Source organism: Litoribaculum gwangyangense, from assembly GCF_039543505.1.
Lineage (GTDB): Bacteria > Bacteroidota > Bacteroidia > Flavobacteriales > Flavobacteriaceae > Litoribaculum > Litoribaculum gwangyangense.
The window spans coordinates 173,015-230,685 of record NZ_BAABJW010000004.1; the positions used below are offsets into that span (position 1 = coordinate 173,015).

Genomic DNA, 57,671 nt, shown 5'->3' on the forward strand with positions numbered 1-57,671 from the left:
GGACCAGATGTAGCGAGAGCTATGGCAAGCGGAGCTAAATTTACTTTTATGGGGAGGTCGTTTATGTATGGTGTTTCAGCACTTGGTAAAAATGGTGGAAACCATACCATCTCATTATTAAAAACAGAATTACAGCAAGTTATGGAACAGCTTTGCTGTGAAAAAACCACAGATTTCCCTAACCATCTTATTAAATAGTTTAACCAAGATAGTACAGGATAGACTTGTTAGAATGAGACTATATTTTAGATTCTAACACTTAAATTAGATAGTATCTTTAGAATTAATTTAAGTTTACTATAAATCGTAATAACTAACTATATGAGTCAAATAAGTATTGAAGAGGAAATTATTGAAGAAATTGCAGGAGGAGAATTTGAAAGAACTCCTGTGCCAAAATCTAAACTTAAAGGCTGGAAAAGCTTTATAGGAATGTATGCTGGCGAACACGCTGCAGGAACCGAGTTTATGATAGGGCCTTTATTTTTAACTGCAGGTGTTAGTGCTTTTGATTTAATAGTTGGTTTGCTTTTAGGTAATTTACTCGCAGTCTTGAGTTGGCGATTTTTAACAGCTGAAATTGCCATAAAAAACCGACTAACTTTATATTTTCAGCTAGAAAAGATTTGTGGAAAAAAATTGGTTACAGGTTATAATTTAGCCAATGGCATATTATTTTGTTTTTTGGCAGGTTCGATGATAACTGTATCGGCAACAGCCGTTGGTATTCCTTTTGATATGCCTATGCCTAAGTTAACAGATACCATGCCTAATGGTTTAACTTGGGTCATCATTGTTATTTTGATAGGTGCAGTTATATCAATTATTGCTGCTAAAGGTTATGATACAGTTACCAAAGCAGCTAATTGGATGTCGCCTGTAATTGTTGTTGCTTTTTTAGCATGCGGTATAGTTGCTCTTAATCAATTAGGAGTAAGCAGTTTTTCAGAATTTTGGGATATTTGGGGTGAAGGTTCAGAGCCTTTCCCTGGACAAATAAAATTCACTTTTTGGCATGTAGTTATATGGTCTTGGTTTGCCAATGGTGCCATGCATATAGGGATGTCCGATTTATCAGTTTTCCGTTTTGCTAAAGAAGCTAAAGCGGGTTGGACAACTGCGGCAGGTATGTATGTTGGACATTACATGGCTTGGATAGCAGCAGCTTTATTATACGCTGTATACTTAAAATCTCCGGAAGCTCAAGCTTTTTTAAGTAATGGTGATGCACCTCCGGTTGCTCCAGGACCACTAGCAAATAATGCCATTGGTGTTTTAGGAATCATAGCTGTAGTGTTAGCAGGTTGGACTACTGCTAACCCAACAATTTATAGAGCCGGTTTAGCTTTTCAAGCTATATTACCTAAACTATCAACTGCCAAGGTTACAATTTTAGCAGGAACAGTGGCTACATTAGCAGGTTTATTCCCTGCTTTCGCCATGAAATTACTTGGTTTTGTAGCGCTTTATGGATTTATATTGGCACCCTTTGGAGCTGTTATTGTATTTGAACATTTCTTTCACAAAAAGGTGGGGATTGTAAAAAATTATGCTGAATCTGCTAATCTGTCTTTTAATAAATCTGTATTTTGGGCCTGGGCTATTAGTTTTGGTATATTCTATTTTATATCAGTACAATTCAATGTATTTCTTTCTTTTGTTACACTCCCAGCCTGGTTATTGTGTGGGGTTTTATTCTTGGTTTTTAGCAAGAAGTTTCAAAAATGATAAATATATTTTATTGGTAGAATAAGGTTATAAGGAAAATCATAAACAACAGTTTATGATTTTTTTTCTATTTCAATTGTATTTTTAATAAAGATTAAAATCAATACAAGTAAATTTTAAGATTAAACTAAAATGAATTATTACTTAGGTTTAGATATAGGTAGCTCGTCTATAAAGGCGGCACTTGTTGATGTTAAAACAGGAAAAAGTATTGGTGTTGTGCAAGAGCCAGAAGATGAAATGGGTATGCATTCAGAAATAAATGGTTGGGCAGAACAAAATCCTAATGATTGGTGGTTACATGTTTGTAATGCCATAAAAAAACTTAAAAACAAATATCAAGTATCTAGCAAATATATAAAGGGTATTGGTATATCCTATCAAATGCATGGATTAGTATTAGTGGATAAAGAGGGTAATCTTTTAAGGCCAAGTATTATTTGGTGTGACAGTCGCGCAGTAGATATTGGTACTAAAGCCTTTGAAGAAATTGGTAAAGAAAAATGTGCAACAAACCTATTAAACTCACCTGCTAATTTTACGGCATCAAAACTAAAATGGGTAATAGATAATGAGCCAGAAACATATGAAAGGGTTCATAAATTTATGCTTCCAGGAGATTATATAGCTTATAAATTTTCTAATAGTATCAATACAACAATCTCAGGTTTGTCTGAAGGCATTTTTTGGGATTTTAAAAATAACTCCATTGCTGATTTTTTAATGGAACACTATGGAATTGATAAAGACCTAGTTCCAGATATAGTGGAAACATTCGGAATTCAGTCTGTTGTTGATGAAAAAGGAGAAATTGATAGTGGTATTGCAGCAGGAACACCAATTTATTATCGTGCAGGAGACCAACCCAATAATGCCTTGTCATTAAATGTGTTAAACCCTGGAGAAGTAGCAGCAACAGGTGGCACATCTGGAGTTGTGTATGCCATAACTGATAGTTTGTCTGTAAAAGAGAGTGCCCGTGTTAATAATTTTGCTCATGTGAATTATAAAATAGGAACTCATCCTAGAATAGGAAAATTGTTATGTATTAATGGCGCTGGTATTCAATATCGCTGGTTACTTAATAATTTAGACGTAGAATCTTATGAGGAAATGAATAATCTTGCCGCTAAGATTCCAATTGGATCTGATGGTGTTTGTTTAATTCCATTTGGAAATGGTTCAGAACGTATGTTAAATAATAAGGAAATTGGAACACGAATTGTAAACCTCAATTTGAATAACCATAATAAAGGGCATTTATGTAGAGCTGCTTTAGAAGGTATTGCTTTTTCATTTGTTTATGGTATGGAAATTTTAAAATCGGATGGAATTAATCCGGAAGTAATGAGAGCCGGTAACGATAATTTATTTCGCTCAGAAATTTTCGCAAATACGGTTGCCACATTAATAGGTCAAGAAATAGAATTATACAATACTACGGGCGCCATTGGGGCTGCGCGAGCTGCAAATTTACATGAAGGTGATTTTGAAGCTTTTAGTAAATCAATAATGGATAATGATTATGTCATGACTTTTAAGCCTTTTAAAGAAAAACAACTCTATTTAGAGGCCTATAACACATGGAAAAATGAATTAGAACTATTCATAAATAGATAATTTTATCTATTTATCAAGCCTTTAAAATTAAATGAGATCATATTTTATTGACAGTATAGTGCAGGATACCTTGAGTTTCATATTTCATTAAATTTGGAGATATATTCTACTGATATAGTTTAATTTCATTTAAAAAATGAAATTATTTAAAATTATAACATCATAAATTAATAAAGAGGAAAAATGGCATTTTTAGGAGATAGAGAATACTATAAGGGTATTGGAGATATTAAATTTGAAGGTAAAGAATCAGATAATCCATTAGCATTTAAATATTATAACCCTGAGCAAGTGGTAGCTGGTAAAACCATGCGAGACCATTTTAAATTTGCTATTGCTTATTGGCATACATTCTGTGGCCAAGGCAGTGATCCATTTGGTCCTGGAACTCAAAATTTCGAATGGGATAAATCATCTGACCCAATTCAAGCAGCAAAAGGTAAAGCTGATGCCGCTTTTGAATTTATTTCTAAAATGGGATTTGATTACTTCTGTTTTCACGATTTTGATTTAATTCAAGAAGGATCAACCTTTGCTGAATCTGAAAAGCGCCTAAATATTATAACCGATTATTTAAAAGAAAAGAAAGCAGCCTCGGGTATCAAATTACTTTGGGGAACATCTAACTGTTTTTCAAATCCAAGATATATGAATGGCGCATCAACAAATCCTGATTTTAATGTGGTAGCCAGGGCTGGTGGGCAAATAAAATTAGCTTTAGATGCAACTATGGCGCTTGATGGAGAAAACTATGTGTTTTGGGGAGGTCGAGAAGGATATATGTCACTTTTAAATACTGATATGGGTCGTGAGTTAGACCATATGGGCCAGTTTTTAGCGATGTGCAGAGATTATGCTAGAACCCAAGGATTTAAGGGCAACTTCTTTATTGAGCCTAAACCAATGGAGCCTATGAAACATCAATATGATTTCGATACAGCTACTGCAATTGGTTTCTTAAAAGAATATGGATTAGATAAAGATTTTAAAATCAATATCGAAGTGAATCATGCTACATTGGCACAACACACGTTTCAGCATGAAATGGAAGTTGCAGCCAAAGCAAATATGTTAGGAAGTTTAGATGCCAACAGAGGTGATTATCAAAATGGTTGGGATACAGATCAGTTTCCAAATAACATACAAGAAATTACAGAAGCTATGTTGGTTTTTCTTAAAGCAGGAGGTTTACAAGGTGGGGGTATTAATTTTGATGCCAAAATTAGAAGAAACTCTACAGACTTAGAGGATGTTTTCTTAGCTCATATTGGTGGTGCTGATACGTTTGCAAGAGCAATATTAACCGCGGATAAAATTATTAGTTCTTCATCATTCGAAAAATTAAGAAAAGAACGTTACAGTTCTTTTGATTCAGGAAAGGGTAAAGATTTTGAAAACGGTAAACTAAGTTTACAAGATTTATACGCTATAGCTCAAGAGAACGGCGAATTGAAATTACAAAGTGGTAAGCAAGAACTTTTCGAGAATATCATCAACCAATATATTTGATAATGAAATATAATAAATCGTTTATTTATGTAATAACATTAGTTGCTACCTTAGGAGGACTATTATTTGGTTATGATACCGCAGTAATTTCTGGAGCTGAAAAATCAATTCAATCTTTTTTAATTGAACCCTTAGGATTAACTTCTTTTTTGCATGGTATAACAGTTTCATCTGCTTTGATAGGATGTATTATTGGAGGCGCTTTATCAGGTTTAGTATCTTCTAGGTTTGGACGAAAAAAGGCCCTTATTATCGCGGGTATTTTATTTTTATTATCCGCGTTGGGTTCAGGCAACCCAGAATTTTTATTTTTTGAAAAAGGAGTTCCTTCCCTAGAATTACTATGGATGTTTAACTTCTATAGAATTATTGGAGGTGTTGGAGTTGGGTTAGCATCAGCAGTTTGTCCTATGTATATTGGAGAAGTTGCTCCAGCTGAAATAAGAGGTAAATTAGTTTCCTTAAATCAATTCGCAATCATTTTCGGGATGTTAGTGGTTTATTTTGTAAACTGGGGTATTGCAGATGGACAAACTATTGAATGGATAAACGAAGTAGGTTGGAGAAGAATGTTTATTTCTGAAGCTATTCCAGCATCAATATTTGCCATTTTAATGTTCTTTATGCCAGAAACCCCTCGGTATTTAGCATTACAGCATAAAGATGATAAGGCATTAGCTATTTTATCTAAAATAAATGGATTGGAAAAAGCTAAGGAAATTCTTAACGATATAAAAAGTACAGTAGAAAGTTCTAAAGCCAATATATTCTCTTATGGTAAAATTGTAATTATAGTAGGCGTGTTATTATCTGTATTTCAGCAGTTTGTTGGAATAAATGTTGCATTATATTACGCACCTAGAATTTTTGAAAGCATGGGAGCAGCTAAGGATGCATCCATGTTACAAACTATTATCATGGGACTTGTGAATGTTATATTTACCGTTGTTGCCATAATGACTGTAGATAAATGGGGAAGGAAACCATTATTGATAACCGGATCAATAGGAATGGCCATTGGTATGATAGCTATTTCTACATTAGCATTCTTTGATGTAATAGGTATTGCTACATTAGTATTCATAATTATTTATACAGCTTCATTTATGATGAGTTGGGGGCCTATTTGTTGGGTTTTAATTTCTGAGATTTACCCCAATAAAATTAGAAGTCAAGCTATAGCAATAGCTGTGGCCGCCCAATGGGCAGCTAATTTCTTTATCTCATCAACGTATCCTCCTATGATGGAATTTAGTAGTGGAGGTACGTATTTATTCTATGGTATAATGAGTATAATTTCAGCGATTTTTGTTTGGAAAATGGTTCCAGAAACAAAGGGTAAAACTTTAGAGGAAATGGAAAATATTTGGAAAAAATAAATCTCAAATAATTAAAAATAAAAAAACTAAAGGATTATTTTAATTTTTTTGGATTAACGCTTAAATTTTATGTAGGCTATTACATTTTGCTTTTGTCTTTTTTTTTTAGGAATGGATTCATTATTGAGAACCCTTAATGACCTAATGAGGTAACCCATTAACGGATGCCATCCGAACTATTAATGGGGTTTAACTTCCAACATATTGCACCAAAAATACCATAGGTTATTTTTGTTTTGTGAGATTTTTATGAGTTTACTTTTGTCCAAGTTCCATTATTCTTGTCGCTAAGAACTGCAGCATAAATAAATTTCATTCCTCTAACACCATCTTTAACAGTTGGGTAATCTGGTTTCGGAATTGTTTTACCCTTTTTAGCAGATATAAGGTGGTTAGCGAAATTCTTATAAATGGTACCAAAAGCTTCTAAATAGCCTTCGGGATGCCCAGCAGGAATTCTGGAAACATTTAACGCCTCTGGGTATAAATTGTTACCTCTTGGTGTAAAAACTTTTAAAGGGTCATTTAACCAATGTGTTATTAATTGGTTTGGATTTTCTTGATGCCATTCCAAGCTACCTTTTTCACCATATACCTTGATTGCTAAATTGTTTTCCTCGCCCAATGCTATTTGTGAAATAGACATCGTTCCCTTAGCGCCATTTTCCATTCGAAGCAACAAATTACCATCATCATCTAAAACTCTTCCTTTTCCAAACCTTCCTAAATCGGCTGCAAGTTCATCAATTTTTAAACCAGTAATATATTCTACTAAATTTTCAGCATGGGTCCCTATATCTCCCAACGCTCCGCCAATTCCAGAACGTTTTGGATCAACTCGCCAAGATGCTTGTTTTTGACCTGTTTTTTCAATAGATGTTGAAAGCCAACCTTGTAAATATTGTACCTGAACCTTTCTTATTTTACCTAGGTCGCCGTTCATTACCATAGCTCTGGCTTGTTTTACCATAGGGTGACCTGTGTAATTATGTGTTAAAGCAAATAGTTTACCACTTTTAGCAACTATATTTTGTAGTTCAATGGCTTCTTCTAATGTTAGGGTCATTGGTTTGTCACAAACCACATGGAAGCCGTTCTCTAAAGCCATTTTAGCGGGGAGGAAGTGTAAATGGTTGGGGGTAACGATGGATACAAAATCCATTCTTATATCTTCAGGAAGCTCTTTCTCTTTCAAAATCATTTCCTCAAAACTTGCATAGCACCTATCTTGAGCAAGGAATAATGCTTTTCCTGAAGCAATGGAGGTTTCAGGATTACTGCTAAAGGCACCACAAACCATTTCTATCATACCGTCAATAGAAGCGGCTTTTCTGTGTACATCTCCAATAAATGATCCCATGCCACCGCCAATCATTCCCATTCTTAATTTTTTTGCCATATTTTGATAATGATTTAGATAAAAATAGTTCCTTTTTTTATTTAGTTTTTTAATTAAATAGTGTTTAATTATTTGTTTTCAAATGTAACTGATTCAATGTATTATGATATTTTCCTATACTACGTAAATAAGGCTTTATATGAATTTACTTATCAGCTTTTAAATACCATACTTCAAACAAGATAGTAAAAAATTATTTTTTCTTTTTTATCTAAGGGTATAAATAAATTCGAAGTGTAATATTATTTGAATAGATAGAAAATTTACTCTTTAGACAATTTTTCATTTCATTTTTCATTTAAAACTTTGAGAATCATTTGTTTTATAAAATATTACGATAAGGCTATTTAGGGTTACGTATTATTTTTTGTTGAATGGGTAGATGAGATATAGAATAAACAGAAATAATCTTGACAAAAGTTGTTGTTTTGTCAATTCATGTAGTGGTTTTTTATTTTATATTTGCAAATATATTTTATCATACAGTTTAAAAAGGTTTTTCCTAAAAATTCATCCTAATCTAAATAAATATTCCAAAAACTGATGAACTCTTTTAAAGGGAGCATCGTATTAATCATAATTAAAAATGAATAAATTAATTGATCAACAAGCAGCAGATAATATAAGAGCACTTGCTGTAGCCATGGTAGAAAAGGCAAATTCTGGCCACCCTGGTGGACCGATGGGAGGTGCAGATTTCATGCATATTCTTTACTCTGAATTTTTTAATTATGATCCTTCAGATATGGAATGGCCATTTAGAGATCGTTTTTTTATGGATGCGGGTCATTTATCAACCTTAATGTATGCACAATATTACCTGTTGGGAAATTATTCTAAGGATGATATTTCGAATTTCCGTCAATGGGGTTCCATTACTCCAGGGCATCCTGAGGTAGATGTAAAAAGGGGCATAGAGAATACTTCAGGCCCACTAGGTCAAGGACATACGATGGGAGTAGGTGCAGCTATAGCTGCTAAATTTTTACAAGCACGTTTTGGAAATTGGATGAACCATAAAATTTACGGTTTTATATCTGATGGAGGTATTCAAGAAGAAATATCACAAGGAGCAGGCAGAATTGCAGGGCACCTAGGCTTAAGTAATTTTATTATGTTTTTTGATTCCAATGATATTCAATTATCAACTTCCACAGACGAAGTAACTACTGAGGATACTGCTATGAAGTATAAGGCATGGGGATGGAAGGTTATAACTATCGATGGGCACGACCACCATGAAATAAGAAAGGCTTTGCAAGACGCTAATAACGAAACGGAAAGACCAACGCTTATAATAGGTAAAACCATTATGGGGAAAGGTTGTGTTGCCGCAGATGGAAGTATGTATGAAGGACATTGTGAGTTACATGGTCAACCCATTGGTCATACAGGGGCAGATTATACAAAAACCCTATTGAATTTAGGTGCCAACCCAGAAAGTCCTTTTGATATTTTTGATGATGTAAGAGCATTTTATAAAAATATAATTACTGAAAAAACTCTAAAGGCAGCTGAAAAGAAAGCCGAAATAGCAGCTTGGAGAAAAGATAACGAAGCATTAGCCCATAAATTAGATTTCTTTTTATCAGGTGAATTACCAAATTTGGATTTTGCAACCATTGAGCACAAAGCAGGGCTAGCGACTAGGGTAGCTTCATCTAATGTTTTAGGGTATTTAGCAGAGCATGTAGAAAACATGATAGTGTCATCTGCAGATTTATCAAACAGTGATAAGACCGATGGTTTCTTAAAGAAATCATCAGCACTTAAAAAAGGTGATTTTAGTGGTGGGTTTTTACAAGCAGGAGTTGCAGAATTAACGATGGCCTGTATTGCTAATGGTATAGCGCTGCACGGTGGTGTTATTCCTGTTGTGGCAACATTCTTTGTGTTTTCAGATTACATGAAACCAGCCATTCGATTAAGCGGGATACAAGAATTACCGGTAAAATATGTATGGACTCATGATGCGTTTAGAGTAGGTGAAGACGGTCCGACCCATCAACCTGTAGAACAAGAAGCTCAAATTCGGTTATTGGAAAAACTAAAAAACCATAGTGGTAATTCAAGTTTCATGGCACTTCGCCCGGCAGATTCTGCTGAAACAAGTGTCGCTTGGAAAATGGCCTTGGAAAATAAAAAGTCACCAACAGGTCTAATTCTTTCAAGGCAGGGTATTAAAGATGTTCCTGCCAAAGGGAATTCAAGATACAATGAAGCATTAGCTGCTGAGAAAGGTGGTTATTTAGTAAAAGAGGTTGAAAATCCCGATGTAGTTTTAATAGCGAACGGTTCTGAAGTATCAACTTTAGTTGCAGCCACAGAAATCCTTGAAAAGGAAAATGGATTGAAAGTGAATATAGCCTCAATAATTTCAGAGGGCGTATTCAGATTACAATCCAAAGCCTACCAAGAAAGTGTGATTCCAAAAAACAAACCGTTATTCGGTTTAACAGCGGGATTGCCAGTAAATTTGGAAGGTTTGGTTGGAGAAAAAGGTAAAGTATTTGGGTTAGAGCATTTTGGTTATTCAGCTCCTGCCACTGTTCTAGATGATAAATTTGGATTTACGGGAGAAAAAGTAAGTAAAGAAGTATTAGAGTATTTAAAAACCTTATAAAAAACTAAAGACATGAAATTTTTTATTGATACAGCAAACCTAAACGATATTGCAGAAGCTCAAGCTTTGGGGGTGTTGGATGGTGTTACAACAAACCCATCACTAATGGCGAAAGAAGGTATTACAGGAGCTGAAAATATATTGGCGCATTATAAAAAAATATGTGATATCGTTGAAGGAGATGTAAGTGCAGAGGTTATTTCGACAGATTTTGATGGAATGGTTAAAGAAGGTACAGCATTAGCAGCTTTGCATCCACAAATTGTTGTAAAATTACCGCTAATAGCAGATGGTATTAAAGCATGTAAGTATTTTTCTGATAAAGGTATTAGAACTAACGTGACATTAGTATTTTCAGCGGGTCAAGCATTACTGGCGGCCAAAGCTGGAGCTACTTATGTATCTCCTTTTTTAGGAAGATTAGATGATATTTCGACTGATGGTTTACATCTTATTGCTGAGATAAGACAGATTTACGATAATTATGGATTTAAAACTCAAATTTTAGCAGCATCTATACGTCATACTATGCACGTTATAGATTGTGCAAAAATTGGAAGTGATGTTATGACAGGGCCACTATCTTCAATCACTGGTTTATTAAAACACCCTTTAACAGACATAGGTTTAGCCAAATTCTTAGAAGATTATAAAAAAGGAAATCAATAATATTAAATGATTTGTTGTATTTCAATTGATTAGTAAGTTAGAAAAGATAACGATGTATACCTTGAGATACAACAAATTAATTTAGCTGTTTATTTTATTATTTTTTGAATTTAATAATAGTAAACTTGAATTATTTTTAGCCAACCGAGGTGATTAACCTGATATATTTAAAAGGTCTCTCATTGGAGGGTTTGTTTTGAATAGCTGCGAGTTAGAACTAAACCATCGCATTTAATTTTTTGCCTGCTAAATTTACATAGCCTCAACTACAGGTACTTTTCAAAGTTCTTGCCATTAAAAAAATATTGAAAGTTTTTTATACTTTAAAGCACCATGTCATCAAAGCATACCACAGTTTTGAATCCTCTTTTCTTAAAATAGTCCGTCGGATTCACTTCAGAAGTGGCCAAAACAAAGTCACCGCCCCAAGCGCCTAGACTTTTTATACTTCCTTCAAAATCATCAAATAAAAGTTGTTTTACAGATACCTGTTTGGTGATTTTTGAAATGATGGCTTCATGAGCATCAATCAATCTTCGAAAATTTTCAAAAGTATTAGATTCAAGAATTTTGGTGGTTATGTCGTTAATTTCACTAATAGCAAATTTTGCGTTTTCTTTGTTTGAATGATATTGTTCAATGCCCTCACGACTGTTTTGCTTTTTATTGAGATGAACAAAATATAAGTAATTTTTAAATGAAGGATTAAAATCTACTTCTTTAACTATAGGTTTTTTGTCCTTTAATTGATAGGTAATTGGTTTATTGTGTTGTGCACATGCAATATCATAACCACTCCCACTAAATGAGTTTTTCAAAAGGGAAAACGCATCAATATTTGCCCATTGTGCTATATTGTTTACTAATGTTGAGGAAGTTCCCAATCCCCAATTTCGTGGAAAATCTAATTGAGTGGTAATTTTGAATCCATTCTCAGAATCTAAAAATTTAGGGTTTAATTGTTTAGCAGCGTTTAAAATTTGAAAGAGTCTATTTGAAATGTCTTCTTGAGGCGTTGGCAAAGAAGTTATCTGTTTGATTGAAAATGTTTCTTCAAACCAAGTAGCACTTTTTTCATCTAAACTTTGCCAAATAATTTTTGGTCCGTCAATTTCCTCTATAGTTAAAGATTGTCCGTATTTTGTTGCAACAGCCAGTGATAAAGCACCATCTAGAACCACATATTCACCGGTTAATAATAATTTTCCGTTACTGTAAAATCGTTTATTCACTATTGGTTTTTATTCTTAATTCGGTAATAGCTTCGGTTACAGCGCTATGGGTTACCGTATGGTTTTTGAAGTGTTCAGTTAATGTCTTTTTTTCAAAATCGTTTGCTTCAAACTGATTTAGAATATTCATTAAGTGCATTTTCATATGTCCTTGTTGGATACCTGTTGTGGTTAATGAACGTAGCGCCGCAAAATTCTGGGCCAAACCAGCTACTGCTACTATTTGCATCAATTCTTTTGCGGAAGGTTTGTGTAATAATTCTAATGATAATTTTACTAAAGGATGTAAACCAGTTAAACCTCCTATGGTGCCTAAAGCCAAAGGGATTTCCATCCAAAAAGTAAATATGCCATTTTCAACTTTAGCATGCGTTAGGCTACTGTAACTTCCATTTCTGGACGCATACGCATGTACACCCGCTTCAACAGCTCTAAAATCGTTTCCTGTAGCTAAAACTACAGCATCAATACCATTCATGATACCTTTGTTATGGGTCACGGCTCGATAGGGTTCTACCTCTGCAATTTTTACTGCTTGTACAAATTTATTGGCAAATGCCTCTCCTGAAATAGTATCATTATCACTTAAATCTTCAATGCTACAACTTACTTCAGCTCGCACCAAACAATTAGGAACATAGTTAGATAAAATACTCATGATGATATCAATTTGTTTTTCCTCCTCGGTAAACAAATTAAATTCCAAAGCCTCTTTCTTAAATGTTTTTGCAAATTGCTCTAGGCATGAATTAATAAAATTAGCTCCCATCGCGTCTAGAGTTTCGAAGGATACGTGCAATTGATAATAATTTTCTATATCACTGGTTTTATCACGTAATTCAATATCGATTATACCGCCACCACGTTTTTTCATGTTTTTGGTAATGGATTCTGTTTCTTCAAAAAGTTTGGGCTTTACTTTGGCGAAAAACTGCTTCAATGCATGAAAATCACCTTTAAAAATAAAATGTACTTGTCCAATTTTAGTAGTTGATATAACGGTCGTTTTAAATCCACCCCTTTCTAACCAAAACTTAGCGGCTTTACTGGCAGCAGCCACTACCGAGCTTTCCTCAATAGCCATGGGAATGGTGTAAAGTTTGTTATTTATTAAAAAATTGGGAGCTACTCCAAGTGGTAAATAGTAATTAGTTATGGTATTTTCAATAAATTCGTCATGAAGTTGTTGTAACTTTTCGTCTGTATTCCAATATTGTTTTAAAATGTTTTTGGCATCTTCGGCATTTGAAAAGTATGTGTCAACAATCCAATCAATTTTTTTTGATTTGGAAAGTTTAGAAAAACCAGAAATAGATTTACTCATAATGTGTTTGTCAGTGTTGCAAAGATACTACTCTTGATATCAATATTAAAAAACTTAAATTTAAACCAAATTATTTAAGTGTTAATATTGGCGGTTTTTTATATAATTTTTAGTAAACTTGATGACATTTTGTGAAATAAATATTTTTTTTAATGAAACCTCCATTTTTTTTGATTTGCCATATTGAAAATTTGTTTTTAGGACGTTGCATTGGAAATATGTAAAACAACAGAAATTATCAAATGAAATTCTTCAAATTCTCCTTTAGCATTTTCTTTTTTTTATCTACAATTTTATCGGCCCAAACAAAAGAAATAACCATTGAAGACATTTGGAGAGATGGTACGTTCAGGACAAAACGCATGGATGTATTACACTCCATGAATAATGGAAAGCAATATTCTGTTTTAAATTTTGATAGAACCAACAGAAGTACTTCAATAGATATTTACGATTATAAAACCCTTAAAAAGGTTAAAACTTTGGTAAACTCTTCTGATTTTGAGGCTATTCCATATTTTACAGATTACACATTTAATAAAGACGAAAATAAAGTTTTGTTAGCCATAGATGAAGAATCCATTTACAGACGTTCAACTTTGGGTAAATTTGTAGTTTATAATATTGCAGAAAACTCAATACATACGGTTGCAAACTATAAAATACAAGAACCTACCTTTTCACCCGATGGAGAGTATATCGCTTATGGTTTTGAAAATAATTTGTATTATAAAAACTTAGAAACGAATGAGGTAACACAAATCACTTATGATGGTAAGAAAAACGAAATAATTAATGGAATCACGGATTGGGTTTATGAAGAAGAGTTTCGTTTTGTAAGAGCTTTTGATTGGAATGTAGAAGGTGACAAAATAGCTTTTATTCGTTTTGATGAAACCAATGTTCCTGAATTTTCAATGGATATTTATGGCAATGATCTCTACCAAACCCAACAAGTTTTTAAATATCCCAAAGCTGGGGAAGCTAATTCATTAGTATCGTTACATATTTATGATGTTAAAACCCAAGAAACCACTAAAGTTAAGTTAGACAAAAAATATGATGATTTTTACATCCCCAGAATTCAATGGACCAACAACCCAGATGTATTGAGTGCGCAATACATGAATAGGCATCAAAACGAATTGGATTTATGGATGATAAACGCTAAAACTAATTCATCCAACTTAGTATTAGTTGAAAAAGATAAAGCTTATGTGAATGTAACGGATAATCTAACATTTTTAAAAGACAACAGTTTTATTTGGACCAGTGAAAAAGATGGCTACAACCATATTTATCATTATGACAAAAACGGTAAGTTAATAAATCAAGTAACCATAGGTAATTGGGAAGTCACCAATTATTATGGTTATGATGAAAAAACAAACACTATTTTTTATCAATCAGTAGAAAATGGTTCTATCAATCGAGATGTGTACTCGGTTAAGTTGAACGGACGGGATAAAACCCGACTAACAAAAAGTGATGGCACTAATAGTGCATCTTTTAGTGCTGATTTTTCTTATTTTATAAATTCCTTTTCAAGCGCTACTAACCCGCCAGAATATACTTTACATAATGCTGCTTCAGGAAATCTTATTAAAAGCATCAAAGACAATGATGAGTTATCACAAAAACTATTAGATTATAATACCTCAAAAAAGGAATTTAGCACCATCTACGTTAATGGAAATGACCTAAATATGTGGATGATTAAACCGGCCAATTTTAATGAAACTAAGCAATATCCCTTGTTTATGTTTCAATATTCTGGTCCGGGGTCCCAACAGGTGTCTAATCAATGGAATAGCGCTAACGATTATTGGTACCAATACTTAGCACAACAGGGTTATATTATTGTGTGTGTTGATGGAAGAGGTACAGGTTTTAAAGGTGCCGAATTTAAAAAAGTAACACAAAACGAATTAGGAAAATATGAAGTTGAAGACCAAATTCAAGCAGCAAAACAATTAGGAAAATTACCATATATTGACGCCAGTAGAATAGGTATTTGGGGTTGGAGTTTTGGTGGTTTTATGAGCAGTAATTGCTTATTTAAAGGTAACGATGTATTTAAAATGGCCATAGCGGTTGCTCCAGTAAGTAGCTGGCGTTTTTATGATACCATTTATACCGAGCGCTACATGATGACGCCACAAGAAAACCCATTGGGGTATGATGAAAACTCACCAATAAACCATGTAGATAAATTAAAAGGCGATTTTCTTTTAGTGCATGGTTCAGGTGATGATAATGTGCATTTACAAAACACCATGCGATTGGCCGAAGCTTTAATTCAAGCTGACAAGCCATTTGATTGGGCTATATATCCAGATAAAAACCATGGCATTTATGGCGGTAATACAAGGCTTCATTTATATAAAAAAATGACTCATTTTATCAACGAAACATTAGGCGATAAAATACATAAGGATGCTGCTAGCAAAGAAAAAAGTGAAGTAAAAATTAAAGGGTAAACTCTAACTAACTAAAATAATTTATGGCAGATAATGTAACAACAAAGCAAAAAGAATTATTTGGGCATCCAATTGGGCTATATGTTCTGTTTTTTACCGAAATGTGGGAACGGTTTTCGTTTTACGGAATGAAGGCGTTATTAATATATTATTTAGTGAAGTATCATTTGTTTGATGTTGACCATGGAAATTTATTGGTAGGTAGTTATGCGGCCATGGTTTATGCAACACCTGTAATTGGAGGTTACTTGGCTGATAAATATTTGGGATTTAGAAAGGCCGTTATTTTTGGAGGAATTCTTTTAGTTTTAGGGCATTTGGGGATGGTTTTTGAGGGCAATCAAGCCCAGATACTTGACGGTGTTTTACAGCAAGATAACCAAGCCCTACAGATTTTTTATTTTTCATTGTCCTTAATTATAGTTGGTGTTGGGTTTTTAAAAGCAAACATTTCTTCAATAGTCGGCGAATTATACGATAAAAATGATATAAGAAAAGATTCTGCATTTACAATTTTTTACATGGGCATTAATTTAGGATCGTTTTTAGCTACATTAATTTGCGGATGGTTAGGTGAAACCTATGGCTGGGGATATGGATTTGGTGCAGCAGGTATTGGTATGGTTTTAGGTTTATTAACATTTATCTTTGGACGGAAATTTTTAAATGATAAAGGAGAACCACCTAGTTTAGAATTGCTTAATGAAAAGCATTTTGGTTTAAAAAAGGAATGGATCATATATATAATGTCATTATTAAGCTTATTTGTTATCCAATTTATAGTTCAAAGGCACGAATGGGTTGAAAAAATATTGACTTTATCACTAGTAGCCTCGCTGATATTCATTATTCTAAACGTTATTAAACTAGATACAGTAAGTAGAGGAAGGCTTATTGCGCTCACAATTTTATCTCTTTTTTCAATTATTTTTTGGGCTCTGTTCGAACAAGCTTATACCTCATTAAACCTTTTTGCATCGGTAACAGACTGCAATATTTTAGGTATTCAATTAAAACCAACACAATTTTTAAGCTTTAATGCATTTTTCATTTTTACCATTGGCCCTATATTTGCTTGGTTGTGGGTGAAGTTAGGTAAGTATAACCCAAATACGGTCGTAAAATTTGCATTAGCACTTATTTTTGTAGGTTTAGGTTTTGGTGTATTGGTTTTTGGAGCAAATTCAACAGCAGACGGGATGAAAGTGGCCGGTATTTGGTTATTGCTTTGTTATTTATTGCACACCATTGGAGAGTTATGTTTGTCGCCAGTGGGGCTCTCAGCTGTTACAAAATTAGCTCCAACCAAAATTGTAGGCTTCATGATGGGATTTTGGTTTTTGGCAACTGCTTTCTCAGAATACATTGCAGGAGTTTTAGCTAATATTGCAAACATAGAAACTTCGAATGGGGAAATTACAGATACAACCCAAGCAATCAGTCAATATACCGTATTGTTTGATAAATTGTTTTGGGTAGGATTAATTTGTGGAATTATACTTTTATTGGCTTCACCACTTATTAAAAAATTAATGCACGGGATAAAATAAAATTAACTTAAAAATAAAATAATGAGTCAAAATTCAACCGATCAATTTTTTAAAAGTACCGTTTTAGGTCACCCTTCAGGGTTATTTGTGTTATTTTTTACTGAAATGTGGGAACGGTTCTCTTATTATGGGATGCGCGCTTTATTGGTACTATTTTTAACAGCTTCCCTTTTAGATGAAGGCTGGGGTTGGCCGCGCGAGCATGCCATGGCGCTATTTGGGTCTTATGTTGGACTGGTTTATCTATCAACTATGATGGGTGGTTATTTTGCTGATAAAGTGATAGGTTTTAGATGGGCGGTTGTAGTAGGAGCACTTTTAATGACCCTTGGGCATGCATCTATGGCTGTTGAAACACAATGGTCCATTTATCTGGGATTAGGACTTTTGGTTATTGGTAATGGTTTTTTTAAACCTAATATGACATCCATTATTTCTGAGATGTACAAAGATAGACCGGAGAAAAAAGATGGAGCCTATACTATTTTTTATATGGGAGTTAATGCCGGAGCATTTTTGGGTATATTACTTTGTGGTTATTTAGGTGAAAAAGTAGGTTGGAGTTTAGGGTTCGGTTTGGCCGGTATTTTTATGTTTTTTGGGTTAGTTCAATTTTGGTTAGCACAAAACATTTTTGGTAATATTGGTTTGAAACCTAAAAAAGAAGATGTTAATTCTGTTGAATCTCTTGATAATGATAAAAGAGTGCCATTTACTTCTTGGCAATTAGGTCTTATTATATTGATGGTTGCGTTGGGGTTAATATGGATTATTAATGCTCCAGTAACAACAATTTCAGAAGGGCAAATAAATATATTCTCTTTTTTGGGGGAAAATGGAAACAATATAGCGATTTTAACAGCCTTAGGATTATTTCTCATATTACTGTTTTATAGGTTTACTCAATATTCTAATATTACAAGAGAACGATTAATAGCTGTTAGTTTTTTTGCTCTTTTATCTGTATTCTTTTGGGCTATTTTTGAACAATCTCCTGGCACCTTAACCATTTTTGCTAGAGATTATACAGACAGGACTTTAGATGGCTCATCAGCAATTATTTTTAGAGTAGTTAATGCAGCGATTACCATAGTACCTCTAGGAATTATTACTTGGGTTTTATTTTTGCTTTTTAAACAAACCTTCGCAAAATATAAATGGGCGAATATTGTTTTAAGTTTAAGTTTTATAATAGTTTGGGGGATTGCCATCTGGATGTTACTAGATCAGCTAAAAGACGAAGAATTAGAAATTCCAGCATCATGGTTTAGTGTTTTAAATTCATTATTTATTATAACATTGGCTCCGCTATTTTCAAAATGGTGGGAGAGCAAATATAACCCTTCAGCTAACGCAAAGTATAGCATAGGCATGCTCCTTTTAGCATTAGGGATGGCATGTGTTGCCTTTGGAGCAATGGGCATAGAACCTGGTGCGAAAACGGCATCAGTAAGTATCATTTGGCTTATTTTAGTATATTTATTTCATACTATGGGAGAATTATGCATCTCACCAGTTGGCTTGTCCTATGTAAGTAAATTAGTTCCGGCGAGAATGATTGCTTTTATGTTTGGTGTATGGTATTTAGCAGTTGCTATTGGTATGAAAGGTGCAGGTGTTTTTGGAGAAAATATTGATAAAATAGCGAATGAGAACGGAATTAGCTATTTCTTTTGGATTTTAACTATTATATCATTAGTTGTTGCCGTATTTGCAATTGGAATGAAGCCAATCATAAAAAAGCTCATGCATGGCGTTCATTAATCGAAAATATGTTTTAAAAACTTATATTTTGAAGCATTTTTTGTAAGTTCGGAACAACTTTTGCAACCAAGTTTATCATGAAAAAGATATATTTTACATTATTGTTAGCTGTTTTCATATCACTTAAAAGTATGGCTCAAGAGAAATTAACTTGGCATACCGATATGAATAAAGCCTTTGAATTAGCTGAAAAGGAAAATAAAACCCTGATGTTATTTTTTACGGGTTCAGATTGGTGTGGTTGGTGCATTAGATTACAGAATGAAGTTTTAAAAACGCCCGATTTTGAAAAATGGGCCAAGGATAAAGTGGTTTTGGTTGAGTTGGATTTCCCAAGGAAAACCCCACAAGATAAGGAGATCCAAATCCAAAATTACCAAATGCAAAAAATGTTTAATGTAAGAGGTTACCCAACTGTATTCTTTGCAAATCCTGAAAAAACAGCCGAAGGAAAGAAGAATTTAAACACACTTGGTAGCACAGGTTACGTGCGTGGTGGCGCTGAAAAATGGCTGGAAGTTGCTAATAACATAGTTAAGAATAATTAGTTTATAGTTAATACTCAATAATATAAGCTCCCTTTTTACTGGTTTGGTGAAAAGGGAGTTTTCTTTTTTCGCAAATCATTTCCCATTGTTCTACATAAGTTTTATAATTACTACCATCAGCAATAATTTCCATCGGTTGAATAGAATCTATCAATCTATTTAAATTAATTTTTGGTGATTGTCTCAGTAGGACGTAATCCGGTTTAAAGGACTTTACATTATAAACACCTAGACTATCTACAATCAATAGCTTTTTGTTGTTGAGCTTATAAATGGGTTGAAATTTACTTTCTTCAATAGTGCTTACATGGCTTCCCACAGCAAAATCCTTGATGATGTGATTTTCATTTATAGTTATACTGTCAAAATCATGAGTCACTTTTATTTTGTTATTTTGAACATGGCCCAAAAGCGTATTTCTACTTTTATGAAATACAATAAATTCATTGGATGGTTTATTATATTCATTATAAATAAATGCTAATTGAATAAATACAACGGCTACTAAAAAGAGTTTTAAACTGGGAACATTCTTTTTAATGAAAAGTCTTACTGATGAAACAATCAAAAAATAAGAGACTAAAACATACAAAAGACTAAACGGAATATCCTTAAACAAAAAAGATTCTTGTTGGGAAACCCATCCTACAAAATCGTTCATCAAACTAATTATATTACCAAAGATGTTTGCCGTAAAATTTGGAAGAATATTTAAGACAGCTAAAAGAATAACCAAAATACCAAAACCTAATATGATTCCTAAAAATGGGATTATAACTAAATTGGAAATAAAAAATAAGCCAGGAAATTGGTGGAAATAATATAAACTCAAGGGAATGATTCCAAATTGTGCAGAAACCGTTATTGTGAACGTATGCCATAATTTATCGATAAGCCAATATTTTGGTTTCCAGAGTTTATATAAGTGAGGGTCAATAGCAACAATGGCAAAAACTGCCAAATAGCTTAATTGAAAACCAACATCAAACAAAAAAAGTGGCTTAAAAAGTAAAATGATAAACATTGAAATTGCCAAGGTATTATAAATATTGGTCGGTCTTTTAAGGTTTATTGCAATGGCTACAATACTAAACATGGTTACCGCACGAGTTACCGAAGCCGATAAACCTGCTATTAATGCAAAACTCCATAAGATGCTAACCAACATGATGGTTTTGATAAGTTTTCCATGTTTAAACCGTTCCATAGGTTTAAAAACAAAGCTTAAAATGATTAAAATAATGCCCACATGTAACCCAGAAACAGCTAAAATATGTATGGCGCCAGCATTGGTGTAACTCGTGAAAACTTCCTCGCTAATATCTTGGCGTTGGCCTAATAACAGGGCATTAATTATGGCAAGTTCGTCTGGCTTAAAATCATGTGTTTTAAGTTTTTTATTTATGAATACTCGTATGTTGTCAGCTATTCCAAAAAGAGTGTGAGATTTAGAACTCACTTTTAATAATGATGAGTTTGGTATAAACAATTGGTGATAGATATATTTTTTCTCTAAATATTTTTTATAATCAAATTGATTTGGATTTAACGGGTGGATTAAGTCTTTAAAATCTGATTTGGTGACATAAATAGCATCGACTTTTAAAGTAGGAGCTAAAGAATCTTTTTCAACGTTCAAAAGCGACTTTCCACTTACCTCATTATCATCAATTTCCAAGATTTCAATAGCGTATTTATCATGATAAATACTGGGTTTTAAAACTTCCCTAATTCTAAAAGTGATGGTTTTTAATGAGTCTATTCCAGCTGAAATTTGATTTGTGTAATGATTTTTATGGTTTTTTTGATTATGAAAATTAGCGATTAATATTCCAAGTGAAGTCATGGTTATAAAAACCAAAACTCCAAACCAAACAGTCTTTTCAAACTGTTTTTGGGCTATTAGGTAAACAATAGATGTCGCTACAAAAAGTAATATGGTAATGTATAAAGTAAGGTTTAGGGGTATACCATAAAAAAAATCGATAACAATGCCTAGAATGAGGCAAACGGTTAATTTGATAATTGTAAAATTGTATAGACGCATACTCATGTAAGATATAAAATATCCTATAGAATCCGACGGGCTTCCGTAAAGGCTTTTAACCAGTAATCTTCATTCAACCAAGATGTTATAACCCCGTTATTGGTAGTGGCGTGGATAAATTCGATGTTATTATCCCGTATATTAATAATCAAGCCCACGTGATTTATGGAGTTTCTTCGGTTACCCGTATTAAAAAAGAGCAGATCACCTGTGCTTACATCTTTTAATGAAATTTTATCGCCACGTTTAGCCATATCCCTAGAAATTCTTGGTAATATAACATCATAAGCTCTAAACGACTCGTAAACCAATCCAGAGCAATCCATCCCAGATTTTGTAGTGCCTCCCCATTTATAACGAACGCCCTCAAATTGTTTTGCATATTCAATAATATTTTCAGCTTTTGATTTGGATGGTTCTATTTTGTCATTGATTGAGTTTTCAACAGTATTGGCATTTTCACTAATAATTTTTCTGTTGATAATCTCTGTTGAAGCCTTTTTTTTGTTTTTTGCCCGTTTTGAAGATTTACAACCGCTAAAACTTAAAATGATAATGATTATGAAAACGATTTTCTTCATCAGAAAATTAACATTTAATAGATTTATAGATTAAATGGGCTGTTTTTTCACTGGCGCCTTTACCACCTAATGTTTTTTCCAATTCGTAGTAATCTAGAAATATTTTTTTACGTTTTTCAGGATTTAAAATGTTATCAAGTTCTTTTTTGAGTCGTTTTTTATTGAAATCATTTTGAATCAACTCCGTAACTACCTCTCTATCCATTACCAAATTAACCAACGAAATAAACTTTAAAGTGATGATTCGTTTGGCAATTTGATATGAAATCGCACTGGCTTTATAACAAACCACTTGCGGTACCTTAAATAAGGCCGTTTCAAGAGTTGCCGTCCCCGAAGTTACCAATGCAGCCGTTGAAACACTCAACAAATCATAGGTTTTATTTGAAATAAATTTTACGTTATTCGACTTTATAAAAGGCTTATAAAAACTGAAGTCTTGACTTGGTGCTCCGGCTATCACAAATTGATAATCTGGATAATTTTCAACCAAACTAAGCATTACTGAAAGCATTTTTTTAATTTCCTGTTTTCTACTTCCTGGTAGTAATGCAATTATAGGTTGATCTCCCAAATCAAATAGTTTCCTAAATTTAAATTCACCAACTTGGTCGCGGTTTGCAATAGCGTCAATTAAAGGATGGCCTACAAAAGTGACATCATAATCATACTTCTTGTAGAAATTCTTAACAAAAGGTAAAATCACATACATGGCATCAATGTCCCGTTTTATGACCTTTACCCTACTTGCCCTTGAAGCCCAAACCTGTGGTGAAATGTAATAATGTGTTTTAAAACCTTCTTGTTTAGCCCATTTAGCTATTCGTAAATTAAATCCAGAATTATCTATAAAAATGATAACATCGGGTTTAAACGCTTTGATATCTTCTTTACAGAAAGATATATCTTTAAATATTTTATTAAGGTTCATGATTACCTCAATAAACCCCATAAAAGCACGTTCCTTGTAATGTTTTACCAAAAAACCACCAACATCCTGCATCAAATCGCCACCCCAAAATCTTATGTCTGCATAAGCATCAATTTTTTGTAATGCTTTCATAAGATTAGACCCATGTAAATCGCCCGATGCTTCGCCAGCAATAATATAATACTTCATTTAGAAGAGTTTAAACACAAAAGTAAAAACAGCTATAAAAACAGTAATTAACAACACACCTCTAGCACGGTAGTCTTGTTTTTTTTTGATAAAAATAAAAAATGCAATTAAATTTAAAATAGCACCCAAACTAATTAGTTTTCCTAAAAAACCTTCATTAGCTGCAGCTTTAATTACGTAGGTAAAATCGTCTCCGTTTCCTAATAAGGTTGCTGCCAAAATTAAGCCTATCGCATTCGCAATTAAGCCAACAAACATGCCTATGAATATGTCTTTTTTATTCATTTAAATTCCAATTTTTTAATTCTTTTATAAAGTGGTGCGCGGTTAAATCAAATTGTACGGGAACCACAGAAATGTAATTGTTTTCTAGGGCCCATTCATCAGTATCTTCACCGCTATCTAAATTAACAAATTTTCCAGAAAGCCAATAATAATCTTTTCCTTGAGGGTTTTTACGTTTATCAAATTCTTCTACCCAATTGGCTTTGGCTTGTCTAGAAATTTTAATGCCTTTAATATTTTTTTTGGAAGTATTTGGAACATTTACATTCAAAACAATTCCATTCGGCAAACCTTGTTTCAAAACTTTTTGTACGATGGTTTTGATGTAGGGTTTTGAGGGCTCAAAATTAGCATTCCAAGTGTAATCCAATAAAGAAAAACCGATAGCAGGAATGCCTTCAATACCTGCTTCAACTGCAGCACTCATAGTACCCGAATAAATGACATTTATAGATGAATTAGAGCCGTGATTGATTCCAGAAACACAAAGGTCAGGTTTTCTTTGTAAAATTTCCCTGATCGCGATTTTTACACAATCAGCGGGTGTTCCAGAGCAACTGTATTCTTTTTGGGGCCCATTATCTATAAAAACTTGTTCAGCATAAAGAGTGGAGTTTAAAGTAATGGCATGCCCCATGCCACTTTGAGGGCTATCAGGCGCCACTACAACAACCTCTCCAAGAGTGTTCATGATGTTTATTAAAGTTCTTATGCCAGGTGCATTAATGCCATCATCATTGGTGACTAAAATAAGTGGTTTATTTGCCATAGTTGTCTTTAAAGCATCGCTAAAATACATAATTTCATTAGTAATTTGCTAAATTCTATGGTTTAACAAAAAATTAGTAACGATTAGCTTTATTGGCATGGTTTTTTCTTTATTTTAGTAGAAAATATTAGGCTTTTCTCAAGCAAATAAATATTAATAGATGAAAAATATTATGAGAAGGAATTATAAAATTCTGTCGCTATTGCTCGTTTTGGCATTTGCGTCATGTAGTTTTACGACTAAAAAATTCAGTAATCCCGATAAAGATAAATTACTCATTCAAATTATAACTTTTGTCTTAGAGCAGGGTCATTTTGATCCTATTGCTATGGATGATGCTTTTTCTGAAGAACTTTTTGATGATTATATCGGTAATTTGGACCCTGTTAAGAGGTATTTTTATGAATCTGATTATAAGGATTTTGAAAAATTTAAGTTAACTATCGATGACCAACTTAAAGCTACAGATATCACTTTTTTTAATGTAGTAAACGAGCGCATGTTAAAACGAGTAGAGGAAGCGAAACAAATATACAAAGAGGTGCTCTCTAAACCTTTTGATTATTCGAAAGACGAATATTTTGATACTAATTATGAAAATACTGAGTTTGTAAAAAACAAAAAACAAATGGTGGAGCGTTGGAGACAACAGCTTAAGTTTTCTACACTGTCAAATTATGATGATTTAAAAAAAGAAGAGAAGTTAGCTAAAGAAAAAGATCCTTCATATGTCATGAAGTCCGATGAACAAATAGAAAAAGAGGCACGTAGTGCTACCTTAAAATCATTGGATATTTATTTCAACGATAATGTAGATGATTTAAATAGAGAAGATTGGTTCGCTATTTATGTTAATACTATTGTAGAAGAATTCGACCCGCACACCTATTACTTAGCACCCAAAAATAAAGAAGATTTTGATGAGCGTATGTCTGGCAAATTGGAAGGTATAGGTGCTAGATTACAAAAGCGAATGGATTACATTAAAGTGGTAGAACTTATTTCTGGAGGTCCAGCTTGGCGAGCAAATGAATTGGAGGTTGAGGACATCATTCTTAAGGTGAAACAAGAAGATGAAGAATACCCTGTAGATATTGTAGGCATGCGTATTAACGATGCCATAAAATACATCAAAGGTCCTAAAGGTACCAAAGTTACCTTAACTATTAAAAAGGTTGATGGAACTATAAAAGATATAAGTATTACCAGAGATATAGTTGAGGTTTTTGATACCTATGCAAAATCTTCTGTGGTTGAAAAAGATGGTAAAAAGTTTGGGGTCATTAACTTACCCGCTTTTTATGTGGACTTTCAAGATTATAAGAACATAAATGCCGCCAAGGATGTTAAAAAGGAAATTGAGTATTTAAAGGCTGAAGGCATGGAAGGATTGGTATTGGATTTAAGGAATAACGGAGGGGGTTCTTTGCCAACCGTGGTAGATATGGCTGGTTTATTTATAAAAGATGGCCCCATTGTACAGGTACGTTCGACTGGTGAAGCTAAGGAAGTTTTAAAGGATAGGGATAAATCCATAGCTTGGGACGGTCCTTTGGTTATTTTGGTTAATGAAATATCAGCTTCGGCTTCAGAAATTTTGGCAGCAGCCATGCAAGATTATAAGCGAGCCATTATCATTGGTAGTAAACAAACCTATGGTAAGGGAACTGTTCAAAACGTTATTAATCTAAATAATATGCTCAGAAATAGTACTGCCGGCGATCTAGGAGCTTTAGCCTTAACGACTCAAAAGTATTATAGAATTAATGGCGGCTCTGTTCAATTGGAAGGTGTTAAAAGTGATGTGAATGTTCCAGGACGTTTTAGTTTTATTGATGTAGGAGAAAAGGATAAAGACAATCCATTACCTTGGGATGAGATAGATGCAGCAGTTTACACACCTTGGGAAAATTACTTTGATTATGATGCTACCATTCAAAAAAGTAAAGAGCGCATGAACAATAACAAAGAGTTAAAACTTATCGAAGAAAATGCTAAATGGGTAAAAAGTAAAATTGATGAAACTGTTTTTTCTTTGAATTACGAAAAATATCTGGCTCAAATGAAATTGAATGAAGAAGAATCAAAGCGATTTGATGCTATTTCAGATTATAAAACAAACCTAACCTTTGAATCTACAACTTTCGAAAAGGCACTTTTTGAAAAAGACACAACTGATTTAAAAGAAAAGCGTGAACGATGGCACGAAAGCCTCAGTAAAGACATTTATATTGAAGAAGCACTAAATGTTTTGGAGGATTTGAAAATTTCCTATCCTGTAAAAAAAGTAGCTTCAACAGTTAAAAATTAAATACATAAATGAGTCATAAATCAAACTCATTAAAACAATTGGCGCTCCAAAAGTTTAAAAAGAACTTCTGGGGCGTTTTTAGTTTTTATTACATAATTTTAGTAGGTCTTGTTTCTATTTTCGCTTATGTGTTTGCACCAGATAACTCTCAATATGCAAACCAAATGCATGTCTCCATTCACTCTAAAAAGCCTGGATTTAAAGTGACGATGCTTACCTTACCATCAAAACTGAATATAGATCAGGGTTTTTTTGATAAACTTTTCTTCGGAAAAAAAAATACAGATACCGAAGTGCCCATCTCTAAATATGAAGTTAAAGATGATGTTTTAATTTATAAAGAATATGCCTCTGATGGATTGGAAGGTGCTGAAAAAACGGTTTCGATCAACATATTCCCAAGTAGTTCAGTTAAAGATTTTATAAAAGAAAAAACCTTTTTGTTTGGTACCGATAAGTATGGTCGTGATTTATTGAGTCGGGTCTTGGTTGGAGCGAGAATCTCTTTTTTTATAGGTTTTGTTGCAGTTTTTATTTCACTGGTTATTGGAATTCTTATGGGAAGTCTTGCCGGTTATTTTGGTGGTAAAGTAGATGCTTTCATTATGTGGATAATAAATGTAACATGGTCTATACCTACGTTACTTCTAGTCATTGCCATTACACTGGCTTTGGGTAAAGGCTTTTGGCAGGTATTTATAGCAGTAGGTTTAACCATGTGGGTTGAAGTGGCAAGAGTAGTGAGAGGGCAAATTATAAGTGTTAAGGAAATGCAATATGTAACGGCAGCCAGAGCATTAGGTTATGATGATTTTAGAATCATTAAAAAACATATTTTACCTAATATTATGGCACCTGTTATAGTTATTTCTGCAGCTAATTTTGCTGCAGCCATTTTAATTGAAAGTGGGCTTAGTTTTTTAGGTATTGGAGCACAGCCACCTATGGCTAGTTGGGGTGCTATGATAAAAGACCACTACAATTATATTATCCTTGGGAAACCTTATTTAGCCATAATACCCGGGCTTTGTATCATGAGTTTGGTTATGGCGTTTATGCTTATTGGAAATGCCTTGCGCGATGCTTTAGATGTTAAAAACTAACTCTTTTATATTTAAAAAATTAAATCCGGATTTTTCTTCTTAGGCAATACAATTTTTTGTTGACAAAACTATTGCTTCTTTAACCTTTGGTTCTAAACGATTGTTTTTTCTGTGTTTTTGGTTTATTTCAATTTCAATGCCCAAATAGTTTTCTTTAAACTGTTTTCGCAAATAGGTGGTAAAACCATCTGATTTTCCTAAATAGGGGTAGTTGAAACGTACCTGTAATTTGGGGTTTAAAGTTTTTAATTCTTTTTTAAATTTTACACAAAATTGTTTTTCATTTTTTAAAGTAGAATCAAATAACAACCCTACATCGCAATGCCGTTCTTGTTCATTTAAAACAGGTGTAAATGAATGGATGGAAAAATGCAAAACGGTTTCGTTTTTGGTAATCCACTGTTTAATTTCCGTTTCAACTGCGGTTCGGTAGGGTAAATAATAGGTAGTAATGAGATGCTCTTTTTCTGCTTTTGATAGAGGTTTTGTAAACTCCGAAAACAGTTTGGGGTGATGCAAAGACCTATTAAGTTCTATCAGCAATCGGCTTATTTCAGAATACTTTGAAAAATCAGACATTGACTTTAAAGTTTTGAAAACATCCAAAGCACCAATATCATAACCACGATGCGAATTTAAAATTACCTGTGAATCATTAAAATACTTTTCAAAATCTTTAGGAATTTTATTCCCCCCATGTTCGCAGGTCAAAATAAGTTTCATCTGTTAATATTTGTTGATTTTTTATTGATCAGGTGCAATGGCCAGATTATTATTTTGGTAGGGTTGTAATTTTGTTAATGAGCATTTCATGGCATAAAAAGCTTGTTTTCTTGTAAACAGTTTGCGAGTTTTTTGTAAACTTTTTTAATATGAGCTTCTGAAAAATCATCGTTTATGGCTTGGAGAATCCGTGTTGATAATGTTCCGTGGTTTAAAATGGTTTCAATAGCTTCTTGAAATGTCTTGTCAATATCATTTTTAACCAAATTATAAAAATTTTGCCATACTTCTTTAACCGTTGAAACTTTATCTAAATTGAAAATTTTTAAAAACGACATGTTTTCAATTTTGTAGTTTTCTCCTTCCTCTATGGTTGGATTCAATATTTTGAAAAGGTTTTCTTTAGTCCATGTTTTTTGATTTTCCAACGAAACCAATTTCTCATTCACTAACAGTTTTAGAACTTCAATAATTAAAATACAAATCGCTATATCAGCTTTTGGGCATTCTTGTATATCAACCAATCTAATTTCAATGGCATTTCTATCAAACCGCGCTATGGCACCACGGGAATTTAAAAAATAATGGTCTAAAATATGTTCTGTATCGTGTGGTTTCGTGGCTTTATTGATAGGATTAAAAATGACTTCCTGATATTCTTTTTTTGTAAATACCTGTTCAGGAATTACCAATCCAGTCATTTCAGGGATTTCTTTTTGGTTGGTTTTATAGTATTCCAATCGGGTATCTTGAAAACCGGTTTTATGGCCTTCCAAAATGGGAGAACTAGCACTTAAACCTGGAATTAAAGGTAAAATAATACGAATGGCAGCATGTAACTTTTCAAACTCATTATCATCAAAAAAGGGTAGATTTATATGGGTACTTTGTACATTGCTCCAACCATGGCCAGAACAATTGAATATTCTATTATATAGCGCATAAACTTCGCTATAACTGTGTTTCCAGAGCTGCGTGTCCGTAACAGGATTCATTAAAGGGTGTGAAGCTGTAGGCAGTAAATGCGCATCTAAATCTTTTAAAATTGCATTAATTTCCTGTACATTTTTATGAAAAGTTTCCGATAAATTATTTAAACCAGTAGCAGGTCCGTTGGTTTTTATTTCAATCACATGGGCAACCAATTCGTTGCTCCAAGCAATAGTGCCATTTTCAATATCGTCAATCACACCATTATTTTTAAGCATTAAGAGTTCATCAACGATTGGCCTAACCTTTAAACTGGAATTATCTACAAGCATATATTCCAACTCAATTCCAAAAACCTCAAACAAATGATATTTTTTAGCCATTCTGTTCCAATCTGTTTTTTAAGGCATTTAAAATTTTAGTATATACCAAATCGCCATAAAATCTATCTTCAACTCCAAAATCGATATTTGGGTTATCATTTATTTCTATGACCATGGGTTTATCATCCACCACTTTGATATCGATACCCAATAATCCGTTACCAATAAGTTTAGCAGATTTTAAAGCCATTTTTAAAACTTTTTTTGGCACTTCCTCGATAGGGAGGCAATCCGCATCCCCATCTTGATCGTCTTTCTTTGTTGCCTTCCAATTATAAATTTGCCAATGCCCCTTTGCCATATAATATTTGCAAGCAAAAAAGGGTTCACCATCAATAATTCCAATACGCCAATCATAGTCAGACGGACAAAATTCTTGAGCAATAATCAAGTCCGATTCTTTAAGCATAGTAGTCGATAAATCGTAAAATTCCTCTAAGGATTTTGCCTTTTTAACACCAAATGAAAAGGTGGAATCTGGAGCCTTTAAAACACAGGGTAAGCCCGTGTACTCTATAACATCCTTTAAATTATCTTTATGAACAATAATCGTTTTAGGGGTATTTATATTGGCATTTTGTAAAGCTTCGGCCATATAAACCTTGTTACAACATTTTAAAATGGCATCGGGATAATCCACAATAGCAATGCCTTCTTGTTGTGCTTTACGAGCAAATGCATAAGCCTCGTTGTTAACTTCGGTACTTTGCCTTATCAATAAAGCATCAAAGGATGATAAGCGCGTTAAATCTTTTGGCTCAATAATTTCTGCATAAATATTCATTTTTTCGGCAATATCCACGAACTTTTTTAACGCTTTTAGGTTGCTTGGTGGTGCTGGATCGATAGGATTTACCAAAATGGCTAAGTCAAAATCGCTTTGGGTTAGTTTTAAAGTATCGTATCTCTTTTTTGAAAAATATTCATTAGCAAAAAAATGCACACTTTCCATATGTTCATCTGGAATTTCAGATTCTGAGATTACTTTAACACTTTGGATGTTCCACTTAGTACTAAAATTAAACTTTACTCTTAAAAAAGGAACCTGAAAATGTTTGTAAAATAGGGTGCTTAATTCTTTATATTTTTGCGCAACATTCTGTCCAAAATAAATACTCAAAGTGAATTCTTGAGACTTAATGTTTTTTAGGCTTTTCTGGATAATATCATCAAATTCATCGGAAACAATTCTAACCAATTTCATGGTTTTTAAATCTACAATATTTTTTACAGTAGGTATTGCTAAATGTCCTCTTGCCTCGGCTAAAAGCGATACATAATACCCTTTAGACTGGTAATTGTAATCTTTACAGAGATTAAAAATACGTGCCTTTTTTTGTAGTGAAAATTTAGGATTTGTAAGATAATCTTGTGATGAAATGACTGTTATATTCTCAATCGAAAAATTCCATTTCTCTGGTTGATTGACAACAATATATTTTTGCATTAACGTAGCATATGCTTTTTAAATTTAAAACAAAATTAGTGCTTTTAAATTTAAATTTTAATTGTTTTCAAGTATTTAAGTTTAAACTAAACTTAATTTTGCTAGTTGGTTTTTAGAGTAATAAAGACTAAAAAACGCCTCTGCAATTTTCTTTAAGCGATACGGTAATCCTGTCAACCTCATTAGCACTCCTTGGAATTTCTTCATCTGATAAACCAGGATATGAATCTAATTCTTTCCACTTTTCAATGGTCGAACTAAAATATTGGGAGGCTGCAGCGTCAGCTTCATAAATGATTATTTCATAGGATTCTCCTTTATCCCCTCCAAATCTTGTAATTACTTGCCATTCGCCGTTTCTTTTGTAAGAAGTATTTGTATGATCTGATTGTGGGTAGAATTTATTATTTGAAGGCTTCAAAAGCACCCAAATATCTTTTTCATGAGAATCTGGATATACCCCCATTGTTAATATTCTACAATCTACAGAATCTCCTGCTACAGGTGATATAACTTGTACTTTTTCAATTGGAAGGTTTATTTTTGATTTGTTACCTAATTCCGCCTGTTCTATTTGACCAAAATTCACAATGGAACCATAAGAATATCCTCCATAAATTATCAAGAGTACACCAAGTATACCCAACGGAATTCTTAATTTTGTATTGATTAAATTCAAGGTTTTTATGTTATCAGCAATGGCAATTAATAGAAAGGCTATGCCAATTATAATGATGACTAATTCTGCAGACATTTTTAAAAATTTTATTTAGTTTAGTTTTTTATTCAAAGTGAACTATTTCCTGAATAGTTGAGGGATCAAAAAAGTTATTAATTGTAACTAAGTTAATAATTATTCTTAAAAAAATCAAGAAAATGAGGGCAATAAAAAATCCTAATAGGCTCTCTATTAGGATTTTTATTAAAATTATTTGAAACTATTTTTTGTTATTCTACCAGAACCCAATCACCTTTTGCTAATAACGGTTCAGCTTGTTTGTATTTCAAGGTTTTATTTTCGCCATTTAAAACATGCTTGATGGTAACTTTATCATTGCGACCAATTTTGGGTCGATCTCGCACGATGGTTTCTACAATCTCAGATTTACGTTGTGTATTACCTGCAGCTCGGTTTTGTGCTGAACGTTCATCTAAATTTGGAATTTCATCCTTTTGAATGTTTAATTTTTCTTGCTTGCGTGCCCGAGCTTCTTGAATAGTATCTTGGGTTTCTTGAGGTAATTCTCCTTTAAATAAGAATGAAATCACGTCTTTATTCACTTGGTCAATCATGGCTTTAAACAATTCAAAAGCTTCAAATTTGTAAATTAATAGAGGGTCTTTTTGCTCATGAACCGCTAATTGAACCGATTGTTTTAATTCATCCATTTTTCGTAAATGGGTTTTCCAAGCATCATCAATAATAGCTAATGTGATATTCTTTTCGAAATCTGTAATTAACTGTTTGCCATTAGTGTGGTAGGCTTTCTCTAGGTCCGTAACTACATTTAAAGTTTTCGTACCGTCCGTAAAAGGCACGACAATACGCTTGAATTTATCGCGTTGTGTTTCATAGACATTTTTAATCACAGGGAAAGCAATATCTGCATTACGCGACATTTTTTCTCTATAATGTTGGAAAGCTGTCTTATATATTTTTGATGTAATTTCTTGTGCCGATAATTTTCCAAATTCATCTTCAGTAATCGGTGAACTCATGGAAAAATAACGAATCAATTCAAACTCAAAATTCTTATAATCGTTAGCGCCTTTATTAGTTTCAGCAATGCCTTCGGAGGTATCAAAAATCATATTGGCTAAATCAACGCGTAAACGTTCACCATGTAGCGCATGACGACGGCGTTTGTAAACCACCTCTCGTTGGGCGTTCATCACATCATCGTATTCCAACAACCGCTTACGAACTCCAAAGTTGTTTTCTTCTACTTTTTTCTGCGCACGCTCAATAGATTTTGAAATCATAGAATGTTGAATCACTTCTCCTTCTTTTAGCCCCATGCGATCCATCATTTTTGCAATACGCTCACTACCAAATAAACGCATTAGGTTATCCTCAAGCGATACGTAGAACTGTGAACTTCCAGGATCTCCTTGACGACCAGCACGGCCACGTAACTGTCTGTCTACGCGACGGGAATCATGACGCTCTGTACCAACAATGGCTAAACCACCTGCTTTTTTAACTTCTTCAGAAAGCTTAATGTCGGTACCACGACCAGCCATGTTGGTAGCTATGGTTACTTGACCGGGTTGACCTGCTTGTGCAACAATATCAGCTTCTCTTTTGTGTTGTTTTGCATTCAATACATTGTGAGGTATTTTACGAATGCTCAACATTTTACCAAGTAATTCTGAAATTTCAACTGAGGTTGTACCAATTAAAACGGGGCGACCAGCTTCTGAAAGTTGTGTTACTTCATCAATAACAGCGTTGTATTTTTCACGTTTAGTTTTATAAACTAAATCGTCTCTATCATCACGTGCTATTGGGCGGTTGGTTGGAATTTCAACCACATCCAATTTGTAGATTTCCCAAAACTCGCCAGCTTCAGTTACCGCAGTACCTGTCATACCAGATAGTTTTCGGTACATTCTAAAATAATTTTGAAGTGTTACTGTAGCGAACGTTTGGGTGGCATCTTCTATTTTTACGTTTTCTTTTGCTTCAATCGCTTGGTGTAAACCATCAGAATAACGACGACCATCCATGATACGACCTGTTTGTTCATCAACAATCATTACCTTATTATCCATCACCACGTATTGGGTGTCTTTTTCAAATAAAGCGTAGGCTTTTAAAAGTTGGTTAAGAGTATGTATACGTTCGGATTTTACACCAAAATCTTTAAATAGTTCTTCTTTTAATTTTGCTTCTTCTTGTTTAGGCAAGTTTTGTTCTTCAATTTTGGCAATTTCAATACCTATTTCCGGTAAGATAAAGAAATCTGGATTGTCTTTCCCAGAAATATATTCAACCCCTTTGTCAGTTAATTCAATTTGATTGTTTTTCTCTTCAATAACATAATACAATTCCGCATCCACTTTGGGCATTTCACGGTTATTATCCTGCATGTAAAAATTCTCTGTTTTTTGAAGCAGTTGTTTGACTCCTTCTTCTGATAAGAACTTAATAAGGGCCTTATTTTTGGGCATACCACGATACACACGAAGTAATTGAAAACCACCTTCTTTGGTATCACCGGCAGAAATTAGTTTTTTAGCTTCAGCTAAAACACCTGTTAAATACTTTCGTTGAACAGCAACAATATCATCTACTTTTGGCTTTAACTCGGTAAACTCATGTCTGTCTCCTTGTGGAATTGGTCCAGAAATTATGAGAGGCGTACGTGCGTCATCGATTAAAACAGAATCTACCTCATCAACAATGGCGTAGTGGTGAGGACGCTGAACTAAATCATCAGGAGCATGTGACATGTTATCACGCAGATAATCAAAACCAAATTCGTTATTAGTTCCATAAGTAATATCCGCTTGATAGGCTTTACGTCTAGCAGCAGAGTTAGGTTGGTGGTGATCTATACAATCCACACGCAATCCATGGAATTCAAAAATAGGAGCCATCCATGCACTATCTCGTTTTGCAAGATAATCGTTTACCGTTACTAAGTGAACTCCTTTACCAGCTAATGCATTAAGGTAAACAGGAAGTGTGGCTACTAATGTTTTACCTTCACCTGTTTGCATTTCGGCAATTTTACCTTGGTGCATGGCTATACCGCCAATAAGTTGTACATCATAATGTACCATATCCCAAGTAATTGGTTTACCAGCGGCATCCCAAGAGTTTTTCCAAACAGCCTTGTCATCTTCTAAAGTAATGTAATCTTTATCTCCCGATAAACTTCTATCAAACTCATTGGCTTTTACTGTTATGGTTGTATTATTCACAAAACGTTTAGCCGTTTCTTTTACCACCGCAAAGGCTTCTGGAAGGATATCGTTTAAAACTTCCTCGGTAATTTTGTAAGCGTCATCTTTTAGTTTATCAACTTGTTCGTAAATATCTTCACGAGCATCAATGTCTTCCGTATTTTCAGCATCTTCTAACAGTTGTGCAATTTGCTCGTCGATAGCTTTGTTGGCTTCCGCAATTTTAGCTTTAAACGCGGTAGTTTTTGCTCTTAATTCGTCGTGAGATAGAGCTTCTAAGGCCTTTTCAAATGTTTTAATTTTATCTACCAAAGGTGTGATGGCTTTTACATCTTGTTTCGATTTATCGCCAACAAATACCTTAAGTACAGAATTTAAAAAACTCATGTGTATATATTTTATTGTTGCATTATTTTACTTGTGCAACACGTTTATTAATGTAATTTTATTGTATCTAAAAAAAGTATTCAAAGATACATTTTAGAACAAAAAAAAAGCCTCAAATCGAGACTTTTTAACTATTCTTTATGCAATATTATTAATATTCATCTTCATTCCAAAGATAATCTTCGTCAGTTGGGTAATCTGACCAAATTTCCTCTATCGAATCATACGAATCACCTTCGTCCTCAATCGATTGTAAATTTTCAACAACTTCCAATGGCGAACCAGTTCTAATTGCGTAATCTATCAATTCGTCTTTTGTTGCAGGCCATGGTGCATCACTTAAATAAGATGCTAATTCTAAAGTCCAATACATTTCTTGTGCGTTATTTTTTTTGCAAAAATAAATTTTTAGTTTAAACAAGCAAGAAAAAAATGAAATATTTAATCATTAATTCTAAGAACGTATGCTATTGTGTTTTAAACAGTTGAAATTTATGATTGCTTTGTTAATATTTATAGCAATTTTTGTGGGTTTTCCTTGGGTGTTTACCAATCGGGTCGGGCTTTACTCACTACACGGTAGCTAGCTTCAATCCCTAATGCTTATCAGGAATCCACTTAATTTCACTTGCTTGTAAGTCATTGGACAACTTTCGTGCCAACACAAAAAGGTAGTCAGAAAGACGATTAAGATAGGTTAAAGTATTAGCTTCAAAAGGTTCTAAATCGTTAAGTGCAGTTGCTAATCGTTCCGCTCTACGGCAAACACAGCGTGCAATATGACAGAATGACACGGTTTGATGGCCACCTGGTAACACAAAATGTGTCATAGGTGGTAAAGCATCATTCATGGTGTCCATTTCTTTTTCAAGAAGATCAATATCTTTATCTGAGATTTTTTCAATATTTAAACGTTCTTTACCACTTTTTAAAATAGCCTTTTCAGGGTCGGTAGCTAATATGGCTCCAACGGTAAACAGTTTGTTTTGAATTTCAATGATTAAATCTTTATAGTGTTGGTTGATGTCTTGGTCACGAATTAATCCCAAATGCGAATTTAATTCATCAACTGTTCCATAACTTTCAATGCGTATGTGGTGTTTAGGTACACGAGTGCCTCCAAATAATGCTGTAGTACCTTTATCGCCTGTTTTGGTGTAAATCTTCATATTACGAAGTTAAAAGTTAAAAGTTAAAAGTGAAAGGTTTTTTGCCACCAATTCACAAATGATAATTTCTTGGTAGTATACCTTGTCGAATAGAAAATTCAATAATAATTAAATTTAAATCCTTGATAAGCTTTATTTGTTTTTCTGACCAGTCATTTTTTTTAGCTAGCTCGAAGAAAAGGTAATTATGGGTTTGTATTGATGTAGTTGGGAATAATTCATCAATTTCATTGCTTTTTATTTTGACAAGTGTTTCTTGAACTTCTGATTTGAAATGACTTAGGTTTTTGTATTCTGTATAAAGGAAGTTTGATTTTTCATCAAAACTATTTAATATTTTGTTTAATAATATAGTTGCTTCATTTTTTAATTGTGTATTAGTCAATCCTTCATAAAAATTAGAATCAAATTTCTTTTTACCTTTTCTAAATTTGAGAATACCAACAATAATAATAACAGGTATAATCAACCAAAATGAATACATAAAGTCAAATTTAAGATAATCTAAACAACTTAACAACCCAACATCTAAACTCTTATAACAAAGTGCTCTTTAACTTGTTCTTTTCTAAAAAATACGAATCCCCAGAAAAATGTGTCAATAGTTACAGTGACTTTTGGGTTTGCTTTTATCGCTTCCCACGCTTTGGTCATGCCTTTGCTCCAGTAAATATCATCAAAAATAAAAACAGAGTTATTGTGTGTGGTTTCTAAAAGTGTCTCAAAGTAATTTAAAGTTGCTTCTTTTTGATGATTTCCATCAAAGAAAATAAGGTCGTAATAATTTGAGGTAAGTTTTTTTATCTCTTCTTCAAAATCTCCAACAATTAAATTAGTGTTTTTTAAATGATATTTTTTAAAATAACCTTTGGTGAATTCTGAAATATTAGGGCAGCCTTCAATAGCTGTAATGCTTGCTTTTGGATTTCCTAAACTCATGGCATGGGTTGCTATTCCCAAAGAGGTACCTAACTCTAAAATGGCGTTTGGTTTAAAATAATCTGAAATTCTATATAAAAGTTTAGCTCGTTTGTTTGTAGTACCGGCATTTTTAGCCATACTTGAAATTGAACGTCCTTTATGTTTCATAACATGGGAGCCAGCACCCAAATCGGTAACTTTAATTTTGTTCCTGTTTTTTAAGAGTGAGTTTCTGTATTTAGAGATTGATGTATAAGTTTCATTTTTAGTTTTATCATAAAAACATTTGGTTATTAAGTTATACACAAAAGGGGAGTGTACCCCATGCTGTTTACTGGACTTTAACAGGAATTTTATGTATTGAATAACTTGATAAAACATAAATAATTATCCTTCAAGTTTTGATGACAATTCAAACCAACGCTCTTCTTTAGTTTCAATGGCATCAATAATTTTTTGTAACTCTTCAGATAGTTTGTTAATCTGGTCCTGAGTTAAATCTGGATTGTTGAATTTATTTTCCAGTTCTTTTTTATCAAATGCCAATGAATTTAACTTGCTTTCAATGTTTTTGAGTTCTTTTTCTTCATTATAAGACAATTTGCTGACTTCATTTTGTTTCCAAGACTTGTTATCTTTTTTTGCTTCTGAAATATTTGGAATAATGGGTTGGCTATCTTCATAAACTCTGTAATCAGTATAATTTCCAGGAAAATCTTCTATAATGCCATCGCCCTTAAAAACGAATAAATGATCCACCACTTTATCCATAAAGTATCTATCATGCGACACCACAATGATGCAACCGGGAAAATCCAAAAGAAATTCCTCCAACACATTAAGGGTTACAATATCTAAATCGTTGGTAGGTTCATCAAGTATTAAAAAGTTAGGATTTTGAATTAGAACGGTGCACAAATACAAACGTTTCCGCTCGCCGCCACTTAGTTTTTCAACAAAATCGTATTGCTTTTTTCTGCTAAATAAAAAGCGTTCCAACAATTGTTGTGCACTAATTTGTCGCCCTTTTTTTAAAGGAATATAATCCCCAAATTCACGAATTACATCAATTACTTTTTGTTCGGGCTTAATGGTTATGCCATTTTGTGTGTAATACCCAAATTTTATGGTGTCTCCTTTAACAACTTTCCCAGAATCTGGTTTATCGGTTTGCGTTAAAATATTTAAAAAAGTAGTTTTTCCAGTGCCATTTTTTCCAATAATGCCAACACGTTCCCCTTTTTGGAATGTGTAATCAAACTTATCAAGTATGGTTTTATCTTTAAAGGCTTTGGATACTTTATGAAACTCTAAAATTTTGCTTCCTAAGCGCTCCATATTAAGTTCAAGTTGAACTTCATGATCGTTTCTACGTTGGTGCGCTCTGTGCTTAATATCGGCAAAATCATCAATTCTGGATTTTGATTTGGTGGTTCGCGCTTTAGGTTGGCGACGCATCCACTCCAATTCTTTTTTAAATAGTTGTTTGGCTTTACCAGTTTCAACGGCTTCTTGTTCAATTCTGGCTTCTCGCTTTTCTAAGTAATATGAGTAATTGCCTTTGTAACTGTAAAGTTGCCCTTCATCCAACTCAATAATCTCATTACAAACACGCTCTAAAAAGTACCGATCGTGCGTTACCATAAAAAGCGTGATGTTTTCTTTGGCAAAAAATGTTTCTAACCACTCAATCATTTCTAAATCTAGATGATTGGTAGGTTCGTCTAAAATCAATAAATCAGGTTTGTTAATTAGAGCATTGGCGAGTGCTAAACGTTTTTTTTGTCCACCAGAAAGTGTGCTAACCTTTTGGGTTAAATCTTCAAGTTTTAGTTTGAAAAGTATTTGTTTGTAAAGGGTTTCAAAATCCCAAGCTTGATGCCTCTCCATAGCTTCAAAAGCCTTTTGGTAAGCTTCAGTGTCGTCTGGGTTTAAAAGCGATTTCTTGTAATTTGAAATGACGTTTAGAATGGGATTATCACTAGCAAAAATGGTTTCTTCAACGGTTAAATGGTTATCAAACTTTGGGTCTTGTGAAAGGAAGGAGACCTTGATGTCTTTCCTGTAAATAACATTGCCAGTGTCTGCTTGATCATCTCCAGACAATATATTTAAAATGGAGGTTTTACCGGTACCATTTTTTGCAACAAAAGCTATTTTTTGGTCTTTATGAACACTAAAAGATATGTTTTCAAAGAGGGTAAGCTCACCGTAAGATTTTGATATATTTTCAACTGTTAAGTAATTCAAAGTGTATTTTTTTTGCAAATAACGCATAAAAAACCAAAAAACGGGTTATATGTTTTATTGTTCAAGGTGAAAACTTATATTTGTGATAAATCAATCTACCAAAATGAATAAATGCGCGATAGTTTTTTACTTAGCAATTTGTGTTTTGTTTTCTTCATGTATTACAAATAAAGACCTGGTTTACCTTCAAGATAAAGGTGACAAATCATCCGAAAAATTAATACTAAATCAATTACCTAAGCCCTACAGGGTACAAGTTAATGATATATTGAGTATTACAGTAAAAGCATTGGACGAGGAATTAGTTGGTATGTTTAATCCTGTTGGAGATTTTGGAGGAGCTAATCAAAGCCAAGGCGGTTTGTACTTTAATGGTTTTACGGTTGATTTACACGGAAATATTGAATTTCCTATTTTAGGAAAAATTAATGTGTTAGGATACACAATTGAGGAAATTAAAGAAAAAGTAGAACAAGAACTTTTAAAACAATACTTTAAAGAATCAGCTGAAATTTTTGTAACTGTAAAATTACCGGGAGTTCAATATAGCACAGTTGGAGAAATTGGAGCAGGGGTTCATACTGTATTAAAAGATAGGGTAAATATTATTGAGGCTATTGCAAATGCTGGAGATATTCCTGTAACTGGAGATAGAAAAGATATATTGATTATAAGACAATACCCAAATGGCCAAAAAATACATCATATTGATTTAACAGATATCAATGCTATGCAATCTCCCTATTATTTTATACAGCCAAATGATATCATTTTAGTTAAACCACTAAAGCGCAAAGCTATTGGCGCAGGACAGACCGGTATACAAAATTTAACCACAATTGCCTCAATTCTATCAGTGTTGGTGTCAACATATTTTTTAACAAGAAACTTGTAGAGCTTATAATTATGGAAGAAGAATTTGATGTATCAGAGTCACAATCACAACCAGCATTTGATTTTAAAGCTTTTATAATAAGGGTATTAAGTTACTGGAAGTTGTTTTTGTTGTTTATAGGTGTTGGTATATTTATTGTTTACCAACAAAATATTCGCACACAACAATCTTACAGACTAAGTACTCAAATTTCTATTGAAGAAGAATCCAACCCGCTATTTACATCAACTACAAGTTTAACATTTAATTGGGGGGGTGTTTCGGGTAAAGTACAAACAATTATGAATTCTTTGAGGTCAAGGTCTATTCATGAAAAGGTAGTTGATAATTTGGATTTTTACATTACCTATTTAAAGCAATCTAGATTCAGAAAAGATGATATTTACACATATTCACCCTTTAAGATTGATTTAACACCCAACACTAAACAGTTGTTGGATATCCCTATAAGGATAACCTTTCTTGAAAATGACATGTATGAGGTTTATATAAATTTTGAATCTAGTTTAGCAAGAACACAGAATTTCACTGACAAAAGCAAATCCAGCATAAGTGTTCCAGAAGGTGAATTTAAAAAGCAGTTTGCTTTAAATGAGGACATAAGTCTTCCTTATATAAATGGAATAATTTCTATTAGAGAAGATCGAAATGTTGCCCCAAATGAAGAATATTTTTTACAGTTTAATGATTTTGATGTGGTTGTTGGTAAATATAGAGGTAGTTTAAGCATTGATAACCCAAAAAATTCTCCCATACTAAACTTAAGTATGGTTGATGTTAACAAAGCTAAAATTGTTGATTACCTGAATGAAACTGTCCAGGTTTTAAGCGATGAGCAACTTAGCAGGAAAAACCAATTTGTTACCAATACCATAAACTTTATAGATGACCAACTGGATAGAGTAAAAACACAATTGACTTTAAATGCAGATTCTTTAAATAGGTACAAAGAAGAAAATAGAATTTTTAATCTAAACGATGAAGGCACTTATATAAACAACAAAATCATTTCTTTAGAAGATGCAAAGGAAAGTAATAAAACAAAACTTGCTTATTATACCAGTTTAAAAAACTATTTGGAAACCAGTGATTCGTTTACTGAAATACCTGCACCTGCAGTAGCAGGTATTGAAGATTCCAACATACTCAACAACGTTACAAGAATTAATAGTCTGTCCGTACAAAAATCTAAATATGGATCAACGGTAAGAAAAGACGCCACCATTTTTGCAGATCTTAATAGGCAGATTGATGGTTTGAAATTGGTTATTTTAGAAAACATCAATTCTGCAACAAATGAAATTAAAAGACTACAAAATTCAATAGATACCAAAATTGCTATTGAAGAATCTAAAATAAGAAAGTTGCCAAAAGCGCAACAGGAATTGTTTGATATACAACGCCAATATTCATTAAGTGAGAGAACTTACAATATGTTTTTGTCTAAACGTGGTGAGGCAGATATTATTAAATCAGCAAGTGTTTCAGATATAATGATTATCGATAAAGCGAAAGATACTGGTGCCATACCTATTGATTTAAAATTGAGTTCCCGTTATTTGTTTGCTATTATCGGAGGTATTTTACCTCTACTTTTACTGGCTTTTTTAATAACTTTTTTTGATAATAAAATACATAATCCGCAGGTTTTGGAAAATTTATCTAACATTCCCTTATTAGGTGTTGTGGGTAAAAATAACTTGGAAAATAACTTGGCAGTACATTTAAAGCCAAAATCAACCATAGCCGAAGCATTTAGATCTTTACGGTCTAGCTTGCAATATTTTTATAAAAAGCACAATTTAGAAGGTTCTAAAGCGGTTATGGTTACATCGTCTGTTAGTGGAGAGGGTAAAACCTTCTGCTCCATTAACATAGCTACTGTTTTTGCCATGAGCGGTAAGAAAACTATTCTGGTAGGATTAGATTTAAGAAAGCCTAAAATATTTGGGGATTTTAATATTGAAAATGATATAGGTGTTGTTAATTACTTGATAGGACAAAAAAAGATAGAAGAAGTTACCCAAAAAACCATGGTTGCAAATTTAGATGTCATTACTTCTGGTCCTATTCCGCCCAACCCGTCTGAACTGCTGATGAATGAAAATATGGATGATTTAATGGAAACATTAAAAAAAGAATATGATTTTATTGTTTTAGATACGCCACCAGTTGGATTGGTTGCCGATGCATTGGAATTAACTCAATATGTTGATGCTACTGTTTATATAATAAGACAAGATTACACCAAAAAAGGTATGATAAGTCTTGTAAATGATAAATATAACAAAGGAGAAATAAAAAATTTAAGCTTTGTTTACAACGGCTATAACCAAAAAGGGAAATATGGTTACGGTTATGGCTATGGTTATGGTTATGGCTATGGCTATGGTGCTTATGCCAATGGATATCATGACAATGAAAATTCTAAAAAAGGATTAATTGAAAAACTAAAAAATTTGTTCATAAAAAGTCGTAGAGTATAGGTTGGAGACTAGAATTTATAAAAAAGAAAACAATGTAAGTGTTTTCAAAATATTAAAGCAAAGTTTAAGAGACATATATGCCTCTAGGTTTTTAGCTCGTCAATTGGCCGAACGGGATATTAAGGCACAATATAGACAATCCTATTTGGGAATCATTTGGGCATTTATAGCACCAATTACAACCGCAATTGTCTGGATATTTTTAAGTAACACAGGAACAGTAACACTTTCTGATACTGGAGTGCCATATCCGGTTTATGCATTTTCAGGTACCTTAATATGGTCGATATTCAAAGAGGCATTAACAACGCCCACAAATAGTACAAATAGTGCTAAAAGCATTTTAAGCAAAATTAATTTCCCAAAAGAAGCTCTAGTAGTTTCAGGTATCTACAAAATGCTTTTTGATAGTGCATTTAAAATTGGTTTACTTATAATTTTAATGATTATTTACAAAGTAGGCTTTCATATTAACATGATGTTTTTTCCATTGGGACTACTAGCAATAATAGTGTTGGGAAATACAATTGGATTGATTTTAACGCCCTTTAGTATGTTGTATACTGATGTAGGTAGAATTGTAAATTTAGGATTGTCATTGTTCATGTACATTACTCCTGTAGTTTATACCATACCTGAAACAGGATTGATGAAAACACTAATGAATATTAACCCTTTGACACCAATTATGGAAGTTACCCGTACAATGCTTTTGGGTGGCGATTTTATTTATCTTAATTGGTATTTTTTGGTATTGGCTATAAGCTTGCCATTTTTACTAATAGGTTTGGTTTGGTATCGTATTTCAATACCAATAGTTGTTGAAAGGTCAAATGCATAATATGGATAATAACGATTTATTGGTTAAAGTTGAAGGTCTAAGCAAAAAGTTTTGTAAAGATTTAAAGACAAGCCTATGGTACGGTATTATTGATTTAATAGGTGGTTTGAAATCCAATAACAAAGTGCGTTTGTTGCGCACTAAAGAGTTCTGGGCATTAAAGGATATTAACTTTGAACTTCGCCGCGGGGAATGCTTGGGGTTAATAGGTCACAACGGCGCAGGAAAATCTACGTTATTAAAAATTTTAAATGGCTTAATAAATCCAGATGCAGGTACTATCACTATCAAAGGTCGTGTTGGGGCATTAATCGAATTGGGGGCAGGATTTAACCCTATTTTAAGTGGTAGGGAAAATATTTATAATAATGGCGCAATATTGGGTTTTACTCGTAAAGAGATAGATAGTAAATTAAATGAAATTATAGCGTTTGCAGAATTAGAGGAATTTATTGACATGCCTGTACAAAATTACAGCAGTGGTATGAAAGTACGTTTAGGTTTTGCTGTGGCAGCACAAATGGAACCTGATGTGCTTATTATTGATGAGGTTTTGGCGGTAGGTGATATTGGATTTCGTGTAAAATGTTTTAACAGAATTTCAGAGTTACTTAATAAATGTGCAGTTATTTTTGTCAGCCATTCCATGCCTCAAGTGGCTAGGATAAGTACTCATGTAATGCATATAAAAAAAGGAGTTGTTAATTATTTTGGAATAGATATTGCCTATGGTTTAAGTATTTATAATCAAGATTTTACCATTGAGGATACTACAATAATTGGTGAGGATATTAAAATTAACTCTTTTTTATTATCAGATAATGAAGGAAGAGAAAAAACGACTTTTTCTGCATCTGAAAGAATGTGTTTAAAATTAAACTTGGTTAATAATTCTGATTATAAAAATTATTTTATTAGTGTAGTTATTATGGATGCTAATTTAAATGGAGTAGCTTCTATCAACTCTTTGAGTCAAAATTTAAAATTTGATAAAACCAGCTATTCAACAGAAGTTAAATTTGAAAATGTTTTTACACCTGGCAGGTATGCAATAAATATTTATTTTGTAGAAAACATAAATTCTCATGAATATAAATTTGGTAAAACGTTAAGTAATTACAGGAATTTATGCCATTTTGAGAGTACAGGAGGGGTATTGGTGGGTACTGTACCCGTACAATTAAACTCAGAGTGGATTAAAACAATCTGAATTAATGAAGCTTAAACACAAACTGTTTAGAATAAAAGAAATAGCTAGAAAAAAAATTGCCAGCTTCAAAAACGACTTCTTATTTTTTAAAAAGCTATATTTTGGAAAAAAGAGTACATTTTCAACTCAAGTTTTAGATAGTTCTTCTAAGCCAACAGTTTTGAATCTCAATATAATAGACAGTTGTAATTCTAAATGCACGATGTGTAATATTTGGAAACGTGATGAAGCTCTAGAGATTACTCCAGAGCAATTAAAAAAAGTACTCTTGGATGACTTTTTTTCAGAGTTGGAGCATGTAGGTGTTACTGGAGGTGAACCTACTTTAAGAGAAGATTTGCCAGATGTTTATCAGAAAATTATTGACGCATTACCCAATATAAAAGGATTAAGTATTATTACTAATGCCATAATTGAAGCTGATGTAAAAAAAAGAATTTTAGAAGTAAAAGGGGTTTGTGATAGCCATAATGTACCATTTTCTGCTATGATATCCATTGATGGGGTCGATAAGGTCCATGATAATGTTAGAGGTACAAAAGGTAACTTCAAAACGGCTATTTCTGTATATAATTATTTAAAATATGAATTGAAAATACCAGTAGAATTTGGTTGTACAATATCAAAAATTAATGTGTGGGATGCTGACGACCTTTTGTTTTATGCGAAACAAAATAATATGTATGGGAGATTTAGAGTAGCTGAGACCATAAACAGGCTTTACAATCAGGATAGGGGTAAAGTAATTCGTAATTTTGATGAAGACGAAACCTATAATTTGTTGTTGTTTTTCGAAAAATTAAAACATTCATTTGAACCCAATGATATTTACAGACGAACTTATTCAAGTATTCAAAACATCCTAAAAGGAGGCAATAGATTAATTGGTTGTCCTTATCATAATAAAGGCGTGGTTCTTGGGTCTAAGGGTCAACTAAGTTATTGTGCTCCAAAATCAAAAGAAATTGGAAATGCTTTTGAGCAATCTCCACAGATAATTTACAAGGAACAATTAGAAGAGAAAAGAAGAATTCTTAAAGAAAACTGCAAAAATTGTATTCATGATTATCATGCTCCTATTACACAACATGAAGTGGAACTTCAACAAAACGAGATATTTTTCAATAAATATTTAAAAATTGAACAATTAAATAAAATAGTTTCTATAGCAAGATTAGTAAAAAAAATCCCAAAATCAAATTCGCTAAAGCGAATTTTTATAATGGGTTGGTATGGCACTGAAACAGTTGGTGATAAAGCTATTTTGGCTGGAATAATAGATTATTATAAATCAGAATTCAAAGGTGAAGTTGAGTTTGTTATTGGTAGTATATATCCATTTATTACAAAAAGAACTTGTTATGAATTATCTATAAATGCAACAGTTGTGTCAACAAAAACTTTTGAGCTTCTAGCTTATTCAAAAAGTTCGGATGTTATCGTAATGGGAGGAGGTCCTTTAATGGATATAAATGAACTATTTATACCCTTATTAGGGTTTAAAGTTGCAAAAGCTTATGGAAACAAAACAGTTGTTTTTGGTTGCGGTATAGGACCTTTAAAGTCTAAAAAATTTGAAAAAGCCGTTAAAAATATTTTGCAATATAGTGATGAAATAAAGCTGAGAGACCAGATAAGTATTGAAATTGCCAAATCTTATGGTATAACTAAACATATTGAATACTTTGGAGATCCAGCTAAGAAATATTTATTAACAATCAAGGATAACCTAGTTGTTGAAAAAGAAAACATCATAACCTGTTATTTAAGAGATTGGACTTTTGAATATTTTAATGGAACCAAAAATGAATTTTTAGTTAAAAAAAGTAGATTTGAAGAGGGTTTGGCAAGTTTAATTAAAAAACAAGCAAATGATAAAAATGTTAAGAGAATAGAATTTCATCATATGCACAATTTTGTAATAGGTAACGATGATCGTGATTTTTCACGTTACTTTATTCAGAAATATTTTAATAATGATGAAAGAGTGGTGTTCAATAAAAAGTTATCCACAGTTAATAGTATTTCAGAATCCATGAAAAAATCAAGTTTAAATATTTGTATGCGGTTTCATTCGGTCTTATTTGCTCACACCTTAGAAACCAATTTTATAGCAATAGATTATACACTAGGAGGTAAAATTTACAATTATCTTTTAGACCATGAGTGTTTATCTAAACTATGGAAAGTAGAAGATATTATAAAAAACAATAATAATCAAAAACATGATTTGCAAGATTTGTAAATATGAAATAAATCCAAGATTATTACTAAAAAGCAATGTAAATTTTGGTGATATTCATCGTTGCCCAAAATGTAAAATAACATTTACTTATCCTCAGCCTGATGCTAATACTTTAAATGATTATTACAATGGAATGTATTCTGATTTGACTATTTCATTTGATGATAAAAAAATGAAATGGGCACAACGTTCAATGCAAGGTTATTTAAAAGTATTAAAAAAGCTAAATGTTGAACTTAAACAAGAAGTAACTTTTTTAGATTTAGGAGGAGGTCTTGGTTATTATACAAAAGCTGCAGCTGAAAATAATTTACACTCCATATTGGTTGAAAAAGATCCAGTATCAGTCCAATTTGCAAAAAAACATTTAAAACTTGAAAATATTATTGAAAAGGATTTATATGAATTTTTCAATTCAAACGATAAGCAGTATGATATAGTTTTTTTTAGGCATGTAATAGAACATGTTAATGATCCCTACTCAATTATTCAAGGAATATCAAGCCTATTAAAAACCAACGGTATATTGATTATCGAAACTGATAACAATGCTGGTATTGAGCTACTAATTAAAGATGGGGTCAATAAGTTTTATGTAGATTTATATAAAAAAAGTTTTGATAATGTATCATTCATAAACTTATTAATCAAAAGACCGTTCGCAGTTGACCCACCACGGCATTTATTTGGTTTTAGAATGAAAAATTTGTCAATGTTGCTAAAATCACTAAACCTTTACCCAAAAGAGAAAATTCATTATCGTCTTGGTCATCCAATATACTGGCCAAATATACCATCACCCAACATTAAACAAATTATAAAGTCATTTTTAAAACTAAATTTGAGAACCTGTTTTAAATTGATTTTATCATATATGAATTTTATCATTAGAAAATTCTTAGAATTAATAGGTCTCTCCTCGGGAATTTGCATTTATGCCCAAAAACTATCCAAATGAAAATATTATTGGTAAACACATACGACAGAGGTGGAGCTGCAAATGCCTGTTTACGGTTGCATGGAGGTCTTATAAAGGAAGGATTCCATTCTCATCTTCTTTTAAGGGATAAATCAAAAAACATCCCTTTTGCTAATGTTTTCAAGCCGAAAAAAACTAAGCAAAGCTTAGTAAAAAAGCTATTTAATAGATACATAAAAACTCAAAAAAAATATAAATCAAAACAATCTAGACAAGACCTTTTTCTTCAAACAAGGGATATTAGTTTAGAACTATTTAGTTATCCAAATTCAAATTTTGATATTACTCAATCAAAATCCTATAAGGAGGCAGATATTATTAATTTACATTGGGTTGCTGATTTTTTAGATTATAAATCTTTTTTTAAAAAAAACACAAAACCAGTTGTATGGACCATACATGATATGAATCCATTCACTGGAGGCGAACATTATACTGAAAAATATTTAGGAATTAATGATGAGGGTTTTCCTATACCTAGAGTTGTTTCTGAGAAAGAAAAAAAAGAGTTCAAAAAAAACGTTAACTTAAAACTTAAAGCTTTAAAAAAAGTAAAAAACTTACACATTGTAACTTTAAATAATTGGATGTACGCAGAGGCAAAAAAAAGTGACGTATTTAAAAAGTTTCCTATTCATATTATTCCCAACGGAATAGATTCCTCCGTTTTTAAAATAATAGATAAAAATTATGCTCGAGGTTCATTAGGACTTCCAATGGATAAAAAAATCATTTTATTTGTAGCCGATTCCATTGATAATAGCCGTAAAGGTTTCACATATCTTAAAAAAGCTTTTGAAAAGTTAGGTAACAAAAATTTGGTATTGTGTGCTATTGGGCATTTAAATAAAGAAATTAAAGTCTCAGAAAAAATAATTGAACTAGGTCTAATTGAGGATGAAAATGTTATGTGTAATATTTATAATGCTTCAGATGTATTTGTTATTCCTTCTTTGATGGATAATTTGCCCAATACTGTATTAGAGTCTTTATTATGTGGAACGCCAGTAATAGGTTTTCCCGTTGGTGGAATACCTGACATATTAATTGATGGAGAAAACGGATTTATTTCTAGTGAGATTAGTGTTCAATCACTAGTAAATACTATTAACAAATTTATTAAGAACGAACACTTATTTGATAAGCAAATTATCAGACAAAAGGCTCTTAAAAATTATGCTCTAACTTTACAAGTGAAATCATATATTCAACTATTCAATAGTATTCAGGGCAAAAAAACTAGTTTTTAAAAAAAGATAGGGGTTTTATAGCACGAAGAATAATTATCAAAAAGTAAATTAATTATGGTTAAAAAGATTAAGAACTTTACTAAATGTTTTTTTAATTTTTTTGGTTATTCCATTCATAAAAAAAGAAAAATACAGAAAAAATCAGCATTAGATGAAAATGCTTTCATAATGTATAAAGCCATAGAACGTTGTGTTGAAAGAGGTTTAAAAATAAATACAGTAATAGATGTTGGTGCCTCAGATGGCATATGGTCCAGAGCTTGCATGAAAACATTTCCTGATGCCAATTACTTACTGATTGAAGCACAAACAAATCATGAAAACGGATTAAAAAAATTTAAACAAGAATTCGAAAATAGTGATTATGTGTTAGCTGCGGCTGGAAAAAAAGAAGGAATGATTTATTTTAATAATGAAAACCCTTTAGGAGGATTGGCTTCAGAAACTAAGTTAACAAATGATTGCATAGAGGTTCCTGTAATAGCTATTGATGAAGAACTGAAAAGGCGGAAATTAAAAGGTCCTTATCTATTGAAATTAGATACTCACGGTTTTGAGGTTCCAATAATTGAGGGAGCAAAAAAAACCATTAAAGCAGCTAGTTTAATAATTATTGAAACATATAATTATAAAATAACTAATGATAGTCTTCGTTATTGGGAGATATGCAGCTATATGGAGAAATTAGGTTTTTCGCCCATTGAAATGGTGGATTTTATGCAAAGAAAATACGATAATTCTTTTTGGCAAATGGATACTTTTTTTATTCCTTCAAATAGTAAAGAGTTTTCATATAACTCATATACATAGGTTTGGCACTCACAAAAAAATATCCACGAATTACTGTAGTAACACCAAATTATAATCAAGGGGATTATATTGAAGAAACCATTAATTCTGTGCTAAATCAAAATTACCCAAACCTTGAATATATTATTATTGATGGAGGAAGTACTGACCAATCTTTAGATATCATAAAAAAGTATGAAAAAGACCTAGCCTATTGGAATAGCGAACCAGATGGCGGCATGTATTATGCTATTAACAAAGGTTTCTTAAAAGCTACAGGGGATATTATGTGCTGGATAAATTCAGATGATATACTTTGGGAAAATTCACTTTTTAGTGTGGCTAACATATTTAGTTCAAACCCTAATATCCATTGGTTGCAAGGTAGACCCACAATGATAGACAAAAACAACAATGTTATTGTACAGAAAGAATATTTTTTTTCAAAATTTTACTTTTATTTTTTAGAATATGAAAAAACTTTCTCATTTATTCAACAAGAGTCATCTTTTTGGTCAAAAACATTATGGGATAAGGCTGGCGGTTACTTAAATACAAGTTTTAAAATATCTGCCGATTTTGACTTGTGGTTGAGATTTTTTGAACTTGAAAAAATGTATTGTACAAAAGAACATTTGGGAGCATTTAGAGAACGGGAAGGACAAAAATCTGGAGATAGAAAACAATATTTAAATGAAACGAAAGAATCACTATTGTTAAACTTTAAAAAGCTATCTGTTTTTGAAAAAGCAATGGTTAAACTAATGAAACTTTTAAGTTCAATAAATACATTATTTCAAAATAAATATTTAAGCAAAATATTTAATAAATTGATTAAAATAATAATAGGGAAACCAAAATTTGTTGAATGAAAAACCAAAAAAAACATCCATTATTAAGTATTATAATACCAACGTTTAATTCGGCTGGTACAATAACAGAAACTTTGGAAAGTATTGTAAACCAAATATATACTAATATTGAAGTTATAGTTGTTGATGGTTTTTCAAATGATACTACATGTGAACTAGTAAACAAATTTAAAGCAGCATATTCGCATTCAACCATAACATTGGTTTCAGAGAAAGACAAGGGTGTGTATGATGCCATGAATAAAGGGATAAAATTAGCTAAAGGAGATTTTTTATATTTTATGGGTAGTGATGATGTGTTTTATAATAAAGACACTTTAAATCAAATATTTTCAAAAGAAAATTTAAAATATGATTTTATCTATGGCAATGTAGAATTTAAAAAAAGCAAACGTATTCATTCTGGAAAATCTAGTTTAGATAGATTAATTATAGATCAAATAAGTATATGCCATCAAGCAATTTTTTATAGTAAGGAAACCTTTAAAAAAGTTGGTAATTATAATTTAAAATATTTTATACATGCCGATTATGATTTTAATATAAGATGCTTTAGAGAAAAAGAAATAAAAATAAAATATCTTAATATTATTGTTGCTATTTTTAATGAAACCGGATTAAGTGGTTTAAAATCTAATGCTGATGGGTTTCATTTGGAACTAACGGAATTTAATATAGCTCAAAAATATAATATTGTAGATTTGTATTATGAAAAACTAAGTTTAGAAAAAAAGTTGAAAATTTTGTCTAATTCTAAAGAATTTCGATTAGGTTCTTTTTTATTAAAACCGTTTAGAAGAATTAAAAAATATTTTAAAATTCTTAGTAAATAAAAAGCTTCAATTTATTTAATATGATACAAAATTAGATGTTAATTAATAAACCACCTTTATTTTCAATCATAATACCAACTTTTAATTCAGAGAAAACATTACGAGAATCCTTAAAAAGTATTGTAAACCAAACGTTTAATGATTTGGAAGTTTTAATAATGGACGGTTTGTCAACTGATGGTACAATTGATGTTGCTAAAGAATACAAAGCTAAATTCAATAAAATAAGAATTTATTCAGAAAAGGACAGAGGTATATATGATGCTATGAATAAAGGAATAGATTTAGCAATGGGTTGTTGGCTATTTTTTATGGGAAGTGATGATTTTTTTTATGAAACCCAAACCTTAGAAAAACTTTCACAATATACCCATGTTGATGATAATACTGTATTGTATGGAAATGTATATTCAACACGTTTTAATGGTTTTTATGACGGTGAATTCACCTATTCTAAATTAACAAAAAAAAATATTTGCCATCAATCTATGTTTTTCAATAAAAAGATTTTTAAAATGATTGGCAAGTTTGACTTAAAGTATGTTTGTCATGCAGACTGGGATCATAATTTTCGATGGTTTTTTTCATCCAAAATCAAAGGCATATATGTAGATCAAATTATTGCTAATTATGCAGATGGTGGATTTAGTTCTATTAATCAAGATCATGTTTTTAATAAAGATAAATTTTTTAAAATTATTACTTTAGGAGTTGGAAAATTAACATTTTCAGAGTTAATCATAGATTGTAATGAGGCTATTTGTTTATACAAAAAACAAAAGAACTATTTTAAATTATTTGTAGCATACATATTAAAGTTTAGTTTTAAAATTTTCGCAAAAATTGAAAACCACTTTATACTTTGAAAGTATGAATCCTAAAGTATCGATAATTATACCAAATTATAACCATGAGCATTTCCTAGAACAACGGTTACAGAGCATCTTTTACCAAACCTATAAAAATTTTGAGGTTATCTTGTTGGACGATTGCAGTACAGATAATAGTCAAGCTATTTTATTAGAATATGCTAAACATCCCAAAATATCTCATTGTGTATTTAATAAAACAAACTCTGGAAGCACCTTTGTTCAATGGCGTAAAGGTATTGAGTTGGCCAAAGGTGAGATTATCTGGATTGCAGAATCGGATGATTTTTGTGACGATCAGTTTCTTGAAACAGTAATTAAACCTTTTGGTAACGATATTGAAGTTGTTTTGGCTTACTGTCAGTCCAATAAAGTTAATGTGAACGGAGAGGTAACAGGAAATTGGAAAAATTACACTGATTATTTTAAATCACCTTTATTCGATTCAGATTTTATTATTGATGGAGCCATTTTTATACAGAAATATTTAATTTATAAAAATACTATACCAAATGCGAGTGCAGTTTTAATGAGAAAAAGCAAAGTGTTAGAATTAGGTTTAGATGAAATTAATAGTAATTTAAAATATTGTGGAGATTGGTTGTTTTATTTCAAACTATTGTTAACGGGTAAAGTTGCTTTTACATCAAAAAGCTTAAATAATTTTAGGTATCATTCGCAAAGTGTTATAGCATACGCAAACGAGAAGGAAAATAAAATTGAATTGTTGAATATTGATATCCAGCTGCGAGATGAAATGCAGCATTTTTTAAATAAGATAAATAAATTAAAAAAGCGGTTAATTAGTGAGAAACTAAAAAAGCTAATAAAGGAATTAAAATATGAAAAATCGCTTTTGTTGCTTAGCAATAAAAAGTTTAAAGAAGCAATTACATTGATATTTAGTATTTTATTTTATTTTATCAGGCGTTATAAATTAAAGAATTTATTTTTAAAGCTTAAAAGCAAAGTTACATGATATCCATAATTATATGTAGCAGAACAATAAAGGTAGATTTAAGTTTAATAGAAAATATTAGCTCTACAATAGGTTGTCCATATGAATTGATTGTAGTTAATAACTCTAAAAACAAATATTCCATTTTTCAAGCTTACAATCTAGGGTTAAAAAAAAGTAAAGGAAACTATTGGTGTTTTATGCATGATGATATTCTGCTACATACAAAAAATTGGGGTTTAAAAATTCAAGAAATTTTTGAAAACAACCCAAAAATTGGTTTGATAGGCGTTGCCGGAGCTAAAGTAAAAACTAAAATGCCTTCTGCTTGGTGGGATTGTGGTATTCATGAAAAAGCTATGCACTTAAAACAACATCTTGAAAATGGCGAGGTAGAATATTGGAACATTGGCTGGAAAGAGTCTAATATTGAGGACGTGGTTGCTGTTGACGGTTTTTTTATGGTAGCAAGACCCAATGAAAACATTTATTTTGATGAGGATTTAATAGGCTTCCACAACTACGATTTAAACATATCCTTGGCTTACAAAATGCAAAACCTTAAAGTGGTTGTTACAAACTCTATTTTAATTGAGCATTTTTCATTTGGTACTCCAGATATAGATTGGTGCAAGTCTGTTATAAACTTTGATAAACGTTACAGAAAAAAATTGCCATTGCAAGTTGAAGGCACTTTACTCACTGACCAGTTTAAAAGATTGGAATTTAAAAATGGTAAATTATTTTGCGAAAAACTTCTTACCAATAATTTAAAAATGCAAGCTGTTTATTACTGGTTGCGATTGGTGCTTTTTAAGCCAGTTTCTAAATACCATTTTTATTTTTGTAAAAGATATTTAAAAACAATTTTAACTAATCAATAAATGAAAAAAGGATATGTTATAATTGTGACCTATAATGGTCTTAAATGGATAGACGAATGTTTGAAAAGTGTTGTTAACAGTTCTTTTCCTGTTATACCTGTTGTTGTTGATAATAATAGTACTGATAAAACGGTTTCTTTTATAAAAGAAAACTTTCCCAATGTAATTTTATTTGAACAAACTAAAAATTTAGGGTTTGGTAAAGCAAATAATTTAGGTATGTCTTATGCTTTAAATAAAGATGCAGATTTTGTTTTTTTATTAAACCAAGATGCTTTTTTAGAGAAAGATACCATTCGTGATTTAGTTCAAGTAGCCAATAAGCACCCTGAATATGGTATTTTAAGCCCAATACAATTAGATTATTCAGGTACGTTTTTGGAAAAATATTTTCTCCAATTTACTTCAAAAGATAAGGCCTGTTCACTTTATTCAGATTTAGTAATAGGAAATAAAATAAAAGATGTTTATGCTGTTGAGTTTATTCAAGCTGCTGCTTGGTTTTTGCCTATCAATACTTTAAAAAACATTGGAGGGTTTGATCCTATTTTTTATCATTATGGTGAAGATGATAATTATTGCCAAAGAGTACGCTACTATCAATTAAAAATAGGTATTGTGCCTGCTACATTCATACGGCATGATACCAATAAGCCATCAGAAAACAGTTTTAAAACTTTTTCTAAAAAATATTACAGCATATACAAAAAAGATATTTGTATTAATTATGCCAACATAAATAAAACGCTAAAGCCATCAGTAATTTTAAAAGCCAGAAAAATAATACATATTAAGATAATAAAAAGTTTTGTAAAACTTAATTTTAAAAACGTTTTAGGATATTATAAAGAGCTAAGGATTTTTAACAAAACATTGAAATTAATTGAGCATAGTAGGAAAATAAATAGTAAAATAAAAGCTAATTACTTAAATTAAAATAGGCTAAAATTAATATTATATAGTAAAAAATAGTGCTAAATGAATTTTTTTGTATCTGTTATAATACCAGTTTACAATGTTGCATCTTTTGTTGAAAAAGCTGTTATTTCTGCCTGCACACAACCTGAAGTATCTGAAGTTATAATTATTAATGATGGAAGTACAGATAACACATTAAAAATCATTAAAAAATTACAGAAAGAAAATAATATTATTAAAGTTTTTAGTCACTTTAATGAAATCAATAAAGGGAGGTCTGCCACCAGGAATTTAGGGATTCAAAAAGCAACTAATAAATATATTGCTTTTTTGGATGCTGACGATTATTATGAAGATAATAGGTTTAGCAACGACAAAACGATTTTTGAAACAGATAGTTCAATAGAAGGAGTATATAACGCTGTTGGATTTCAGTTTTATAGATCAATAGATAAAAACGAAAAAGACTTTTTCAAGTTAAATACCCTGACCCAAAAAGTTGCACCAGAAAATCTTTATGAAGCTTTAATTACGTCAAAATACGGATATCTCCACTTAAATGGATTAACATTAAAGCGAGATGTTATAAATAAAATAGGCTATTTCAATGAGTCTTTAAAAGTTGCTGAAGATTCCTATTTTTTGTTTAAATTGGCATTGAAAGTGAAACTTGTAGGGGGCATTCTTGACCGTCCGTTGGCAAAAAGAGGTATACATGATTCCAATGTTTTCGATAAAAAAGCGCTGTATCAGAAATATACCATCAAGATGTATGAAACTTTGGTAATTTGGTGTAGCAAAAATAAAGTAGCCAATTATATTATTGATGACTTGTTTAAACGTATTTGGCTACTAAAACAAAAAGAGAAAAATAGATTATATAAGGATATTACACATTGGGCTGGATTTTTTTATAGTAATCCAAAACTTTTGTTTTCAATTTTTAGTATTAAATATTTTCCAATTATTAGGTTTAGGAAAATGCTTTTCCCTTTTTTTTACAAACGCTAAGCCTTCAATATAGTTTATGTTATGGATATGATAAGCAATGTTACTGTAGTAATTCCCTGTTATAACGATGGTGAATACATTATACAAGCCTTAAATTCTATTTTGAATCAAACACTTAAGCCCGATAAAATAATAATTATTGATGATGGTTCTGATATTCAAACTAAAAATATATTAGAAAGTATTAAAGCTGAGTCAGTACAAGTCATTTTTCAGAGTAATTTGGGAGTTTGCAAAACACGTAATAAAGGAATAAGTTTAGCCAAAACAGACTATATTTTAAATTTGGATGCTGATGATTTTTTCGAAAAAACTTTTATTGAAAAAGCCGTAAAAATATTGGATGAAAATCCTAATATTGGGGTAGTTGGATGTTTTTACAAAGTACTAAAGAACACCAAGCCAGAACAAGAAATTATTAAACCTGCAGGAGGTAGCCTCAAAAATTTTCTTGTAAAAAATAATGCT

Annotated in this window: 47 protein-coding genes (2 of these 47 running past the window's edge); 29 read left to right on the forward strand and 18 right to left on the reverse strand. The window is 32.0% G+C overall.

Going from position 1 to position 57,671, the window contains the following annotated elements; all coding sequences use genetic code 11:
* From ABD963_RS11950 to xylE, 5 genes are all read left to right on the forward strand, one after another.
* A protein-coding gene (locus ABD963_RS11950; RefSeq protein ID WP_345277213.1) for an alpha-hydroxy acid oxidase crosses the window boundary here: on the forward strand, window positions 1–198 show its end. The gene continues 945 nt to the left of window position 1, outside the view; 198 of the gene's 1,143 nt are visible here — the last part of the coding sequence; the start codon falls outside the window, past its left edge; it ends in the stop codon at window positions 196–198.
* A 123-nt stretch (window positions 199–321) separates the two neighbouring features.
* Entirely contained in the window at window positions 322–1,728 is a 1,407-nt protein-coding gene (locus ABD963_RS11955; protein WP_345277214.1) for a purine-cytosine permease family protein, read from the forward strand.
* Between the two features lie 132 nt (window positions 1,729–1,860).
* Window positions 1,861–3,348, forward strand: a complete 1,488-nt coding sequence (locus ABD963_RS11960; protein ID WP_345277215.1) for a xylulokinase — start codon at window positions 1,861–1,863, stop codon at window positions 3,346–3,348.
* A gap of 183 nt (window positions 3,349–3,531) precedes the next feature.
* Entirely contained in the window at window positions 3,532–4,857 is a 1,326-nt protein-coding gene (xylA, locus tag ABD963_RS11965) for a xylose isomerase (protein WP_345277216.1), read from the forward strand.
* Window positions 4,858–4,859: 2 nt separating this feature from the next.
* Window positions 4,860–6,236 (forward strand): D-xylose transporter XylE, encoded by a 1,377-nt coding sequence (xylE, locus tag ABD963_RS11970; RefSeq protein ID WP_345277217.1) that lies wholly within the window; start codon window positions 4,860–4,862, stop codon window positions 6,234–6,236.
* Window positions 6,237–6,483: 247 nt separating this feature from the next.
* Here xylE and ABD963_RS11975 read toward each other — a convergent pair whose 3' ends face one another.
* Window positions 6,484–7,635 (reverse strand): Gfo/Idh/MocA family protein, encoded by a 1,152-nt coding sequence (locus tag ABD963_RS11975; protein ID WP_345277218.1) that lies wholly within the window; start codon window positions 7,633–7,635, stop codon window positions 6,484–6,486.
* Between the two features lie 586 nt (window positions 7,636–8,221).
* On the opposite strand from ABD963_RS11975, the gene ABD963_RS11980 reads away from it, so the two are divergent.
* Window positions 8,222–10,258: a transketolase family protein gene (locus tag ABD963_RS11980; RefSeq protein ID WP_345277219.1), complete on the forward strand. Its 2,037-nt coding sequence runs from the start codon at window positions 8,222–8,224 to the stop codon at window positions 10,256–10,258.
* A gap of 12 nt (window positions 10,259–10,270) precedes the next feature.
* Complete coding sequence (fsa, locus tag ABD963_RS11985; protein WP_345277220.1) at window positions 10,271–10,927, forward strand: fructose-6-phosphate aldolase; 657 nt, start codon at window positions 10,271–10,273, stop codon at window positions 10,925–10,927.
* 323 nt (window positions 10,928–11,250) lie between these two features.
* On the opposite strand, the gene ABD963_RS11990 is transcribed toward fsa, so the two are convergent.
* Together ABD963_RS11990 and ABD963_RS11995 are read right to left on the reverse strand one after the other, a co-directional pair.
* Window positions 11,251–12,159 (reverse strand): GYDIA family GHMP kinase, encoded by a 909-nt coding sequence (locus ABD963_RS11990; RefSeq protein ID WP_345277221.1) that lies wholly within the window; start codon window positions 12,157–12,159, stop codon window positions 11,251–11,253.
* On the reverse strand, window positions 12,152–13,483 hold the full coding sequence (locus ABD963_RS11995) for a hydroxymethylglutaryl-CoA reductase, degradative (protein ID WP_345277222.1): 1,332 nt from the start codon (window positions 13,481–13,483) through the stop codon (window positions 12,152–12,154). The genes ABD963_RS11990 and ABD963_RS11995 overlap by 8 nt, the downstream gene beginning before the upstream one ends.
* Window positions 13,484–13,725: 242 nt before the next feature.
* On the opposite strand from ABD963_RS11995, the gene ABD963_RS12000 reads away from it, so the two are divergent.
* From ABD963_RS12000 to ABD963_RS12015, 4 genes are all read left to right on the forward strand, one after another.
* Complete coding sequence (locus ABD963_RS12000) at window positions 13,726–15,963, forward strand: S9 family peptidase (RefSeq protein ID WP_345277223.1); 2,238 nt, start codon at window positions 13,726–13,728, stop codon at window positions 15,961–15,963.
* Between the two features lie 23 nt (window positions 15,964–15,986).
* Entirely contained in the window at window positions 15,987–17,513 is a 1,527-nt protein-coding gene (locus ABD963_RS12005) for a peptide MFS transporter (protein WP_345277224.1), read from the forward strand.
* A gap of 21 nt (window positions 17,514–17,534) precedes the next feature.
* Window positions 17,535–19,277, forward strand: a complete 1,743-nt coding sequence (locus ABD963_RS12010) for a peptide MFS transporter (protein ID WP_345277225.1) — start codon at window positions 17,535–17,537, stop codon at window positions 19,275–19,277.
* 77 nt (window positions 19,278–19,354) lie between these two features.
* Window positions 19,355–19,825, forward strand: coding sequence for a thioredoxin family protein (locus tag ABD963_RS12015; RefSeq protein ID WP_345277226.1), 471 nt, complete (start codon window positions 19,355–19,357; stop codon window positions 19,823–19,825).
* 7 nt (window positions 19,826–19,832) lie between these two features.
* Here the strand turns inward: ABD963_RS12015 and ABD963_RS12020 are convergent, their stop codons facing one another.
* Genes ABD963_RS12020 through surE form a run of 5 tightly spaced genes read right to left on the reverse strand, consistent with a single transcriptional unit; the run spans window position 19,833 to window position 24,627 of the window.
* A complete protein-coding gene (locus ABD963_RS12020; RefSeq protein ID WP_345277227.1) occupies window positions 19,833–21,872 on the reverse strand; it encodes a ComEC/Rec2 family competence protein in 2,040 nt (679 codons plus the stop codon).
* 23 nt (window positions 21,873–21,895) lie between these two features.
* The gene (locus tag ABD963_RS12025; RefSeq protein WP_345277228.1) at window positions 21,896–22,453 is read right to left on the reverse strand and encodes a C40 family peptidase; all 558 of its coding nucleotides are present in this window, start codon (window positions 22,451–22,453) and stop codon (window positions 21,896–21,898) included.
* A 7-nt stretch (window positions 22,454–22,460) separates the two neighbouring features.
* Entirely contained in the window at window positions 22,461–23,573 is a 1,113-nt protein-coding gene (lpxB, locus tag ABD963_RS12030) for a lipid-A-disaccharide synthase (protein ID WP_345277229.1), read from the reverse strand.
* A complete protein-coding gene (locus tag ABD963_RS12035) occupies window positions 23,574–23,858 on the reverse strand; it encodes a hypothetical protein (protein ID WP_345277230.1) in 285 nt (94 codons plus the stop codon).
* The gene (gene surE / locus ABD963_RS12040; protein ID WP_345277231.1) at window positions 23,851–24,627 is read right to left on the reverse strand and encodes a 5'/3'-nucleotidase SurE; all 777 of its coding nucleotides are present in this window, start codon (window positions 24,625–24,627) and stop codon (window positions 23,851–23,853) included. The genes ABD963_RS12035 and surE overlap by 8 nt, the downstream gene beginning before the upstream one ends.
* A 172-nt stretch (window positions 24,628–24,799) precedes the next feature.
* Here surE and ABD963_RS12045 point away from each other — a divergent pair, with 172 nt between their 5' ends.
* Both ABD963_RS12045 and ABD963_RS12050 read left to right on the forward strand, forming a co-directional pair.
* On the forward strand, window positions 24,800–26,938 hold the full coding sequence (locus tag ABD963_RS12045; protein ID WP_345277735.1) for a carboxy terminal-processing peptidase: 2,139 nt from the start codon (window positions 24,800–24,802) through the stop codon (window positions 26,936–26,938).
* Between the two features lie 8 nt (window positions 26,939–26,946).
* Window positions 26,947–28,041, forward strand: coding sequence for an ABC transporter permease (locus ABD963_RS12050; RefSeq protein WP_345277232.1), 1,095 nt, complete (start codon window positions 26,947–26,949; stop codon window positions 28,039–28,041).
* Window positions 28,042–28,080: 39 nt separating this feature from the next.
* Here the strand turns inward: ABD963_RS12050 and ABD963_RS12055 are convergent, their stop codons facing one another.
* The 10 genes from ABD963_RS12055 to ABD963_RS12100 form a co-directional block, all read right to left on the reverse strand.
* Entirely contained in the window at window positions 28,081–28,764 is a 684-nt protein-coding gene (locus ABD963_RS12055; protein ID WP_345277233.1) for an N-formylglutamate amidohydrolase, read from the reverse strand.
* 86 nt (window positions 28,765–28,850) lie between these two features.
* Window positions 28,851–30,077: a glutamate-cysteine ligase family protein gene (locus tag ABD963_RS12060; RefSeq protein WP_345277234.1), complete on the reverse strand. Its 1,227-nt coding sequence runs from the start codon at window positions 30,075–30,077 to the stop codon at window positions 28,851–28,853.
* Window positions 30,070–31,524 (reverse strand): RimK family protein, encoded by a 1,455-nt coding sequence (locus ABD963_RS12065; protein WP_345277235.1) that lies wholly within the window; start codon window positions 31,522–31,524, stop codon window positions 30,070–30,072. Before ABD963_RS12065 ends, ABD963_RS12060 begins: the two co-directional genes overlap by 8 nt.
* A gap of 127 nt (window positions 31,525–31,651) precedes the next feature.
* Complete coding sequence (locus ABD963_RS12070; RefSeq protein ID WP_345277236.1) at window positions 31,652–32,278, reverse strand: hypothetical protein; 627 nt, start codon at window positions 32,276–32,278, stop codon at window positions 31,652–31,654.
* A 194-nt stretch (window positions 32,279–32,472) separates the two neighbouring features.
* A complete protein-coding gene (gene secA / locus ABD963_RS12075; protein ID WP_345277237.1) occupies window positions 32,473–35,823 on the reverse strand; it encodes a preprotein translocase subunit SecA in 3,351 nt (1,116 codons plus the stop codon).
* Window positions 35,824–35,974: 151 nt separating this feature from the next.
* Window positions 35,975–36,196 carry a DUF2795 domain-containing protein gene (locus ABD963_RS12080; protein WP_345277238.1) on the reverse strand — a complete coding sequence of 74 codons (222 nt, stop codon included), beginning with the start codon at window positions 36,194–36,196 and terminating at the stop codon, window positions 35,975–35,977.
* Window positions 36,197–36,419: 223 nt separating this feature from the next.
* Window positions 36,420–36,992: a cob(I)yrinic acid a,c-diamide adenosyltransferase gene (locus tag ABD963_RS12085; RefSeq protein ID WP_345277239.1), complete on the reverse strand. Its 573-nt coding sequence runs from the start codon at window positions 36,990–36,992 to the stop codon at window positions 36,420–36,422.
* Window positions 36,993–37,044: 52 nt separating this feature from the next.
* On the reverse strand, window positions 37,045–37,476 hold the full coding sequence (locus ABD963_RS12090) for a hypothetical protein (RefSeq protein WP_345277240.1): 432 nt from the start codon (window positions 37,474–37,476) through the stop codon (window positions 37,045–37,047).
* Between the two features lie 44 nt (window positions 37,477–37,520).
* Window positions 37,521–38,294 carry an O-methyltransferase gene (locus ABD963_RS12095; protein WP_345277241.1) on the reverse strand — a complete coding sequence of 258 codons (774 nt, stop codon included), beginning with the start codon at window positions 38,292–38,294 and terminating at the stop codon, window positions 37,521–37,523.
* Between the two features lie 6 nt (window positions 38,295–38,300).
* On the reverse strand, window positions 38,301–40,163 hold the full coding sequence (locus ABD963_RS12100) for an ABC-F family ATP-binding cassette domain-containing protein (protein WP_345277242.1): 1,863 nt from the start codon (window positions 40,161–40,163) through the stop codon (window positions 38,301–38,303).
* Between the two features lie 103 nt (window positions 40,164–40,266).
* On the opposite strand from ABD963_RS12100, the gene ABD963_RS12105 reads away from it, so the two are divergent.
* From ABD963_RS12105 to ABD963_RS12180, 16 genes are all read left to right on the forward strand, one after another.
* Window positions 40,267–41,058 (forward strand): polysaccharide biosynthesis/export family protein, encoded by a 792-nt coding sequence (locus ABD963_RS12105; protein WP_345277243.1) that lies wholly within the window; start codon window positions 40,267–40,269, stop codon window positions 41,056–41,058.
* Between the two features lie 11 nt (window positions 41,059–41,069).
* Complete coding sequence (locus ABD963_RS12110) at window positions 41,070–43,544, forward strand: exopolysaccharide transport family protein (protein ID WP_345277244.1); 2,475 nt, start codon at window positions 41,070–41,072, stop codon at window positions 43,542–43,544.
* 1 nt (window position 43,545) lies between these two features.
* Entirely contained in the window at window positions 43,546–44,385 is an 840-nt protein-coding gene (locus tag ABD963_RS12115) for an ABC transporter permease (RefSeq protein ID WP_345277245.1), read from the forward strand.
* 1 nt (window position 44,386) lies between these two features.
* Complete coding sequence (locus ABD963_RS12120; protein ID WP_345277246.1) at window positions 44,387–45,595, forward strand: ABC transporter ATP-binding protein; 1,209 nt, start codon at window positions 44,387–44,389, stop codon at window positions 45,593–45,595.
* A gap of 4 nt (window positions 45,596–45,599) precedes the next feature.
* Window positions 45,600–47,840: a polysaccharide pyruvyl transferase family protein gene (locus ABD963_RS12125; protein ID WP_345277247.1), complete on the forward strand. Its 2,241-nt coding sequence runs from the start codon at window positions 45,600–45,602 to the stop codon at window positions 47,838–47,840.
* On the forward strand, window positions 47,821–48,798 hold the full coding sequence (locus tag ABD963_RS12130; protein ID WP_345277248.1) for a class I SAM-dependent methyltransferase: 978 nt from the start codon (window positions 47,821–47,823) through the stop codon (window positions 48,796–48,798). Before ABD963_RS12125 ends, ABD963_RS12130 begins: the two co-directional genes overlap by 20 nt.
* Complete coding sequence (locus ABD963_RS12135; RefSeq protein WP_345277249.1) at window positions 48,795–50,069, forward strand: glycosyltransferase; 1,275 nt, start codon at window positions 48,795–48,797, stop codon at window positions 50,067–50,069. Before ABD963_RS12130 ends, ABD963_RS12135 begins: the two co-directional genes overlap by 4 nt.
* Window positions 50,070–50,237: 168 nt before the next feature.
* Window positions 50,238–50,879: an FkbM family methyltransferase gene (locus ABD963_RS12140; RefSeq protein WP_345277250.1), complete on the forward strand. Its 642-nt coding sequence runs from the start codon at window positions 50,238–50,240 to the stop codon at window positions 50,877–50,879.
* 2 nt (window positions 50,880–50,881) lie between these two features.
* Complete coding sequence (locus ABD963_RS12145; protein ID WP_345277251.1) at window positions 50,882–51,730, forward strand: glycosyltransferase family 2 protein; 849 nt, start codon at window positions 50,882–50,884, stop codon at window positions 51,728–51,730.
* Entirely contained in the window at window positions 51,727–52,563 is an 837-nt protein-coding gene (locus ABD963_RS12150; protein ID WP_345277252.1) for a glycosyltransferase family 2 protein, read from the forward strand. Before ABD963_RS12145 ends, ABD963_RS12150 begins: the two co-directional genes overlap by 4 nt.
* Before the next feature lie 35 nt (window positions 52,564–52,598).
* Window positions 52,599–53,429 carry a glycosyltransferase family 2 protein gene (locus ABD963_RS12155; protein WP_345277253.1) on the forward strand — a complete coding sequence of 277 codons (831 nt, stop codon included), beginning with the start codon at window positions 52,599–52,601 and terminating at the stop codon, window positions 53,427–53,429.
* Window positions 53,407–54,411: a glycosyltransferase family 2 protein gene (locus tag ABD963_RS12160; protein ID WP_345277254.1), complete on the forward strand. Its 1,005-nt coding sequence runs from the start codon at window positions 53,407–53,409 to the stop codon at window positions 54,409–54,411. Before ABD963_RS12155 ends, ABD963_RS12160 begins: the two co-directional genes overlap by 23 nt.
* Window positions 54,408–55,274 carry a glycosyltransferase gene (locus ABD963_RS12165; RefSeq protein ID WP_345277255.1) on the forward strand — a complete coding sequence of 289 codons (867 nt, stop codon included), beginning with the start codon at window positions 54,408–54,410 and terminating at the stop codon, window positions 55,272–55,274. Before ABD963_RS12160 ends, ABD963_RS12165 begins: the two co-directional genes overlap by 4 nt.
* Window positions 55,275–56,210, forward strand: coding sequence for a glycosyltransferase family 2 protein (locus tag ABD963_RS12170; RefSeq protein ID WP_345277256.1), 936 nt, complete (start codon window positions 55,275–55,277; stop codon window positions 56,208–56,210).
* Between the two features lie 42 nt (window positions 56,211–56,252).
* The gene (locus ABD963_RS12175) at window positions 56,253–57,203 is read left to right on the forward strand and encodes a glycosyltransferase family 2 protein (RefSeq protein ID WP_345277257.1); all 951 of its coding nucleotides are present in this window, start codon (window positions 56,253–56,255) and stop codon (window positions 57,201–57,203) included.
* A 21-nt stretch (window positions 57,204–57,224) separates the two neighbouring features.
* Window positions 57,225–57,671: the 5' portion of a glycosyltransferase family 2 protein gene (locus ABD963_RS12180; RefSeq protein ID WP_345277258.1), read on the forward strand. Its footprint extends 405 nt past the window's final position; only the first 447 of its 852 coding nucleotides appear in the window; it begins with the start codon at window positions 57,225–57,227; its stop codon lies beyond the right edge, outside the window.

Bases quoted from the DNA above. Each gene is read 5' to 3' on its own strand.
- ABD963_RS11955 (WP_345277214.1), top strand. From the start codon at position 322: ATGAGTCAAATAAGTATTGAAGAGGAAATTATTGAAGAAATTGCAGGA.
- ABD963_RS11960 (WP_345277215.1), top strand. From the start codon at position 1,861: ATGAATTATTACTTAGGTTTAGATATAGGTAGCTCGTCTATAAAGGCG.
- xylA (WP_345277216.1), top strand. From the start codon at position 3,532: ATGGCATTTTTAGGAGATAGAGAATACTATAAGGGTATTGGAGATATT.
- xylE (WP_345277217.1), top strand. From the start codon at position 4,860: ATGAAATATAATAAATCGTTTATTTATGTAATAACATTAGTTGCTACC.
- ABD963_RS11975 (WP_345277218.1), bottom strand. From the start codon at position 7,635: ATGGCAAAAAAATTAAGAATGGGAATGATTGGCGGTGGCATGGGATCA.
- ABD963_RS11980 (WP_345277219.1), top strand. From the start codon at position 8,222: ATGAATAAATTAATTGATCAACAAGCAGCAGATAATATAAGAGCACTT.
- fsa (WP_345277220.1), top strand. From the start codon at position 10,271: ATGAAATTTTTTATTGATACAGCAAACCTAAACGATATTGCAGAAGCT.
- ABD963_RS11995 (WP_345277222.1), bottom strand. From the start codon at position 13,483: ATGAGTAAATCTATTTCTGGTTTTTCTAAACTTTCCAAATCAAAAAAA.
- ABD963_RS12000 (WP_345277223.1), top strand. From the start codon at position 13,726: ATGAAATTCTTCAAATTCTCCTTTAGCATTTTCTTTTTTTTATCTACA.
- ABD963_RS12005 (WP_345277224.1), top strand. From the start codon at position 15,987: ATGGCAGATAATGTAACAACAAAGCAAAAAGAATTATTTGGGCATCCA.
- ABD963_RS12010 (WP_345277225.1), top strand. From the start codon at position 17,535: ATGAGTCAAAATTCAACCGATCAATTTTTTAAAAGTACCGTTTTAGGT.
- ABD963_RS12015 (WP_345277226.1), top strand. From the start codon at position 19,355: ATGAAAAAGATATATTTTACATTATTGTTAGCTGTTTTCATATCACTT.
- ABD963_RS12020 (WP_345277227.1), bottom strand. From the start codon at position 21,872: ATGCGTCTATACAATTTTACAATTATCAAATTAACCGTTTGCCTCATT.
- ABD963_RS12025 (WP_345277228.1), bottom strand. From the start codon at position 22,453: ATGAAGAAAATCGTTTTCATAATCATTATCATTTTAAGTTTTAGCGGT.
- lpxB (WP_345277229.1), bottom strand. From the start codon at position 23,573: ATGAAGTATTATATTATTGCTGGCGAAGCATCGGGCGATTTACATGGG.
- ABD963_RS12035 (WP_345277230.1), bottom strand. From the start codon at position 23,858: ATGAATAAAAAAGACATATTCATAGGCATGTTTGTTGGCTTAATTGCG.
- surE (WP_345277231.1), bottom strand. From the start codon at position 24,627: ATGGCAAATAAACCACTTATTTTAGTCACCAATGATGATGGCATTAAT.
- ABD963_RS12045 (WP_345277735.1), top strand. From the start codon at position 24,800: ATGAGAAGGAATTATAAAATTCTGTCGCTATTGCTCGTTTTGGCATTT.
- ABD963_RS12050 (WP_345277232.1), top strand. From the start codon at position 26,947: ATGAGTCATAAATCAAACTCATTAAAACAATTGGCGCTCCAAAAGTTT.
- ABD963_RS12055 (WP_345277233.1), bottom strand. From the start codon at position 28,764: ATGAAACTTATTTTGACCTGCGAACATGGGGGGAATAAAATTCCTAAA.
- ABD963_RS12060 (WP_345277234.1), bottom strand. From the start codon at position 30,077: ATGGCTAAAAAATATCATTTGTTTGAGGTTTTTGGAATTGAGTTGGAA.
- ABD963_RS12065 (WP_345277235.1), bottom strand. From the start codon at position 31,524: ATGCAAAAATATATTGTTGTCAATCAACCAGAGAAATGGAATTTTTCG.
- ABD963_RS12070 (WP_345277236.1), bottom strand. From the start codon at position 32,278: ATGTCTGCAGAATTAGTCATCATTATAATTGGCATAGCCTTTCTATTA.
- secA (WP_345277237.1), bottom strand. From the start codon at position 35,823: ATGAGTTTTTTAAATTCTGTACTTAAGGTATTTGTTGGCGATAAATCG.
- ABD963_RS12080 (WP_345277238.1), bottom strand. From the start codon at position 36,196: ATGTATTGGACTTTAGAATTAGCATCTTATTTAAGTGATGCACCATGG.
- ABD963_RS12085 (WP_345277239.1), bottom strand. From the start codon at position 36,992: ATGAAGATTTACACCAAAACAGGCGATAAAGGTACTACAGCATTATTT.
- ABD963_RS12090 (WP_345277240.1), bottom strand. From the start codon at position 37,476: ATGTATTCATTTTGGTTGATTATACCTGTTATTATTATTGTTGGTATT.
- ABD963_RS12095 (WP_345277241.1), bottom strand. From the start codon at position 38,294: ATGTTTTATCAAGTTATTCAATACATAAAATTCCTGTTAAAGTCCAGT.
- ABD963_RS12105 (WP_345277243.1), top strand. From the start codon at position 40,267: ATGAATAAATGCGCGATAGTTTTTTACTTAGCAATTTGTGTTTTGTTT.
- ABD963_RS12110 (WP_345277244.1), top strand. From the start codon at position 41,070: ATGGAAGAAGAATTTGATGTATCAGAGTCACAATCACAACCAGCATTT.
- ABD963_RS12120 (WP_345277246.1), top strand. From the start codon at position 44,387: ATGGATAATAACGATTTATTGGTTAAAGTTGAAGGTCTAAGCAAAAAG.
- ABD963_RS12125 (WP_345277247.1), top strand. From the start codon at position 45,600: ATGAAGCTTAAACACAAACTGTTTAGAATAAAAGAAATAGCTAGAAAA.
- ABD963_RS12130 (WP_345277248.1), top strand. From the start codon at position 47,821: ATGATTTGCAAGATTTGTAAATATGAAATAAATCCAAGATTATTACTA.
- ABD963_RS12135 (WP_345277249.1), top strand. From the start codon at position 48,795: ATGAAAATATTATTGGTAAACACATACGACAGAGGTGGAGCTGCAAAT.
- ABD963_RS12140 (WP_345277250.1), top strand. From the start codon at position 50,238: ATGTATAAAGCCATAGAACGTTGTGTTGAAAGAGGTTTAAAAATAAAT.
- ABD963_RS12150 (WP_345277252.1), top strand. From the start codon at position 51,727: ATGAAAAACCAAAAAAAACATCCATTATTAAGTATTATAATACCAACG.
- ABD963_RS12155 (WP_345277253.1), top strand. From the start codon at position 52,599: ATGTTAATTAATAAACCACCTTTATTTTCAATCATAATACCAACTTTT.
- ABD963_RS12165 (WP_345277255.1), top strand. From the start codon at position 54,408: ATGATATCCATAATTATATGTAGCAGAACAATAAAGGTAGATTTAAGT.
- ABD963_RS12170 (WP_345277256.1), top strand. From the start codon at position 55,275: ATGAAAAAAGGATATGTTATAATTGTGACCTATAATGGTCTTAAATGG.
- ABD963_RS12175 (WP_345277257.1), top strand. From the start codon at position 56,253: ATGAATTTTTTTGTATCTGTTATAATACCAGTTTACAATGTTGCATCT.